Source organism: Pseudarthrobacter sp. NPDC058362, from assembly GCF_042723515.1.
GTDB lineage: Bacteria > Actinomycetota > Actinomycetes > Actinomycetales > Micrococcaceae > Arthrobacter.
The window spans coordinates 786,676-842,240 of the sequence record NZ_JBHXIW010000001.1; the positions used below are offsets into that span (position 1 = coordinate 786,676).

Below are 55,565 nucleotides of genomic sequence, written 5' to 3' on the forward strand. Positions count from 1 at the left end.
CAGCGTTCCGTCCAGGGTCAGGGCATTCTGCAGCAGTTCCCGGAAGGAGTCTGCCCGGGAGATCACCCGGGCCACGTGGTCCTCCACATCGCGGAGGCTGTGCTGCAGTTCTGAGTCCACGCCGTACTTTTCGAACCCCCGCTTAAGCTGCTGCATCATGCCCGGCAGGGGGTGGATGGCGCGCTGGAACTGGATCACCTCGCGGGCCAGCTCATAGATGCGGCGTGAGACGTTGCTGTCGCCGGTGAAGAGCTGGTCTTCGATTTCGTCGATGTCGTTTTCCAGGCCCGACACCACGGGGGCGTAATCATCCACCACCCGGTCAAGAAGCGCGTACAACACAGCTTCCGGGCCGTGGCGCAGCAGGTCCGGCCGTGCCTCCAGCCGGCGGCGCACACCTGCCACGCCCGCCATTTCCGCGTGCCGGACGGTCACCACGAAGTTGCTTCCGGTGAAGACGTGGAGTTCGCCGAATTCCACGGTCTCCGTCTCGTCGAGATACCTGGCAGGGCGGAGCACTGTGAAGAGACTGTCTCCATAACGCTCCAACTTGGGCCGCTGGTGCGCGGAGATGGCGTCCTCTACGGCCAGCTCGTGCAGCCCGAACTCTGCGGCCACCGCAGACATTTCGTTGGCTGTGGGCCGGTACAGGCCGATCCAGGCCATCCCGCCGTGCTCGGCAAGGGTCTCGAAAGTCTGCTCAAGGCTCTTCGGTTCGGCGTGCCTGACGCCGTCCACGTAGACGGCGTTATCGATGATGGTCATGACCGGCACCCACGCCCCCGCAGCAGCATCAGGACATCGCTCCGATAATCGCGCCGGCCAGGCCCATGGCCACCAGGTCATGGCCGGCGTCGATCAGCGTCACTGCCGCCGGCCGGCCGGCGAAGCCGTTGTGGATGACGTGGCCACCGGCCCGGAAGACCAGTCCCATGGTTAAGCCGAAGACGGCACCTCCAAAGGCGTTGTCCAGGCCGAGGGCTCCCATCAGGACGGCCAGGAGGATGGCGGTGAGGGCGGAAGCCAGCATCATGGGCAGCCACAGCCCGGCGCCGCCGCTGATGTTCTTGAGGTCGTCCTCGGTCTTGCCGATTGCGGCCATCCAGCGGTTCCCCAGTACTGCCGGCATATACCAGACAAATCCCACCGCGAGCGAGGCGACGAACGCCAGGAGCACGGCCAGCCAGTTGATCTGTGAAACGTCAGTGAGCCAATCCATGCAGGAAATCCTAGTCCGGGCTGCCGGCGAGGCCGGGTTCCCCCGCCGGTTACCCGGAAAGGCCGCTGATCAGGGGATCGGTGCGGTAGGGGATGTGCGTGTGCAGGGCGAGGACGGTTTCAGTGCGGATGACTCCCTTGATGCGGAGTATCTGGCGCAGCGACGCCTGGAGGTTGTGGGTATCGCGGGCCGCCACCCGGCACCAGACGTCGCCCCGGCCGGAGATTTCATGCACCTCGAGCACCTGCGGGATCAACCTGAGCGCTGCCACCACGCCGTCCAGTTCCCGGTGTGAAACTTCGATGGTGACAAAGGCCAGCACGTCATAACCCACCGCCTCGAGGTCAACCTCGCGGCCGCCGGGACGGAGGACGCCTGCCCGCAACAGCCTGCGCACCCGGGTCTGTGCCGTATTGCGCGCAATCCCCAAGGATTCGCTGAGCTCCCCGATCTGGATCCGGGGGTCGCGGACCAGGGCCAGGAGGATTTTCAGGTCCGTTGGGTCCAAGGTGTTCAAATAGTCACTCTCCAGCATCTGGCCGCACTATTTTTGATGATTTTGATCGATTATCCCATGGATTTCGATTCAATTCTGCAGTAATGGTCCATTCTGGAGCCACCACCGGTATACCCGCGCAGGCGCCCCACAAGGGTGGCCGGTGCGCGGATTCAGCAAAGGCACTACCTTGACAGTCTTCAGCGAACTGCGCATGCGTCCCGTTCCGGCCACCGTTGGTTGGGACGCCTCCAACACCTCCCGCCTGGTCATGGCCGGGGCCGTCATTTTCGTCCTCCTTGTGGGCGCCAACCTTGCCACGCCGCTGTATCCGCTGCTGCAGGCAGAGCTGGGCCTTTCCAGCCTGGGAGTTACCGCAGCCTTCGCCACCTACGTGCTGGCACTCGTGGCCACCCTCATGCTGGCCGGGCACTGGTCGGACCACATTGGGCGCAGGGCCGCGCTTATCCTGGCTGTGCTGGGAGGGCTGGCCGGCGGCTGGATCTTCGCCGAGGCCCAAAGCCTTGCCGCCCTCAGCGCAGGCCGTGCGCTCCAGGGCGCCGCAGTGGGCCTTGCGACCGGCGCCAGTGCGGCGGCACTGCGGGAACTGCTGCCGCACCGTCCGGAATGGGCGTCCCGCTTCACCCTGCTGGCCTCCGCCGGCGGCGTGGCTGCCGGCCCCGTCATTGGCGGCCTGCTCTCGCTTCTGCCCGGTGCCACGTCGACCCCGTACTACGTCCACTCCGTCGTCTTGGCCGCACTGCTGGTGCCGCTCTACCTGCTCAGGGCGCGCCCGGCCATCCAGTTGCCGACCGGTCCGCGGCCGCTGCAGGCACTGGCGCCGCGGCGTCTGTCCGTATCGCGCGAGGCGCGCGGGGCGTTCTGGCTGGCGTCCGCCGTCGGCTTCCTGAGCTTTGCCATTTTTGGCTTCGCCCTGTCCCTGGCACCGGGTTACTTCGCCCAGGTCCTGGCCACCGATTCCCGGCCCGCCATCGGACTGCTGGCCGGGCTCACCCTGGCGGCGTCGGCCCTGAGCCAACTACTCAACGTCAGTGGGCGGTATGTGGTCCCGGCAGGGCTGGCGGTGCTCGGTGTTTCCGTAGCGCTGCTGGGCTTCGCGGGCCAGTGGCACAGCCCCGCGCTGTTGGTGGCGGCCAGCATCACCGCCGGCGCCGGCCAGGGGCTCGCTTTCCGGACGGTGTTCAACAACGTGGCGGCGCAGGTGGAGCCTGCCCGGCACGCGCAGATCATCAGTACCGTCTACGTGATCACGTACCTGGGCAGCGCCGCGCCGGTGCTGGGCCTCGGCTGGGCCGCCGGGACGTTCGGCCTGGGCGCCGCTGTGGTGGGCTTCGCCGGGACGTGCGGGGCCGCCGCCCTGAGCCTGGCAGCATTGACGCTCGTCCAGGCCTTGCCCGCGCGCCGCCGCCTAACTGACGGAAGCGCCGCTTCCTGAGTGCTGCAGCCCCTGCGCTGAAGCACTCCCGGGGACGGGCCGGCGCGGCGCTCCTGGTGCTGCGCGCCCTATTCGGGAATCGGCCCGTGGTTGCCCTGGATGTGCTCGAACACCAGCGTGGTCTCGGTGTGGCCCACCACGGGATCCGTGGCCAGATTGTCCAGTACCCAGTCGCGGAGGTCCTCGGTGCTCCCGACGGCGATGTGCAGGAGATAGTCGACAGAACCGGACGTGTGGAAGGTGGACAGGACTGCCGGCAAGTGCGGGACGCGGCTGGTAAAACGGTCGATCTGGTCCCGGTCGTGCGCCCGCAGCCGGACCGCCACCAGCGCCTGCACGGAGCGCCCGATCGCGGAGAGGTTCAGCTTGGCCTCGTAGCCCTGCACGATGCCCCGTTCCGACAAAGCGCGGGTCCTCATCAGGGCTGTGGAGGGAGCGATGCCCACGAGTTCGGCGAGCTGTTTGTTGGAGATGCGCGCGTCCGCCACCAGCGCGGCCAGCAGGCGTTCGTCAATCGCGTCCAGCGGTTCATGGGGTGCCCCGGGTCTGGTGTTCCTGGCGTTCGTGCTCACTGCAGCTCCTTGAAGTTTTCCTTCCGTTCATCCTAAACGGCGTATTCGACGCCGGAGGGACGCCGGGCGCGGGCCCTGCCGAATTTCCCGCTGCCCGGGCCGCGGTACCGGCCGGTAAATTCGTCCCCGGTCTCGGGGGAAGGGTCAGCGGCCCCGGCGCGCGGACGCAGGGCGGCGCGGGTCGGCAGGGGGATGGACGACGGCGACCAGCACCGCCGTCGCCACCGCAAGGACCATAACTGCCGCGGCGAGCGCATTCCAGCCCGCCGCCTGGAACACGAGCCCACCCGCCCAGCCGATAATGCTGGAGCCCAGGTAATAGGCGAGGTTGTAGAGGGAAGCTGCCTGGGCGCGTCCTGTCAGGGCGATGGCACCCGTCCACCCTGCTCCGATGCTGTGGGCTGCGAAGAATCCGCCCGTGAACAGGACCAGCCCGGCCAGGACGGCGGCCAGCTGGTCCGTCAGCGTCAGGACGAGTCCCGCCGTCGCGAGCGCCAGGCCGGCCAGGAGCACCGCCCGCCGGCCGAACCGCAGGGTCATGCCGGCGGCCCACCGGGAGGAAACGGTGCCCGACAGGTAGGCCAGGAAGATGAGGCTGATCAGGGTGGCCGGCAGAAGGAACGGGGCAGCGGACAGCCGGAACCCCAGGTAGTTGTAGACGGCGACGAAGCCGCCCATCATCAGGAAGGCCTGGATATACAGCGCCACCAGCCGGATATTGCCGAGATGCCCGCCCAGCGTCCGCAGGGCACCGCGCAGGCCCGGGCCGTGGACAGACACGAAGCCCTTCGCCCGGGGGACCAGTACCAGGAACGCGACGGCGGCCAGCGTCGCCAGCACGGACACCGCCAGGGCAGCGGCACGCCAGCCCCAGAGTTCACCCACGGGCCCTGCCACCAGCCGTCCGGCCAGCCCGCCCAGCGTGGTGCCGGCGACGTAACTGCCTGCGGCCAGCGCGGCATGCGCCCTGGTGACTTCCTCGTTCAGGTACGCGATGGCGATGGCGGGGATCCCGCCCAACGCCATTCCTTCGAGGAGCCGCAGCGCCAGCAGCATGCCGAAGCTGTTGGCCAGTGGCACCGTCAGCCCCAGGACCGTGGCGACCGAAATACCCCAGGCCATAGCCCGGACTCGGCCGATCCGGTCCGCCAGGAAGGACCAGGGGATCACCGTTACCGCCAGGCCAACGGTGGCCAACGAAATGGTGAGCGCAGCCTCGGCGGCTGTGATGCGGAGGTCTGCGGCGATGACGGGAAGCACGGCCTGGGTGGAATAGAGCTGCGCGAACGTGGCCACCCCCGCGAAGGAGAGTCCTGCCAGGATCTTCCCGTACGCCCTCGAACCCTTGGGGTGCCCCTCCCACCGGGCCGGATCTTCCCCGGTCAGCGGATCGCCGTGGTCGGGCGGAAGGGAATCGTGGGGCACCCGGCCAGCCTAGCGCCACCGCGGGGCGTGCCCGGGCCTCCGCGCATGGTTCGGCGGAACCTTCAGTAACCTTGTGGCGTGAGTAACGCCGAAAACCTCCCTGCAGACCGCCCCGCCCTGGCCGCCGCACTTCGCGGTACCGTCATCGGCCTGGACATCGGCGGCACCAAAACGCACGGTATCCGGTTCGAGCACGGCGTTCCGGCGGCGGACCAGTCCGCCGGCAGTTCGAACGTCCAGAATGTTTCGCGCGAGGCGGCGGCTGCCAACCTCGCGGACCTTTTCGCCAGAATCGGCGGGGGACAGGTGTCCAGGGTCTACGCAGGCTCGGGCGGCATTGATACGGAGGAAGACGCGGCGGCCCTGGCTGCGCTGATCCAGCCGCACGTTCCTGGCGCCCGCGTGACCGTGGTGCATGATTCACGGCTCCTGCTCGCCGCCGGCGGTGCGGGCACAGGGGTCGCGGTCATCGCCGGCACCGGCTCGGCCGCCTGGGGAAGAAACCAAGACGGCGGCGAAGCCCGGGCCGGCGGGTGGGGCTACCTCCTGGGCGACGAAGGAAGCGGCTATTGGCTGGGCCGCGAGGCGGTACGGCACAGCCTCCGCCGGATGAACCAGGGACACGGGCCCGACCAACTGACCGTTGCCCTGATGGAGGCCTGCGGCGTTGACCATCCCAACAGGCTCATCGCGTTGTTCCACTCTCCGGAGACCGGACGCCGCTTCTGGGCGCAGCAGGCCCGCCTCGTGGTGGAAGCAGCCGCAGCGGGCCACCCGGAAAGCCGCCAGCTGCTGGACCAGGCGGGGGCGGACCTGGCTGCGCTCGCGCTGGAAGTGCTGGGCCAGCTCGGCATCAAGGGTCCGGTGATCCTGGGTGGAGGGCTTGGAATGCACGTGCCCGCACTGCAGGACTCCTTCCGTAACCGCCTGGCAGAGGGCGGCGTGACGGACATCCGCGTGCTGGACCGGGAACCGGTCTTCGGCGTCCTGCAGCTGCTGGCCGAGGAAGCCTGACGCGCTTCAGCCTTTCGCGGCACGCCTGCGCGGGGTCAGCCGCACTGTAGGCAGCGGGGGAGCCGGGATGCGCCCGGCTTCTGCGCCGGCCTCCGGCCCGTGGCCGCGCACCAGCCCGTAGCGGGCCTTGGCGGCGGCCTCCTCGGGGAGTCCGGCCTGCGCCTCCCAGTCGGCGCGCGCCGCCGCAACTTCGTCGTGGGTCCGGCCCACGAAGTTCCACCACATCAGCAGCTCTTCCTGGAACGGTTCGCCGCCAATGAGCAGGAACCGCGTTCCGGGCTCCGCGGCGACGGCCAGTTCGCTGCGGCCCGTCCCGAGGTAGCCCAGCGGTCCGGGCCGCAGGTCGTGCCCGTCCACCGCCAGGCCGCCGTCGAGCACCAGGATGCCGTGTTCGAAGGCCGGCTCCAGCGGCAGCACGGCGGGCCCGCCGCAGGTGACATCGGCACCCACGATGGGCGAGTACATGGTGGCGGGGGACACGGCCCCGGCAAAGCTGCCCACCATGACTGTGGCCGTGAAGCCGTCCCCGGTGGCGCGGGGCAGTGCCCGGTGCTGCTCGAAAGCGGGTTCCCGGTGCCGTTCCCTGTCCGGCAGGGCCACCCACAGCTGGAGCCCCCGCTGCACCGGCAGGTCACCGCCCTCCGGGAGGACGGCGAATTCCGAATGCGACACGCCAAACCCCGCTGTCATGATGTTCAGCTCGCCCGGGCGGACCACCACATCGCTGCCCACGCTGTCGCGGTGCCGGATGTTGCCCGCCAACGGCCAGGTGACCGTCTGCAGGCCGATGTGCGGGTGCGGCAGGACAGACATTGCGGTCCGGTCCGGGCCGAAGCTGTCCAGGAAACACCAGGCCCCGATGGTCGGCAGGCCGCGCTGCGGCAGGGTGCGGCGGACGTTCATGGCGCGCACCCCGCCCAGCGGCACCTCCCGCTCCGGCCACAGCTCCAGGCAGGGGCCCGCCGCTGCCGCCGGGGGGCAGACTTCCTGCTGGGGCGACACTTCCAGGTTGGTCATTCCCACACTCTATTCCCGTCCGCACCCATCCGGCCCGGGGCCGGCGCCGAATGGTTACGGAAGGGAATCCTTTGCCCGGAACGGGAGTGCTCCGGGTGAACGCGGCAGAGGTTTGGGCTACGTTAACTAGCAGCGTGCTGATGACAAAGTCGCGGTGCTCCAAAAGCTGTCCAACAGAAGAGGGTATGTCCGCACCATGGGCCAGGCGATGATCGAGTTCCACGAGGTAACCAAGCAGTACCAAGGCGGACAGCCGGCCGTGGACGCCTTGACCATGTCCATCGCAGAAGGCACCATCACGGTCCTGGTGGGACCGTCAGGATGCGGCAAGACCACCACGCTGCGCATGATCAACCGCATGGTGGAGCCCACCTCCGGCACCATCACCGTTGCGGGCAAGGATGTTACCGCTGTCCCGGCCGCTGAACTGCGCCGTTCCATGGGCTACGTGATGCAGTCGGCCGGCCTGCTGCCGCACCGCTCGGTGCTGGACAATATCGCCACCGTTCCGCGGCTGAACGGGGTGTCCAGACGAGAAGCCCGCAAGCGCGCAGAGGACCTGCTGGACGTGGTGGGCCTGGCCCGGACCCTGGGCGGCCGGTACCCGTCCCAGCTTTCGGGTGGCCAGCAGCAGCGCGTCGGCGTGGCGCGGGCGCTCGCCGCCGATCCGCCCGTCCTCCTCATGGACGAGCCCTTCAGCGCCGTCGACCCTGTGGTCCGGGACGAACTGCAGCAGGAACTTCTGCGGCTGCAGAAGGACCTCGCCAAGACCATCGTTTTCGTTACCCACGACATCGACGAGGCCACCGTCCTGGGGGACCAGGTGGCCGTGTTTGCTGTGGGCGGCAAACTCGCCCAGTACGCCGCCCCGGAGGAGATCCTCCGCGCCCCGGCCAACGACTTCGTCGCCGGCTTCGTGGGCAGGGACCGCGGCTTCAGGCACCTGGGTTTCACCGCGTCCGACGGCGTCACGTTCCATCCCGTGCCCACGGTCATCCGGGGCGCGGACGGGCACAGTTCGGATCCCGACGCCGCAGACGGCTGGCAGCTGGTGGTGGACGGCGACATGCGCCCTCTCGGGTGGGCAACGCCCGGCACCGACGCCGACCTGATCCCCGGCGGTTCCCTCTTCCACCCCGGCGAAAGCCTCCGGCGGGCCCTCGACGCAGCGTTGTCGTCGCCGTCGGGCCTTGGCGTTGCCGTGGACGCCGATGGACGGGTGCTGGGCGCCATCCGAGGTCCCGAGATCCTGGCACTCATCGAACAGGCCCGCCAGGCACGCCAGGCCGCCGTCCAGGCTGCGCGCTGATGGAGTGGTTCCTCGCCAACAGCAGCATGGTCCTGGAGCGGGCCGGCCAGCATATGGTTCTGGCCATCATCCCGATGGTCCTGGGGCTGCTGCTTTCCGTCCCGCTGGCGCAGCTGGCCCGCCGGCACCGGGTGCTCCGCTCCGTGGTGCTGACAGCCTCCTCGCTGCTCTACACCATCCCGTCGCTGGCGCTGTTCATCATCCTTCCCAGCATCCTGGCCACCCGCATCCTTGACCCCCTCAACGTGGTGGTGGCCCTGACCCTCTATGCCGTGGCGCTGCTGGTCCGTGCGGCGCTTGATGCGTTCGATTCCGTGTCAGCGGACGTCAGCCAGGCCGCGGTCGCCATGGGGTTCAAGCCGCTGGCAAGATTCCTGCGGGTGGACCTTCCACTCTCCCTGCCGGTCCTGTTCGCCGGCCTGCGCGTGGTCTCCGTCAGCAACATCTCCCTGGTGAGCGTCGCTGCCCTGCTGGGCGTGGGCAACCTGGGCATGCTCTTCACCTCCGGCCTGCAGCGCGGCTTCATCACAGAGGTAATGGTTGGCATCGTGGCGATCCTGGTCCTGGCCCTCCTGATGGATGCGCTACTGGTCCTCCTGGAGCGGATCCTGACGCCGTGGGAGCGGGCCGGACGGAAAACACCCGCCACGGGACGGGCGGCGGCAGCATGAGCGTCTTCTCCGATACCTTCGCCTGGCTGGGCGACCCCCTCCACTGGACCGGGTCCGCTGGGATCCCCGCCAGGCTTGCCGAGCACCTGCAGTACACCGGGCTGGTCATGGCCATCGCCGCAGCCATCGCCGTTCCCATCGGAATGTTCGTGGGCCACACCGGCAAGGGCAAAGTGGCCATCGTTGCGCTCGCCGGGGCCCTGCGGGCGCTGCCTACGCTGGGGCTGTTGACGCTTTTCGTGCTGCTGGCCGGCATCGGATTGATGCCCCCTGTATGGGCGCTGGTCATCCTGACCATCCCACCGTTGCTGGCAGGAACCTATGCCGGCATCTCCAGCGTGGACCGCACCGTCGTGGACGCCGCACGGGCCATGGGCATGACTGAACTGCAGGTGCTCTTCCGGGCCGAGCTGCCCAACGCCCTCACGGTGATGTTCGGCGGCTTCCGCACCGGCGTGCTGCAGGTGATCGCCACCGTCTCGGTGGTGGCCTACATCAACCTGGGTGGCCTGGGCCGGTACCTGTTCGACGGGCTGGTCCTCAGCGACTTCCCGCAGATGCTCGGCGGCTCCCTGCTGATCGCAGCCCTGGCCATCACGGTGGACCTCATCCTGTCCCTGGTCCAGCGGTTGTTCCTGTCGCCGGGCGCCCCGCAACAGTCCCGCCGCGGCCGGCCGGCCGCGGTCGATCTCACAGATCCCGCAGTGGCGGAAGCTGTGTCACAAGGAGGAAAGTCATGAAGAATAGCCGTTCACCGCGCCTGGCCCGGCGCACGTTCAGCGGCCTGGCCGCAGGCCTCGGCCTGGCCGTGGCGCTCTCCGCCTGCGGCGGATCATCCGATCCGCTCAGCAACTCGCCCGCACCCACGGGCGGAGCGTCCGGCGCCGCCACCTCGCTGGTGGTGGGTTCCGCGGACTTTCCGGAAAGCCAGATCCTGGCAGAGGTCTACGCCGGAGCACTGAACGCTGCCGGCATCACCGCCACCACCAAACCGAACATTGGCTCCCGCGAGGTGTACATCAAGGCTGTCCAGGACGGTTCGGTGGACGTGGTCCCGGACTACTCCGGGAACCTGCTGCTGCACGTGGACAAGGGGGCCACGGAGGAATCCGCCGAGGACATCGCCGCCGCACTGCCTGAGAAGCTGCCGGAAGGCCTGGCTGTCCTGGACCCGTCCAAGGCCGAGAACAAGGACGCCATGGTGGTCACCAAGGCCACGGCGGAAAAGTACCAGCTGAAGTCCATCGAGGACCTGGCCAAGGTCTGCAACGAAATCGTGGTGGGCGCCCCGGCCACCTTCGCCGAGCGCGCGTACGGCCTGCCCGGACTGAAGGAGAACTACAACTGCGAGCCCAAGAAGCTGGAGCCCTTCAGCGACGGCGGCGGCCCGGTCACCCTGAAGGCACTGCTGGAGGACAAGGTGCAGGTGGCCGACATCTACACCACCACTCCCTCCATCGCCGACAACGACCTGGTGGTTCTGGAGGACCCGAAGAACAACTTCATCGCCCAGCAGGTCATCCCGCTGTACAACACGGCCAAGATGACGGACAAGGCCAAGGAAGCGCTGAACAACGTCTCCAGCATCCTCACCACAGAGGACCTCATCAACCTCAACCGCGCAGTCAGCGGCAGCCAGAAGCAGGGTGCCAAGGAAGCAGCCGAGGCCTGGCTCAAGGACAAGGGCATCCTGAAGTAGGGAAGCCGCGGACGGCAGCCTGCCGGACGCACGCGACCACGACGGCGGCTGCCGGACTTCCATGGTCCGGCAGCCGCCGTCGTCCGTGTGTCCTAAGTCTCAACGGCGTCCTATCCCTCCTGTGGCATATTTGATGGATGGCAGAATTCAGGCAGTCCACCAAACTCAACAACGTCCTTTATGACATCCGTGGACCGATCCTGCAGGCCGCCCAGCAAATGGAGGCGGAAGGGCACCGCATCCTCAAACTGAACATCGGCAACCCGGCGCCGTTCGGGTTCGAGGCGCCGGACGCCATCCTGGTGGACATGATCCGGCACCTGCCGCACGCCCAGGGCTACAGCGACTCCCGCGGCATCTTCTCCGCCCGTACTGCAGTGTCGCAGTACTACCAGACCCGCGGCATCCAGAACATCCACGTGGACGACATTTACCTGGGCAACGGCGTCAGCGAACTCATCACCATGTCCCTCATGGCGCTCCTGGACGACGGCGACGAGGTCCTCATCCCGACCCCCGACTATCCGCTGTGGACCGCCTCCGTAGCGCTGGCCGGCGGCCGGCCCGTCCACTACCTTTGCGACGAGGAGACCGGCTGGCAGCCGGACCTCGAAGACCTGGAAGCCAAGATCACGCCCCGGACCAGGGGCATCGTGGTGATTAACCCGAACAACCCCACCGGCGCCGTGTACCCGGAGGAGACGCTCAAGCGCATCGTTGCCCTGGCAGAAAAGCACGGGCTGGTGATCTTCGCCGACGAAATCTACGAAAAGATCCTTTACGAGGACGCAGTCCATATCAACATGGCGACCCTGACCGGAGACGACGTCCTCTGCCTGACGTTCAGCGGTCTGTCCAAGGCCTACCGCGTATGCGGCTACCGTGCCGGATGGATGGCGATTTCCGGGCCCAAGAAGGACGCCGCCGACTACCTTGAGGGCATCAGCCTGCTGGCGAACATGCGTCTCTGCGCCAACGTTCCGGCCCAGCACGCCATCCAGACAGCCCTGGGCGGCTACCAAAGCATCAACGACCTCATCCTCCCGGGCGGGCGCCTGCTCGAGCAGCGGAACAAGGCCTACGACATGCTCAACGCCATCCCCGGCGTCAGCACGCAGCAGGCACGGGGAGCGCTGTACCTGTTCCCGAAGCTGGACCCCGAGTATTTCCACATCCGCGACGACGAGAAGTTCGTCCTTGACCTCCTGCGCGAACAAAAGATCCTGGTTTCGCACGGCCGGGCGTTCAACTGGGTGCGTCCGGACCACTTCCGCATGGTCACGCTGCCCAACGTGAAGGACATCGAAGAGGCCATCGGCCGGATGGGGGACTTCCTCAGCAGGTACCAAGGGAACTAGCCTGTGGTTCACGGGCTCTCCGCCCGCTGACCACTCCGGAAGGTGCGCCCCATGACCGACGTCGTCGAGTTCGAAGAACATCCGGTAGACACCCTGCGCGTGGGGAAGGGGTTTTCGCTGGACAGCGTGGACCCGGACTCCACCCCCGGCTACAACGGCACCAAAGAGGACGGCCAGGCCCTGCTGGCCGGGATGGACGACGAACTCGCGGAACTGCAGGAAAAGCTTTTTGCGGAGTCCCGGTTCGGCGGCCGCAAGCGGGTCCTGCTGATCCTTCAGGGTATGGACACCGCGGGTAAGGGCGGCGTGGTGAACCACGTGATGGCCGCCATGGACCCGCAGGGCGTCCAGTTCAAGGCCTTCAAGGCCCCTACGGATGAGGAAAAGTCCTACGATTTCCTGTGGCGGATCGAAAAGGCCGTGCCCGCGGCCGGCATGGTGGGGGTGTTCGACCGGTCACACTACGAGGATGTGCTCATCCACCGGGTCCACGGCTGGGCGAGCCCGGACGAGATTAAGCGCCGGTACCTGGCCATCAACGAATTCGAGGAGCGCCTCACCGATTCCGGAACCAAGCTGGTCAAGGTCATGCTGCACATCAGCAGCGACGAGCAGAAAGAACGGCTCCTGGCCCGCCTGGACAACCCTGCCAAGCACTGGAAGTACAGCAGGGGCGACCGTGACGAGCGCGCCTTCTGGCCGGACTACATGGGCGCGTTCCAGGCAGCCATCGAGGCCACCAACACGGCATCCGCACCATGGCACGTGATTCCGGCGAACAAGAAATGGTACGCGCGGATCGCCGTCCAGCAGCTCCTGCTCAAGGCCCTGAAAGAGCTGGACCTGGAGTGGCCCAAGGCGGAGTTCGACGTGGACGTTGAACGCCAGCTGATCCTGAAAACGTAGCCCTGCCTGGAGGCCTGACTTAAAGCGGCTGGTCGCGGGCGGCGGCGAGCCGCTTCCGCGCACCCTCCAGCCACTCCTCGCAGCGGGCTGCCAGGGCTTCACCGCGTTCCCAAAGGGCCAGCGACTCCTCCAGGCTGGCACCGCCCGCTTCCAGCCGGCCCACGACGGCAACCAGCTGCTCGCGGGCCTCCTCGTAGCTCAGCGCTGTGACATCGCCCGGCTGCTGCTGTGCGGTGTTTCCCTGTCCCGTGCTTTCCTGTTCGCTCATTCAGTTCTCCTCGACGGTGGTGGTTGTGCCCGTGGATGTGGCTCCAAAGCGGCCCTCGGCCACCCGGATGGAGAGCGGCGCCCCAGCGGGGGCTTCCGCCGGGCGCCGGACCACGGCGTGGGCGGCGGAGGACTCCCGGGCAAGTTCGACGACGGCGTAGCCCCGGTCCAGGGTCTTCTGCGGCGAGAGCGCGCGGACCTGGGCCTTGAGGTGCTGGAGCTGGTCCGCGGCACGGACCACGGTGGAGCCGATGGCGGCCGATGAACGGCGAAGCAGGCGCTCGACTTCCTCCCCACGGACGGTCACCAGGCCCTCCGGCGCGGCCAGCACAGGGCGGGACCGTAGGGACGCCAGCCGGTCCGACTCCCGGTCCACCAGACGCACGATGCAGCGTTCCAGCTGTTGGCGCGCCTGGCGGACACCCGCCAGCTCCTCGGAGACGTCCGGCACGATCCGCTTGGCAGCATCGGTCGGGGTGGAGGCCCTGAGGTCCGCGACATCGTCCAGCAGCGGCCGGTCCGCCTCGTGGCCGATCGCACTGACCACCGGAGTTACTGCGGCGGCCACGGCCCGGATGAGTTCCTCACTGTTGAACGGCAGGAGGTCCTCCAAGGCACCGCCGCCGCGGGCAATGACGATGACGTCCACCTCCGGCCGGCCGTCCAGCTCCCGCAGGGCACGCACCACCTGGCTGACGGCCGTGTTTCCCTGCACTGCCACTTCGCGGATCTCGAATTCCACCGCTGGCCAGCGCAGGGCCGCGTTCCGCAGGACGTCCTTCTTGGCGTCCGAGTCACGGCCGGTGATGAGGCCGATGCGGTGGGGGAGCAGGGGCAGGGGCTTCTTGCGGGAGTCGGCGAAGAGGCCCTCCGCGGCGAGTGCCTGGCGCAGGCGCTCGATGCGGGCCAGCAGATCGCCGAGGCCCACCGGCCTGATGTCCCGCACCTGCATGTTCAGGCGTCCGGTCTTCAGCCAGAATTCCGGTTTGAGCAGCGCAACCACCCGGGAACCCCGTTCCAGAGGGAGGTCCTGGCGTTCCAGCACCTTGGTCCAGACCGAGGCGGGAAGCGAAACCTCCGCGTCGACGTCGCGCAACGTCAGGTAGGCGTTTGTCCCGCGCCGGTTCAGCTCGATGACCTGGCCCTCCACCCACGCTGACGGGGTTCGGTCGATGTGCGCCTTGAGCTTTTGGGACAGCAGCTGCAGCGGCCACGGATTGTCCGGCGTGGTGTCCGCCGCCGTTGCCGGAAGAGTTGTGGGTACCGTGCCGGGCAGCGCCTGTTCAGACATGGCACCGCTCCTGCGGAGGTGAAGCTGCGGGCATGATGTCCTTCGTCTGCTGATCCAAGGCCGGTCCGGGGCCGCGTGGGGCGGTGTTTCCACCTTATCCATAAGGTCTACCACCGGGGTCCGACAGGACCTGCCGCGCGGATCCTGCCTAGGATGGATGGAAGCCCCCAACGCGAAGGATCCGCTGTGCGCACTGTTGTTTCCGCGGCTGCCGCCATCCTCGGCATGCTGCTGGCCGCCGTCGCGGTTCCGGCCATCTGGCTGGACCGCACCATCGTCCGGGAGGACGGGTTCGTGGCACTTGCCGGTCCGCTTGGCAAAGACCCGGCGTTCCAGGAGCGCCTCGCTGCAGCGGCTGTCGGGACGATCGACACCAGCTCGTTACCGGGCTTCCTGACGGACCTGGTCCAGCCGGTGCTGGAGGACGCGGCTGCATCCCTGACCGGCCTGCCCGCGTACCGGCAAGCCTGGGAGGATACCCTCCGCAAGAGCCACCGGCTGAGCCTCTCAGGAGCGGGTGAAGCCGAAGCGGAAGGCTCGTCGGCGCTGACCCTGGACGTCTCACCGCTTGTCGCACTGGGAGCCGGTGAGATCTCGCGTGCCACCGGACTGCCGCTAACCCCTCCAGACCAGACGCTGCTGAACGCGGGCGGTCCAGAGCAGAAGGAATGGGCTGAACGCCTGACAACCTACGCACCGGCGGGCTACCTGCTGGCCGCGGGATCCGCCGTCGCGCTCCTACTGGCCGTGGTGGCCGCCCGGCGCCGCTGGACGCTCCTGGCGGGGACAGGACTCGGCGCGCTCCTGGTGGCAGCATGCTGGGCCGCCGTAAGCGGGATCGCCCGGGACCGCGCCCTGGGCACGGACGCCGGCAGTGACGTTGCCAACATGTTCCGCGATGAGTTCGTGGCGGCCGCATCCCGGGACTTCCAGGCCTGGACGCTGGTTGCCGCCTTTGCGGGAGTGGTGGCCCTGGCGGCCGGCCTCGCCGGCAGCCAAGCGGCGCGGAGGCGCGAACGGGCAACCGGTAGCATGGAGAAATGACCTCCTCAGCTGTTTCCCTTTCGATGCCAACTGTCCCGCGGAGGCGCCGGTCTCCTGAGGAAGTCGCTGCCGCAGCGCCGGTGGCAGGGGCCAAGAAGGTCCTGCTGGCCGCTCCCCGGGGCTACTGCGCAGGAGTGGACCGCGCGGTCATCGCCGTGGAGAAGGCGCTGGAGCACTACGGTCCGCCGGTTTACGTGCGCAAGCAGATCGTGCACAACGTCCATGTGGTCACGTCCCTCGAGGAAAAGGGTGCCGTCTTCGTGGATGAGACGGACGAGGTACCCGAGGGCGCCCTGGTCATCTTCTCCGCGCACGGCGTTTCCCCTGCCGTGGTGCAGTCCGCCGAGGACCGGGGGCTGCGCACCATCGATGCCACCTGCCCCCTGGTGACCAAGGTTCACAAGGAGGCGGTACGGTTCGCCAAGGACGACTTCGACATCCTGCTGATCGGCCACGACGGCCATGAGGAAGTTGAAGGGACGGCGGGTGAAGCACCGCAGCACATCCAGATCATCAACGGCCCGCACGAGGTGGACAAGGTCACGGTCCGGGACCCGGAAAAGGTCATTTGGCTTTCCCAGACCACGCTCAGCGTCGACGAAACCATGGAAACCGTGCGGCTGCTGAAGGAACGCTTCCCCACACTGCAGGACCCGCCAAGCGATGACATCTGCTACGCCACCACCAACCGCCAGGTGGCCATCAAGAAGATTTCACCGCAGGCAGACCTGGTGATCGTGGTGGGATCGGCCAACTCCTCCAACTCCGTCCGGCTGGTGGAGGTGGCGCTCGAATACGGCGCCAAGGCCTCCTACCGGGTGGACTTTGCCAACGAGGTGGACGAGTCCTGGTTCGAGGGCGTGGCCACTGTGGGCGTCACCTCCGGAGCCTCGGTTCCCGAGGTGCTGGTCCAGGACGTGCTCCGCCTGCTGGCCGACTACGGTTACGGCAGCGTCGAGGAAGTGGTTACGGCCGAGGAGGACCTGCTGTTCTCACTGCCCAAGGAACTCCGGGCCACCCTCAAGCAGGCCGGCGACGTCAGCCGCGCGCTGGGCGGCCGCAGGCCGCGCGACTGACGGCACCCGGGTGACGACGGACCCGGGGGCGCGGCCTGCCCGTCAGGCGGCGGCCCCGTCCTCCTGCAGTTCCGGCGCGGCCAAGGCGCGCGGCGTCGCTTCCACCGGGGGAGGGCCGGCCAGGCCGGATTCATCCAGCGAGTTCAGTTTCCGTGCCGTCGGCAGCACCCGTGCTTCGAGTGTTCCCACCATGGCGTTGTAGCGGTCCACCGACGACTTCAGCGATGACCCCAGCTTGGTGACATTTTCGCCCAGGGTGCCCATGCGGTCATACAGCTGCCGGGCCAGGTCGAACAGCTCCCGGGCGCTGTCCGTCAGCACATCCTGGCGCCAGGTGAACGCGACAGACTTCAGCACGGCGAGCAAGGTACTGGGGGAGGCCAGGACCACGTTCCGTGAGAGGGCATGGTCCAGCAGCTCCGGATCGGCGTTGAGCGCCGCGGCCAGGATGGATTCGGCCGGGATAAAGCAGATCACCAGCTCCGGGGAGTTTCCGGAGATGTCCCAGTACTTCTTGCTGCTGAGAGTGTCCACATGCGCCCGCAGCGCCTTGGCGTGCGCTGTGAGGAGGGTCTGCTGGTGCCTCCGGTCCATCCCGGACAGGGCTCCGCCGGCCCGACCCCCGCGCGGATCCCCACCGAGTTCCTGGGCTTCAAGGTAAGCGGTCAGCGGAACCTTGGCGTCCACCACCAGCTGCTTCTCGCCGGGAAGCTGCACCACCAGATCCGGGCGCACGGCAGAGTCCCCGCCGGAGCTGTGCAGCTGCTCGACAAAGTCCACGTGCCGCAGCATTCCGGACGCCTCCACCACCCGGCGGAGCTGGACCTCACCCCACTGGCCGCGTGCGCTGTTGGACCGCAGGGCCGACTCCAGTGCATGCGTGGAGCGGATCAGCTGCTCATCCGAAATCCGGGCTTCCTGAAGCTGTTGGGCCAGCTGGCCGTACTGCTCCACGCGGTCGCGTTCCAGCAACGCCACCTGCTGCTGGACGGCCGTGAGCTTCTCGGCGACGGGTGCCAGCGCGCGCAGCACACTGCCGTCCTGTGCGCGTGCCTCCCCCAGCTCGCGGTTCTGTGCAGACAAAAGCCGCCGCTCGGCGTCGGCCGCGGCGAACTGCGAGCTGACCTCCGCGAGGCGGGAGGACACCTCATCAAAGTCCAGCTCCAGTGCACGGGTCTTCCGGCGGAACGCAACAAACGTGGCCGCGGCACCGGCGAACGCACCGAGCAGCAGCATGAACAAGGCCAGAATCAAGGCGAAAGCATCCATGCCTTCACTGTTGCACGGGCCACCGACAATCAGCGGCAGCCGCATCGAGCCGGTACTGCCGGGCGGCGCGATGAAGGTAAACTTGGTGCTCGTGGCTCTTACTATTGGCATCGTCGGACTGCCCAACGTCGGCAAATCAACCCTTTTCAATGCGCTCACCCGCAACCAGGTCCTGGCGGCGAACTACCCGTTCGCCACCATCGAACCGAACGTGGGCGTGGTGAACCTGCCTGACCCGCGGCTCCACGAACTCGCCGGGATCTTCGGCTCCCAGCGCGTGCTGCCGGCCGCTGTGTCCTTCGTGGACATCGCCGGCATCGTCAAGGGCGCCTCCGAGGGCGAGGGGCTGGGGAACCAGTTCCTGGCCAACATCCGCGAAGCCGAGGCCATCGCCGAAGTGGTCCGAGTCTTCGATGACCCCGATGTCATCCACGTTGACGGCAAGGTGGACCCGCGCTCGGACATGGAAACCATCAACACCGAGCTCATCCTCGCGGACCTGCAGACCATCGAAAAGGCCATTCCCCGGATCGAAAAAGAGGTCAAGATCAAGAAGCGGGAGGCCGCTGAACTCGCCGCCATCAAGGCCGCGCAGGCGGTGCTGGAGCGGGGTGACACCATCTTCTCCGCCATCAAGAGCGACAAACTGGAGATGGAACACCTCAAGGAGCTGAGCCTGCTGACGGCCAAGCCGTTCATCTACGTGTTCAACGCGGACGAGGGCATCCTGGGCAGCCCGGAAAAGCAGGAGGAACTACGGGCGCTTGTGGCACCGGCGGACTGCATCTTCCTGGATGCCAAGCTCGAGGCGGACCTGGTGGAACTGGACGAGGCCGAAGCCCGCGAGATGCTCGAGATGAATGGCCAGGACGAATCCGGCCTGGACCAGCTGGCCCGCGTGGGCTTCCACACCCTTGGCCTGCAGACGTACCTCACCGCAGGGCCCAAGGAAGCACGTGCCTGGACCATCCACCAGGGCGACACCGCACCCCAGGCCGCCGGCGTGATCCACTCCGATTTCCAGCGTGGATTCATCAAGGCCGAGGTGGTCTCGTTTGAAGACCTGATGGAGGCAGGATCCATGGCCGAGGCCAAGTCCCGCGGCAAGGTCCGCATTGAGGGCAAGGAATATGTCATGGCCGACGGCGACGTGGTGGAGTTCCGCTTCAACGTCTAGCCGCGAGCACCAACCGAGGAGGCAGCATGCCGGCCAGGCGCCTGAGGCAGTTATTCGCGGCGGCGCTGTGCGCGCTGCTGGTCCTGACAGGCTGTTCCGGCGGCGGTGGCGGTGTGCCGGTGGTGGTGGGGGAGACAGCCCGGGGCGGAACTGTGACCGTCGCCGAGGCCAACGCCTTTTCCTCCTTCAATCCGTACAGCACCGCGGGCAACACCGACATCAATACCAAGATCGGTTACATCACCCACTCGGGGTTCTTCTACCTGGACAACAACTCCGTGGTGGTACGCAACGACAAGTTCGGCAAATTCGAGAAGGTCTCCGACGACCCCCTCAAAGTCCGGTACACCGTCAGCGAGGACGTTAGATGGTCGGACGGTGCGCCGGTCGACTCCGGGGATCTCCTCCTGGCGTGGGCGGCAGGTTCCGGCTATTTCGACGACGCCGATGCCGCCGCCGGAACCGGCACCAGGTACTTTTCGACGGCGTCGGACACCAGCGGGCTCGCCGGGACCGTGCTGCCCGAACTTGGAGACGACGGCCGTACCATCACCCTGGAATACACCCGGCCGTACGCTGACTGGGAAGTGGCGTTCGACGTCGGGCTTCCCGCCCACGTGGTGGCCGCCAAGAGCGGTTTGAATGACGAAGCGGACCTCGTGGACCTCATCCGGGACACGCCACGCGGGGATCCCGACAATCCCACGCCGAATTCGGTACTCAAACGGGTCGCTGATTTCTGGAACAGCGGATTCGACACGGACTCACTGCCTGAGGACCCTGCACTCTACCTGTCCAATGGTCCCTACATCGTGCAGGACATGGTTCCCGGCGTATCGCTCCGGCTGGTCCGCAACCGGGACTACACGTGGGGCCCGGAACCCTGGCTTGACGAAATCAACGTCCGTTACACCGGCAAGGCGGAGGACGCCGTGCAGGCCCTCCGCAACGGGAGGGCGGACATCATCTCACCGCAACCGGCGGCGGGCCTGCAGGAGCTTTTCGCCGGCCTTGAACAGCAGGGGAACACGGTGGAACGGTACAGCCAATCAGGCTACGACCACCTGGACCTGGAATTCTCCGGGCCGTTCGCGGACCGGGACGTGCGCGAAGCCTTCCTAAAGACCGTCCCCCGCCAGGAGATTGTGGACGCCGTGGTGGGCGGGCTGGTGCCGGGGGCCGTGCCGCTCGACTCGCACGTCTTCCTGCCTGGCCAGCCCAAGTATGACGAGACTGTGCGGGACAACGGTTCATCGAAGTACGGCGAGGTGGACATCGAGGGAGCGAAGGAACTTCTAGATGGGGCAAAGCCCACCATTCGGATCCTTTACAACCGTGACAATGCCAACCGGGCCACGGCCTTTGGCCTGATCCGCGATTCCGCGGAACTGGCCGGCTTCACCGTGGTGGACACCGGCCGCGGCAGCGCAGACTGGGCCGCGGAGCTGGCGGGGGATGGACACGATGCCGCACTCCTTGGCTGGATTGGGAACGGACTGGGCGTCAGCCGCGTGCCGCAGATTTTCCGTACCGGCGCAGGCAGCAACTTCAACGGTTTCTCCGATGCCCGCGCCGACCGGCTGATGGAAGAACTGTCGGGCACCCCTGACTTGGCGCGGCAGGACGAGCTCCTGGGGGACATCGACCGGCGGCTCTGGGAGAACGCCTACGGCCTGCCCCTGTACCAAGCCGTTGGGAGCACAGCGTTCAGCACCAAGGTCACGGGAGTCAAGACGAGCCCGGGCCCTCTGGGCGTGTGGTGGAACGCTTGGGAATGGCGGCTCGCCTAAACGACACGACAAGGTTGTCAAAAGTGGTGTTACTGGGGAGTAGTATGTGACTTGCGTAACTGGCGAAGGTCAGATATGGCGCCTAAACCTTGCGATTACGGTTTGGCAACGTTGTACCAGCATCTGGAATTAGTTCGGTTAGGCTACGAGCATATGTAGGCTGCGTCACAGAAATTCTGCGCCGGGCCTGCGGGGGAATCGCTTGAATCCCCACTTCACTTCCACTACTCATAGGAGGCGGAATGCGTTTTGCGCGCACTTCCAAAGCACTGGGCATTGTGGCGATCGCCGCGCTTGCCCTAACCGGATGCGGTGCCGGTGGCGGCAGCAATGACGGTGGCGGGGACGCCGCCGGAGATCCGAACAAGATCATCACCGCGTACAGCAACGAACCACAGAACCCGTTGCTGCCGGCAGACACCGGCGAAGTTTACGGTGGACGCGTGGTGGAGCTCCTCTTCGAGGGCCTCACCGTTTACAGCCCCAATGGGGAGTCTGAGAACGCGCTCGCCGAGTCGATCGAATCCCCTGATGGCCAGAACTACACCATCAAGGTCAAGAGCGGCACCAAGTTCACCAACGGCGAGGAAGTCACGGCCAAGAGCTTCGTGGACGCCTGGAACTTCGCAGCACTGAGCACCAACGCACAGACCAACAGCTACTTCTTCGAATCCATTGAGGGATACGACGCCGTCAGCGCCACGAAGAAGCAGGGCGAATCGGAAGTTCCCGCGCCCACCGCGGAAACCATGTCCGGTCTGGTAGTCAAGGACGACTACACCATCGAAGTCAAACTGCGCCAGCCTGAAGCCGACTGGCCGCTGCGCCTCGGCTACTCGGCCTTTATGCCACTGCCCGCGGACGCCCTCAAGGACCCCAAGGCGTTCGGTGAAAACCCGATCGGCAACGGCCCGTACAAGATGGCCAAGGAAGGTGCCTGGCAGCACGACAGCCAGATCGAATTGGTTAAGAACCCGGACTACAAGGGCAGCCGTGAGGCCAAGAACGGCGGCGTGACGTTCAAGTTCTACACCGACCCGGCACCGGCCTACACGGACATCCAGGGCAACAACCTTGACGTCACCGACGTCCTGCCCACGAATGCCCTGAAGACCTACACCTCGGACTTCCCGGAGAACCACCTCAACAAGCCGTACGCCGGTAACTCCACCCTGAACATCCCGGGCTACCTGCCGGAGTTCAAGGGCGAAGCCGGAAAGCTGCGCCGACAGGCCATTTCCATGGCCATTGACCGCGAAGAGATCACCAAGGTGATCTACAGCGGCACGCGCATCCCGGCCAACGACTTTACGTCCCCTTCGGTCGACGGTTACAACGACAACGTTGCCGGCTCCGAGGTCACCAAGTTCGATGCCGCCAAGGCCAAGGAAGCCTGGGACAAGGCCAACGAGATCAGCCCCTGGCCGGCCAACAAGGTCCTGCAGCTCGCCTACAACACCGATGGCGGTAATAAGGAATGGATTGACGCCGTAGCCAACAACCTCAAGAACAACCTCGGCATCAAGGCTGAAGGCCAGGCCTTCGCCAAGTTCGCCGAACTTCTTGACCTGCGCAAGTCCAAGACCCTCCCGGGCCTGGCACGCGCCGGCTGGCAGGCGGACTACCCGTCGCTCTACAACTTCCTGGGCCCGCTGCTGGGCACCGGTGCAAGCTCCAACTACGAGGGCTACTCCAACCCGGAGTTCGACAAGCTCCTGAAGGAAGGCCTGGGCGCCAAGTCCACCGACGAGGCAAACGCCAAGTTCACGGAAGCACAGGAAATCCTGTTCCAGGATCTGCCGAACATCCCGCTTTGGTACGCCGCACGCCAGGTTGTCTGGAGCGAGAACGTTTCCAACGTGGACACCGGGTGGAACGGCGTTATCCAGTACTACAACATCACTGCGAAGTAGTTCTGGGATCGTCCAACTCAAATAGCTAGTGGGGGTCCGGCCAACAGCCGGGCCCCCATAGCCTTGATACCGGCAGGAAGCTTGTTCTCAATGAATATTTCACTCATCCGCCAGTCCTCGGAGGGTCCGCTGTGATCCGGTTTATCCTCCGACGACTACTCCAGGCCATTCCGGTGTTCCTGGGCACCACGCTTCTGGTGTACTTCATGGTGTTCGCGCTCCCCGGCGATCCGGTCCGGGCGCTTTTCGGTGACCGTCCGCCAAGCGAAGCCGTGATTGCTGCACTTCGCCAGCAATACAACCTCGACCAGCCGTTCTGGGTCCAGTACGGCCTGTTCCTTAAGAACCTCGTGACGTTCAACCTTGGGGTTGACTTCACCGGTCAGCCCATCGCGGCCACGCTGGGCCGTGTCTTCCCTGTGACGGCCATGCTCGCTGTGGAGGCGCTGGTCATCCAGGCTGTCTTCGGCATCGGGTTCGGCCTGGTCGCCGGCCTGCGCAAGGGCGGAATCTTCGACTCCACCGTCCTGCTGGCCTCCCTCGTGGTCATCGCTATCCCGGTGTTCGTGCTCGGCTTCGTGCTGCAGTTGGTGTTCGGCGTGTATCTCGGATGGGCCAAACCCACGGTGGGCACCAACGCTGACTGGGGAACCCTGATCCTGCCTGCCTTCGCCCTGGCGCTGGTGTCCTTTGCTTATGTGCTTCGCCTGACCCGGGCCTCCGTCATCGAAAACTCCACTGCGGACTACGTGCGGACGGCAACGGCTAAGGGCCTCTCCCGGCCGCGGGTCGTGATGGCCCACATCCTCCGGAACTCGATGATTCCGGTCGTCACCTACCTGGGTGCGAGCCTGGGCGGACTGATGGGCGGAGCCATCGTCACCGAAGGCATCTTCAACGTCCCCGGCGTTGGCCAGAAGCTCTACCAGGCTATCCTCCGCAGCGAAGGCCCCACCGTCGTCGCCATCGTCAGCGTGCTGGTGCTGGTATTCGTTATCGCCAACCTGCTGGTTGACCTGCTGTACGCCTGGCTTGATCCGAGGATTCGCTATGAAAAGTAACCGACAAATCACCCACTTCGTCGCGCCACTGGAGGAGACGCCCCTGCTGGCCACGGACTCGGTCAAGACTGACGAAGCGCCATTGAGCCTGTGGGCAGACGCATGGCGGAAACTGCGCCGCCGGCCGCTGTTCATCGCTGCGGCAATCATGATCTTCGTCATTGTGGTGGTCGCCGTGTTCCCGGGCCTGTTCACCCAGACCCCGCCCAACGACAACTGCCTGCTTGCAAACTCGGATGGCCCGCCGGCGCCCGGACACCCGCTGGGCTTTACGTTCCAGGGCTGCGATGTCTATGCGCGCGTCATCTACGGTACGCAGGCATCGGTCACAGTGGGTCTGTTCTCCGTTCTCGGTGTCCTGCTGGTTGGCGTTACCCTTGGCGCGCTGGCTGGCTTCTTTGGCGGTTGGATCGACTCCGTGCTGGCACGGCTGGGCGACATCTTTTTCGCTCTTCCGCTCGTGCTCGGGGCGCTGGTTGTGGTGCAGTTGCCCTTCTTCCGCGAAAACAAGAGTGTATGGACCGTCGTCGCCGTCATTGTCCTTCTGGCCTGGCCCCAGATGGCCCGGCTCACCCGAGGGGCCGTCATCGAGGTCCGGAACGCGGACTTCATCACGGCTGCGCGGTCACTGGGCGTTTCGCCCATCAATTCGCTCATCCGACATGTATTGCCCAATGCGGCCGCACCAATCATCGTGCTCGCCACGATGGAACTCGGTGTTTTTATTGTCCTTGAGGCCACGTTGTCCTTCCTGGGCATCGGCCTGCCGGGCAGCATCATGTCCTGGGGCAATGACATCAACGCGGCGCAGTCCAGTATCCGCACCAACCCTGCGGTGCTGCTCTATCCCGCAGCAGCACTGTCGATCACGGTATTGAGTTTCATTATGCTCGGCGATGCCCTGCGTGATGCCCTCGATCCGAAGAGCCGGCAGCGATGAAAGAGGCACATATGACGACGTCGGAGATCACCATCGAGGAAGCCGGCAACACAGCGGAGCGGCCCCTGCTGGAAATCAAAGACCTGGCCATCACGTTCAAAACGAGCAATGGCGAAGTGAATGCCGTCCGGAACGCGCATCTGACCATCATGCCGGGCGAGACCGTCGCCATTGTCGGTGAGTCCGGGTCTGGAAAGTCCACCACGGCCTTGGCCGCGATCGGACTGCTGCCGGCCAATGGCCGGGTTTCCGGGGGCCAGATTCTGCTGGATGGCGAGGACATTTCACACGCCAGCGAAAAACGGATGATCGAACTGCGCGGCAATACTATTGGCATGGTTCCCCAGGACCCCATGTCCAACTTGAACCCGGTGTGGAAGATCGGTTATCAGGTCAAGGAAACATTGCGTGCAAACGGCCGGCCCAGCGGCCCGGCAGACATTGCGGAAGTGCTGTCCCAGGCCGGCCTGCCCGATGCACACCGCCGGGCAGGACAATACCCGCATGAGTTCTCGGGCGGCATGCGCCAGCGTGCCCTGATTGCCATTGGCCTCTCCTGCCAGCCTCGCCTGCTGATCGCGGACGAACCGACATCGGCACTCGACGTCACCGTCCAGCGGCAGATCCTGGATCACCTTGAGGGCATGACGGCAGAGTTGGGCACTGCGGTGCTGCTCATCACCCACGATCTTGGCCTTGCAGCCGAGCGTGCCGACCAGGTGGTGGTCATGTACCGCGGGCAGGTGGTTGAGTCCGGACCGTCCTTGGAACTGCTGCGCAACCCGCAGCACCCCTACACCCAGCGGCTGGTTGCCTCGGCCCCGTCGCTGGCCTCACGCAGGATTCAGGCGAGCAAGGAGGCCGGCCTTGCCGCAGAAGACCTCCTGGCTCCGACTGAAGCTGCAGTGGTCCCGGACAAGACTTCCGAAGTGCTGGAGATCAGGGACCTGACCAAGGTCTATAAGCTCCGCCACGGCTTGGGAAAGTCGACGGACTTCAAGGCTGTGGATGCCGTGAGCTTCGCCGTGAAGCGCGGCACCACCACAGCGATCGTAGGGGAGTCCGGCTCGGGAAAGTCCACCGTGGCCAAGATGGTGCTGCAGTTGGAGAAGCCCACCGACGGGACCATTGTCTTCGACGGGGTGGAGACCTCCACGCTGAAGCCCGCCGAGCTGTTCAAGTTCCGGCGCCGCGTGCAGCCGATCTTCCAGGACCCGTACGGGTCCCTCGATCCGATGTACAACATCTACCGGACCATCGAGGAGCCGCTGCGGGTTCACAGGATCGGGAACAGGGCCAGCAGGGAGAAGAAAGTCAGGGAGCTGCTGGACCAGGTGGCGCTGCCGCAGTCCACTATGCAGCGCTTCCCGAACGAGCTTTCCGGCGGCCAGCGCCAGCGCGTGGCCATCGCCCGGGCACTGGCACTGGACCCCGAGGTCATCATCTGCGATGAGGCCGTCAGCGCCCTGGACGTCCTGGTGCAGGCGCAGGTGCTTAATCTCCTGGCCGAGCTGCAGTCGAACCTTGGTCTGACCTACCTGTTCATCACCCATGACCTGGCCGTGGTCCGGCAGATCGCCGACCACGTCTGCGTCATGGAAAAGGGCAAACTGGTGGAGACCGGTTCCACGGACGAGGTCTTCGAATCGCCGAAGCAGGACTACACCAAGGCCCTGTTGAACGCGATCCCGGGCGCCCGGCTGATGCTGCCGCCCGAGGTGGCATAGCGCGAAAAGCAGACTGCGACAGGCCGGTGCGGCACCCCGCAAAGGGGCCGCGCCGGCTTTTCGTACCTATGGACCCGGAAGGCCCGGGTCAACCGAGCTCGCGTCCGGTCCCGCGGTCCCCCACCGCATCTCCCGCGGGGGACTTTAGGTCAGGGACACCCATGTCCTTGAACCGGCGTGCCAGGAGATTCCCCAGGACCCGCCGCCCCTCGTTGTCCATGTGCACTGAATCCATGAGCCGGCGCTCCAGGTCATACCGCGTCAGCCAGTCTCCGACGCTGACGAATTCCAGGCCGTGGGCAGCGGCGATACTGCCCACCAGGGCGTCCACTTCGGTGCGCCGGCCGCCCCCGTCGCGGGCCAAGGTGCCCACCATCACGATCCTTGCAGTGGGAAAACGGGACTTCAGTGCCGTCAGGAGGCGGTCGGCGTTGGTCCTGATCTCGCCGTCGGACGCTCCCTGGGCGGCATCATTGCCGCCACCTTCGACGATGATCAGCGCGGGAGCCTGCGCCGGCAGCAGCCAGTCGCCCTGCTCCAGCGCATCGATGTAGTTCCCCACGGCACCCCTGGAAGCGACGAACCCGGTTCCGCCAAGGCCACAAAAATGCACGTTGTAGCCCAAGGCTGCCAAAGCCTGCCGTGGCCAGCCGTTGGCAGGGGAAGACTGGGAGTCACCAATGAGCAGGGCAGTACGGCCCGGATCTGCAACCACCACTTCGTCGCGGCCAAACACAGGGTTGAAGACCACGGACCCCGGCGCCATGACGTCCAGGGACTGTCCGCCGGCCGCTCTCAAATCGCCCTGCGCGGCTCCCAGCTGCGCTGAATAGGGGGCGGCTACCGGTTCGCCCGGCGCGGGCGGAACTGCCTTGGCGCCGGCAGCGGCGCCGGCCCTGCCGGCGGCCGCCGAGGGGACTTCCGCCACCGTCGGCGCTGAAGGGAACCCTCCCAACGGCTGTCCCGGCGTCGAAAGCAGTAACCCTGCCGTGATCCCCAGCACAATAAATCGGGTCAGGGCCGGGATGCGGCTCATATGGTTTCTCCGGGATTCTCGCTGCGTTCCCAGCAATAATGGGGCATCCGGGGGCATAAATCCAGTGCCGGACCGCCCGGTTTTGGTGACATCTTGGCAACGGAAACGCATCCGCCTAAGTAAGGCCGCGAACCATCGTTTTAGGCCAATAAATGTCAGGGGCGCTAGAATAGGAGCAGGTGCCCTGTGTAGAGGGCCGAATCCTTCGTGCGTTCCGGTAGGAAATGGCGCGATACAACAGCTGACTCCACTGAATCGAGCCATTACGCATGTCTGAAACCACCACCAACACCGCGGTAGCCACTGCATCGCGCAGTGATCTGCGCAACGTCGCGATCGTGGCCCACGTTGACCACGGCAAGACCACCCTGGTCGATGCCATGCTCAAGCAGACCAACTCCTTCGCGGAGCACAACCACCTCGAAGACCGCGTGATGGACTCCGGTGACCTGGAACGCGAAAAGGGCATCACCATCCTGGCCAAGAACACCACGGTGGCTTACAACGGTCCTTCCTCCAACGGCGAGACCATCACCATCAACGTCATCGACACCCCCGGCCACGCCGACTTCGGTGGCGAGGTGGAGCGAGGCCTGTCCATGGTTGACGGCGTCGTGCTCCTGGTCGACTCCTCCGAAGGCCCCCTTCCCCAGACCCGCTTCGTGCTCCGTAAGGCCCTGGCTGCACACCTGCCCGTGATTCTGCTGGTCAACAAGACCGACCGTCCGGACGCCCGCATCGACGAGGTTGTCCACGAGTCCATGGACCTTCTTCTGGGCCTCGCTTCCGACCTCGCGGACGAGGTTCCGGACCTGGATCTGGACAAGGTCCTGGAAGTTCCCGTCGTTTACGCCGCCGCAAAGGTTGGCCGCGCGTCCCTGGAGCAGCCGGCCAACGGCTCCGCCCCGGACAACGAGGACCTCGAGCCGCTGTTCAAGGCCATCATCGAGCACATCCCGGCACCGACCTACAACCCGGACGGTGTCCTGCAGGCGCACGTCACCAACCTGGACGCCTCCCCGTTCCTGGGCCGTCTTGCGCTGCTGCGCATCTACAACGGCACGCTCCGTAAGGGCCAGCAGGTTGCCTGGGCCCGGCAGAACGGCGAGCTGAAGACCGTCAAGATCACCGAACTGCTTGCCACCAAGGCACTGGACCGCGTTCCGGCCGAATCCGCAGGCCCGGGCGAGATTGTCGCCGTCGCCGGCATCGAGGACATCACCATTGGCGAAACCCTCACCGATGTCGAGAACCCGCAGCCGCTGCCGCTGATCACGGTGGACGACCCCGCGATCTCCATGACCATCGGTATCAACACTTCGCCGCTGGCCGGCAAGGTCAAGGGCGCCAAGGTCACCGCGCGCCAGGTGAAGGACCGCCTGGACAAGGAGCTGATCGGTAACGTCTCCATCAAGGTTCTCCCCACCGAGCGTCCCGACGCCTGGGAAGTCCAGGGCCGTGGCGAGCTGGCACTGGCCATCCTCGTGGAGCAGATGCGCCGCGAAGGCTTTGAACTCACCGTGGGCAAGCCCCAAGTGGTCACCAAGACCATTGACGGCAAGATCCATGAGCCGATGGAGCACATGACCATCGACGTTCCCGAGGAATACCTCGGCGCCGTCACCCAGCTGATGGCTGCCCGCAAGGGCCGCATGACCAACATGGCCAACCACGGCACCGGCTGGTGCCGCATGGAGTTCATCGTTCCCGCCCGTGGCCTCATCGGCTTCCGCACCAAGTTCCTCACGGACACCCGCGGCGCCGGTATCGCAGCCTCCATCTCCGAGGGTTACGAGCCGTGGGCCGGCCCCATCGAGTACCGCACCAACGGCTCAATGGTTGCCGACCGTGCCGGCGTAGTCACCCCGTTCGCCATGATCAACCTGCAGGAGCGCGGCTCGTTCTTCGTCAAGCCCACCTCCGAGGTTTATGAGGGCATGATCGTGGGCGAGAACTCCCGCGCCGACGACATGGATGTGAACATCACCAAGGAAAAGAAGCTCACCAACATGCGTGCCGCTTCCTCTGACACCTTCGAGAACCTGACGCCGCCGCGCGAGCTTACCCTCGAAGAGTCGCTGGAATTCGCCCGCGAGGATGAGTGCGTCGAGGTGACTCCGGAAGCCATCCGCATCCGCAAGGTCATCCTGGACACCAACGAGCGTGCCAAGGCCAACCGAGCCCGCGCCAAGGCCTAGTAGCAAGAGGAAAGCCGGAACGGCAGGCGGGAATCCGCCGTCGTTCCGGCTTTTCCTTTGTACCGCGCTGCGCAGTGAGGTCCGGCCTGGATGCGCAGGGGCAGTCCCCGCGCAGCGAAGAGTGCAGCAATTGCGCTGTCCCGTTTTCCACATAGCGGCCTGCGGCGGCTGCGCCCGGCTCCCGGGCCGGGCAGCATGCCCACATGCAAACCATTACTGAGACCCTGGCTGCAGTCGGCGGAGTAGCCTCGTCCGCCTCCCTGCGGCTGGCGGGTGTGCCGCGTCGAAGCATTGAGGCCTGTGTTCTTGATGGATCGGTGCAGAGGATAGCGCGGGGAGTCTATGCCCTGCCTGATGCTGACCCGCTGCTCATCCACGCGGGGCGCCACCACGCCGTGCCCGGCTGTGTCACGGCAGCAGGCAGCGGGGCTCTGGGCAGTCCGGCTGCCCCCGAAGCCGCATCTTGCCGCCCGGCATGGGAGACCGGTCCCGGGCTGCGTTGTTCATCGGTGCAACATCCCCCTCACGCCGCTGGACATTGTGTGCCAATCCCTCCGTTGCCTCCCGCCGCTTGAGGCGCTGGTCATTGCAGAATCCGCAGTCAAGAAGCGGTTGATCCAGCTGTCGGCGCTGCGGGAACGCTTTCCGGCCCCGCGGGAGAAAGCAATCCTCTGCCTGGTGGCCAGGATCCGGCCGCAATCCGGTTCCATCATCGAGACCATCGCCCGGTACCTGCTCGAAGAAGCGGGACTGACGGTGGAGTTGCAGGTCAACATTCCCGGGATGGGCCACCTGGACCTTCTGGTTGACGGCCTGGTGGGCATCGAAACGGATGGCCATGCCCACCACAACAGCCGGGCAGCCTACCGCGAGGACAGGCGGCGCTGGAACGTTACCGTCATCCGCGGTGTTCCAACGCTGCGGGTCACGTTTGAGATGCTCCTCAACGAGCCAGGGGAGTTCGTGCTGATGGTGCGGCGGGCGTTGGCCACGTACCGCGCTGCGCAGTGAGGCCGGGCGTGGATGCGCAGGGGCAGTCCCTGCGCAGCGAAGGCAGGTTTAGGCGCGCGGGGCGCGCCGCGGGGGCGCCGGCGGGACCTGCTTGGCCGCCACCACCTCTGTCAGGGAAATGACGACGTCGGCCTGCCGGGTACGGACGGTACACGCACCGGCGTCGCACGCCACCAGATAGCCCAACGCGTCGGTGAGGCCGCCCTCGATCCGGTAGCGCACAACCACGCGCGTGCCGGGCGCTGCGGCGGCCAGGAAAGCAGCAGGGGAGGGGGTGGGCAGACTCACCAGTTCATACTAGGTCTGTCGGCTAGGTTCGCGGGAACCGGCTGGGAGATAATAGGCTCAGATGTCAAGAGTCCGGCCCTGGTTGCCGGATGCAATAGCCGGCGGGTCGCCGGAACCAACGTGGAGAGGCCAGGGACGTGACGTACGTAATCGCGCAGCCGTGTGTAGATGTCAAGGACAAGGCATGTATCGAAGAATGCCCCGTCGACTGCATCTATGAGGGTGAGCGTTCGCTGTACATCCACCCGGACGAATGCGTCGACTGCGGCGCGTGCGAGCCCGTCTGCCCTGTCGAGGCCATCTACTACGAGGACGACACTCCGGACGAGTGGGCGGACTACTACAAGGCAAACGTCGAGTTTTTCGACGACCTCGGATCCCCGGGCGGTGCAGCGAAGATCGGCAACACCGGCAAGGACCACCCGATGATCGCCGCCCTGCCGCCGCAGAACCAGGACCACTGACAGCAGCGGCCGTGAGTGCAGCAGTGAAGCGGTTTGGCCTGGACCTGCCCGATTACCCCTGGGAAGCGATGGCTCCGTACCTGGCGAAGGCCTCGGAGCATCCCGGCGGCGCCGTCAACCTGTCCATCGGTACGCCCGTGGATCCGACGCCGGCCATCGTGCAGGACGCCCTGAAGGCCGCCGCCGACGCCCCGGGCTACCCCACCGTCCACGGTACGCCCGCGCTCCGGGAAGCCGTGGCCGGCTGGTTTGAACGCCGCCGCGGCGTGGCCGGCCTCGATCCCCGGAACGTCATGCCCACGGTGGGCTCGAAGGAACTGGTGGCGTGGCTGCCGCTCCTTTTGGGGCTTAGGCCGGGTGACGTCGTCGTACGTCCTAAGGTTGCCTACCCCACCTATGACATTGGTGCCACCCTTGCGGGCGTCACCTCCGTGGCCACGGACAACCTGGCCGAGCTCGACGACGAGACGCTCGCGCGCGTGCGTCTCATCTGGGTCAACTCGCCCGGCAACCCCACCGGCAGCGTACGGGACGCGGCCTCGCTTAAAGCCGTGGTGGACCAGGCCCGGGATCTCGGCGCCGTGGTTGCGTCCGATGAATGCTATGCCGAACTTGGCTGGGGTGCCTGGGATGTACAGCGTGGCGGCGAGGCCGTGCCCAGCATCCTGGACCCGCGGGTGGCAGGAGGCTCGCACCAGGGCCTGCTGTCGGTGTACTCACTGAGCAAGCAGTCCAATGTGGCCGGTTACCGCGCAGCCTTCGTGGCAGGCGACCCGGACCTCATGCCGAACCTGGTGAACAGCCGCAAGCATGCCGGCATGATCGTGCCGTATCCGGTGCAGGAAGCCATGCGGGTCGCGCTCGGCGACGATGCGCATGTGGAGGCCCAGAAGGACCTTTACCGCGGACGCCGCGAACGGCTCCTGCCGGCGCTGCAGGACTTCGGCCTCGAGATCAAGGACTCCGATGCGGGGCTGTACCTCTGGTCCACGGCCGGGGAGGACACCTGGACCACGGTGGCCAGGCTCGCCGAGCGCGGCATCGTCGTCGGGCCCGGCGTGTTCTACGGCGAGGCGGGCAATGGGTACATCCGTGTTGCCCTCACCGGTTCTGACGAACGCATCGACGCGGCGGTGTCCCGGCTGGGGCACACCCCGTAACAATCGTGTGACTCGCGCCACATCCGGCGCTGTTTGGGGGGCCTTGGGCCGTCGCGGATTAGTGACACCCGCCAAGGAGCGGTACTTTTTAAGTGACTATCAATGGTGGCTTTCTACAAGAAGGCAGTCCGGGTGTTGGAACCTGTCTTCTCAGGATCAGTGCGCGGGCGCACCTGATGTTGGATCAAGCTTTCGACAGAGGCCCAAGAGCCTCATGAAGGGGACTCCATGACTGAGACCAACAACGCGGCGACCCTGCTCCACGCAGGTGGCGAGCTCAAGCTCCCGCGCATCCAGGTTATTGAAGGAAACGAAGGCTATGACGTTTCCAAGCTGCTGAAGCAGACGGGCGCAGTCACCTTTGACCCCGGCTTCATGAACACCGCAGCCACTACCTCGGCAATCACCTACATCGACGGCGATGCGGGCATCCTGCGCTACCGCGGATACCCCATCGAACAGCTGGCGCAGCACTCCAGCTTCCTTGAGGTGTCCTACCTGCTGATCTACGGCAACCTGCCTACCCCCACGGAGCTGGACGCGTTCGACCAGAAGATCCGCCGGCACACCCTGCTGCACGAGGAACTGAAGGGCTTCTTCGGCGGCTTCCCCCGCGACGCGCACCCCATGCCGGTGCTCTCCTCGGCAGTCTCGGCGCTGTCCACCTTCTACCAGGACTCCCTGGACCCCTTCAACGCCGAACAGGTGGAGGTGTCCACCATCCGCCTGATGGCCAAGCTGCCGGTCATCGCCGCCTATGCGCACAAGAAGTCCATCGGTCAGCCCATGCTGTACCCGGACAACTCCATGAACCTGGTGGAGAACTTCCTGCGCCTCAGCTTCGGCCTCCCGGCCGAGCAGTACGAGCTGGACCCGGTCATCGTCAAGGCCTTGGATCTCCTCCTCATCCTGCATGCGGACCACGAGCAGAACTGCTCCACCTCCACCGTGCGCCTGGTGGGCTCCTCCAACGCGAACCTGTTCGCCTCCGTCTCGGCCGGCATTAACGCACTCTTCGGTCCCGCCCACGGCGGCGCCAACGAGGCCGTGCTGAAAATGCTGCGCCAGATCCAGGCTGAGGGCCTCAAGCCCGAGGACTACATGGAGAAGGTCAAGAACAAGGAAGACGGCGTCCGCCTCATGGGCTTCGGGCACCGCGTCTACAAGAACTACGATCCGCGCGCCAAGATCGTCAAGGCCACGGCCCACGAGATCCTCACCAAGCTCGGCGGCAACGACGAACTCCTGGACATCGCGCTGCGCCTGGAAGAGAAGGCGCTCAGCGATGACTACTTCATCGAGCGCAAGCTCTACCCGAACGTGGACTTCTACACCGGCCTGATCTACAAGGCCATGGGCTTCCCTGAGAAGATGTTCACCGTGCTCTTCGCCATCGGCCGCCTGCCGGGCTGGATTGCCCAGTGGCGAGAGATGATCAGCGACCCCAACACCAAGATCGGCCGCCCGCGCCAGCTGTACATCGGCGAGCCGGAGCGCGATTACCCGGTGCGCTGACCGCGCCGGCTTAGAAACGGCAAGAACGACGGCGGCCGCCCACCTTCACAGGTGGGCGGCCGTTTCGGGTTCCACCCCTACAGAGCAATCGATAGAGCGTGGGGGTTAGGTGGCGTAGCCGTTGGGGTTGTTTTTCTGCCAGCGCCAGTGGTCCTGGCACATTTGGTCCACGGTTTTGGTGGTGGACCAGCCGAGGTCGGCCAGTGCTGAGGATGCGTCTGCCCAGAAGGCGGGGAGGTCGCCGGCGCGGCGGTCGGTGATTTCGTAGGGGATGGGCCGGCCGACTGCTTTTTCGAAGGAGCGGAGGACTTCCAGGACGGAGGAGCCTTTGCCGGAGCCGAGGTTCCAGCGGAAGACGCCGGTGCGTTCTGCGATGTGGTTCAGGGCTGCGACGTGCCCGTCGGCGAGGTCCACGACGTGGATGTAGTCGCGCTGGCAGGTCCCGTCCGGGGTGTCGTAGTCGCCGCCGAAGACCATGAGTTTTTCGCGGCGGCCGACGGCGACCTGGGCGATGAACGGGACGAGGTTGTTGGGAATCCCCTGCGGGTCTTCGCCGATCCGTCCGGAGGGGTGCGCGCCGACGGGGTTGAAGTAGCGCAGCAGGGCGATGTGCCAGCGGGGGTCCGCGGCGCCGAGGTCGGAGAGGATGTCCTCGATCTGTTCTTTGGTGCGGCCGTAGGGGTTGTTGGCGCCGATTTCCATTTTTTCGACGTAGGGGATGGGGTTGTGTTCGCCGTAGACGGTGGCGGAGGAGCTGAAGACGATGGAGCGGACCTCGTGCCGGTCCATGACGCGGATCAGGCTCAGGGTGCCGACCAGGTTGTTGTGGTAGTACTTCAGCGGTTCCTGGACTGATTCCCCGACGGCTTTGAGTCCGGCGAAGTGGATGACGGCGTCGATCCCGGCACCGGTAAAGACCTTATCCACTGCTGCTTCGTCGACCAGGTCGACGTGGTGGAACTCCGCAGCCTTGCCGCTGAGTTCGGCCACGCGGCGCAGGGACTCCTCGCTCGAGTTGGCCAGGTTGTCGATGACCACCACCTCGTGGCCGGCTTCCTGCAGGGAAAGAACAGTGTGGGAACCGATGTAACCGGTGCCCCCGGTAACCAGAATCTTCATGGTCCAACGCTATCCCAACGGGAGGCGCCGCCGCTGCGCTGTCCCGGACGACGGGCGGGCGGACGACAACCCGGGCGTGGTTTCGATTATTGGAGCACGCCTGTGCTAAATAGGTAGTGTGCCTAAAATCGTCGATGCCCATGCCCGCCGGCAGGATGTAGTGGAAGCGGTGCTGCGCATCATCGCCGTGGATGGACTGGAACGGGCCTCGCTCCGGGAGGTGGCGGACGAGGCAGGGCTTGCGGTGGGTTCGGTCCGGCACTACTTTGCCGGCAGCGAAGAACTGCTGAACTACACCTTCGCGGCCGTGGTGGACCGGATAGTGGGGCGGCTGCAGGCAGGAATCCCGGCCGTGCGCTCCAGCGCCCTCGGGAGCACTGAGCAGAGGGAAGCCGTTTTAACCCTGCTGGGCGCGATCCTTCCCCTGGATGGCCAGCGCGCGGCGGAAGCCTGTGCCTGGCTTGCCTTCCGGAATGCCGCCCGGATCCGTCCCTTCCTCGCGGCAGAGGCGGACCGCAGCTACCGGGAAGTGGCCGCCGTTGTTGGCCAGGTTGTCATGGAACTGCTGCCTGAGGATGAACCCCAGGAACGGCTGGTGGTGGAGGCGGAACGGCTGCTCTCTACCTTGGACGGCCTCTGCATGCACGCCCTGCTGCAGCCCGAGTGGCTGACGGCAGCCATGTGCCGCGACGTGCTGGACCGGCACTTGGACGGACTCGGGGCCAACGGCCGTTAACGTAGGGACGGGGCGGGAATAGACTGATAACCGGAGGCGCCGGACCGGATCAACGGATCCGGCCGGAGCGCCAAGGAAGGACTTCGGATGCATCACGCAGGCGGTTCCGGTTGGCACATCACCACGGACACATCCGGGCCCATGATGATCGCACTCTACGTCCGGGACACCGCCGGCCTCAACGGCGCCGGCAACCCCGCCCTTTCGCACATCAAACCCAAAGTCAGGCCCGCGGACCATTCGCAGCTTACGGCCGACGTCGGGGGAGAAGCGGCGCTGAAGACCGAATGGGAGGCATGGTGGGCCCAGTTGTTGAAGGCCCATCCGCACACTGCCCCTGAGCTGACACCGCCGGACTTCGAGGCGTTCGGCAATTCGCCTGCGCTCCAGCGCGTGCTGCAGGCCCATTTTGGTTCAGCACTCACGTGGGCGCGGGAGCGACGGAGTGAATATGCCGAGCTGGAAGCGGAGCGGGCCGCTTCGGGGGCTGACCAGCTTCTTGAAGACATGGTGGATGACCGGCTGATGGAAGTTGGCCGGGACGCACGTGATTTCAACCTGACCATCATTGAGTTGCCGCTGAACGAGCAGCGCGCCTGGTTCCTAGAGCCGGACAAGATCATCATGAGCCACCACCTGATGAGCCAGCCCGAACTGTTCCGCAGCTATGTCCAGCCAGTAGTGGAGATCCTGGTGTAGCCAGAGACGCCAGCGGCTACGGCTGCGGGGCCGCTCAATCCTCCGCGGGCGCCATCACGATCCGCACTCCGGCGTCCGGGCCGCTGGCATCCTGCCACCCATTTCGGGCTGCGCGGTCCCAGCTGCGTCCGGCCACTTCCACCCGGACCACGTCCAGGGCCCTGGCGTTTGCCACGGCCCACTGGGCCACTGACCACGCCTGACTGCCGGACGTTTCCACCAGGACGGCATCCCCGTCAACGGCCGAGGGGAGCCCGCCGTACGCCTCCTTCAGGCTCGCGGCCATGGCTGCCGCGTCCCCGCTTCCGTTTCCGGACCGGAGCGTGCACTGTACCGCCCCGGGGGCCTGGCCCGTGAGGCCCGACGCGAAGGAACGGCCCATGCTCTCGTGCTGGGCATATGCCAGGGGATGGGCGGAGCGCTGCACCCGTTGCGCGGCTTCGGTGATGTCCAGGGATTCGTAATCCGGAATGGCCAGCAGCGCATCATAGAAGGCATTGGCGGCATAGTAGGGGTCCATGACCTGTTCCTCGGTGCCCCAGCCCTGTGAAGGCCGCTGCTGGAAGAGGCCACGCGAGTCCGGCCCGGCGTGGTCGCCGTGTCCGATGTTCCGCAGCTTGGATTCCTGCATGGCCGTAGCCAGCGCAATGGTCGCCGCCCGCGGCGGCAGGCCGCGCCGGACGGCCACGGCCGTGATCAGGGCAGCGTTCGCGGCCTGGTCAGGGGCGAGTTCCCCGGAAACGTCGCCAACAACAGCGGTGCAGCGTTCCGAAACAAGGGTTTCGGAACGCTGCAGGAAGAACACGGCCCCATAGACTCCCCCCGCCACCAGGGCAAGCGCCAGGACCAGGACCGCCAGGCGGCGCAGGCCGCGTCTTCGTGCCACCGGCGAATCAGTTGGCGTGTAGCGCGTCGTTCAGTTCCACGGTCTGTCCCTGGCGGGGGAGCGCTTCAACGGCGCCCGTGGTGGAATTGCGGCGGAACAGCAGGTTGGGAACGCCGGAGAGTTCTGCGGCCTTGACGATCTTGGTGGTATCCTCGCCCACCTCGTCCTTCGGGCCAGGAACACGGACCCGGGTGCCGGCGGTGACGTAAAGCCCGGCTTCAACTACTGAATCGTCGCCGATGCTGATGCCGACGCCGGAGTTGGCGCCCAGCAGGACGCGCTCGCCGATGGTGATCTTTTCCTTGCCGCCGCCGGACAGGGTACCCATGATGGAGGCGCCACCGCCGACGTCGCTGCCGTCCCCGGTCACCACACCGGCAGAGATGCGGCCCTCGACCATGGAGGTGCCCAGGGTGCCGGCGTTGAAGTTGACGAAGCCTTCGTGCATCACGGTGGTGCCTTCGGCGAGGTGCGCGCCCAGGCGCACCCGGTCGGCGTCGGCAATGCGCACGCCGGAGGGAACCACGTAGTCCACCATGCGCGGGAACTTGTCCACGCCGTAGACGGTGACCGGTCCGCGCCGGCGCAGCCGGGCGCGCGTCAGCTCGAACCCGTCCACCGCTGCGGGGCCGAAGTTGGTCCACACGACGTTGGGGAGCTTGCCGAAGATGCCGTCCAGGTTGATGGTGTTGGGGCGGACCAGGCGGTGCGAAAGCAGGTGGAGCCGGAGGTAGGCGTCAGCGGTATCGGCGGGTGCCTCGTCCAGGTTGATCTGGACAAAAACTACCTTCTGCTCGGTGCCGCGGTCTGCGTCGGCGCCGTTTTCGGCGACCTGCGTCAGGGCCTCGTCGGCGTTTTCCACCTCGCGCAGGTTGCCGGCGGCCACGCCAAGGGCGGGCGCGGGGAACCATACGTCCAGCACGGTGGCCTCGCCGGCAGCCGTGGCGACGGTGGCAATACCGAAGCCATAGGCGGAGCGGTCAGCGGCGGGGGAGTTCGAGGTTTCGGGCACGGCGGAGGAAGCGGTCTCAGTCATGTGCTCCAGTCTATCGAGGGCCCGGGGCGCCGTTCGAACTAGACTGGCTTCGTGACTGCCGAAACTGTGCCCGAGCCCGTCCCCGCCCTTTCCGGTCCCCCCGCCCTGGACCTTCGTCAGGATGTTTCGCTGCTGACGGCCGCCCTGATGGACATCGAAAGCGTCTCCGGCAACGAGGGCCGCATTGCGGACGCCGTGGAGGCTGCCCTGTTGGCTATTCCGCAGCTCTCGGTGGTCCGGGACGGCGACGCCATCGTGGCGCGCACTGAACTGGGCCTGCCCGAACGGGTCATTCTGGCCGGCCACCTGGATACTGTCCCCCTGCCGCTGGTGCCGGGATCCCGCGGGACGGTCCCGTCGACCTGGGAATCGGGAGTGCCGGGCGAAGGAATTCTCTACGGCCGCGGCGCCACGGACATGAAGGGCGGCGTGGCTGTCCAGCTGGCGCTGGCTGCAACAATGTTCGACGGCGGCGCCCAGCCTGGGCGGGACGTCACCTTTGTGTTCTACGACCACGAGGAAGTTGAAGCCGTGAAGAGCGGCCTGGGACGCTTGGTCCGCAACCACGGCGACCTGTTGAAGGGCGACTTCGCCATTTTGCTGGAGCCAACGGATGGAACAGTGGAGGGCGGCTGCAACGGCACCAGCCGGTTCCATGCCACCACGATAGGGGAATCCGCTCACTCGGCCCGCGCATGGATGGGCAGCAACGCCATCCATGCCGCAGCACCCATCCTGGCCCGGCTGGCGGAATACCAGCCGCGGACCATCACCGTGGACGGCCTGGACTACCGGGAGAGCCTGAACGCCGTCAAGATCAACGGCGGCACGGCGGGGAACGTCATCCCGGACCGCTGCGTGGTGGAGATCAACTACCGGTTCGCCCCGGATAAGACACCGGACCAGGCGGAAGCGCACGTCCGCGAGCTGCTGGCCGGGTTCGACGTGGTGCGCACTGATGCTGCTGCCGGGGCGCGGCCGGGCCTGAACCACCCCGCTGCCGCGTCCTTTGTTGCTGCAGTCGGAGCCGAGCCGAAGCCCAAATACGGCTGGACCGACGTCGCGCGCTTCAGCGAACTGGGCGTCCCGGCAGTGAACTTCGGGCCCGGCGATGCGCTCCTGGCGCACAAGGACAACGAACACGTCCACGCCGAGGCCATCCGGGCCTGCCTGGCAGCGCTCCGGAAGTGGCTCGCAGCGTAGCCTGTCGAAACGCAAAGGTCCGGAACCCCGAGGGAGTTCCGGACCTTTTCCATGCAACCGCTAGGGCGCTGCGGCCTCGATGGCCTCAGGCTCGGCCGGAGCCGTACCGCCCGCGGCCTTCTTGGAGCCGCGCCGCTCGATCCACACTGCCAGCCGCGAGACGCCGATGTTGATGGCGATGTAGATCGCTGCTGCCACGAAGAACACCGGGAACAGGAACTGCGTGCCCAGGAAGTCCGCCATGACCTGGACTGCGCGGAGCAGTTCGCCGTAGGCCACGATGTAGCCCAGCGAGGTGTCCTTGAGGAGCACTACCAGCTGCGCCACGAGCGAGGGCATCATGCGCCGGATCGCCTGCGGAAGTTCGATCAGCATGCGCGACTTGAAGCTGGTCAGGCCGATGGCCAGGCCCGCTTCACGCTGGCCCTTGGGCAGCGACTGGATGCCCGCGCGGATGATCTCGGAGAACACTGCAGAGTTGTACAGCACCAGGCCGGTGACGACGGCGATGAACGGCGACGTGCCGAAGCCCAGAAGGACGAACAGCATCATCAGGACCACAGGCATGCCGCGCAGGAATTCCAGCACGATCCTGGTGGGTACCCGGAGGAACGCTGAATCGGAAATTCGCAGCAGCGTCAGCGCCAGTCCCAGGGGGAAGGCGATGACCGCGGCCAGCGCCGCGGCACTGAGCGTCGCGCCCAGGCCGTTGGCCAGCAGGGTCCACACGTCGCCACGCGTGAAGATCTGCCACCGGCGGCCCTCGAAAATGCCCTGCTGGGCGAGGGTCATAACGATCCAGGCGAGCAGGCCCAGGATCAGCACCGAACCAACAATGGATCCGATCAGGGAAATTCGGCGGGCCTTGGGACCCGGAACGTCGTAAAGGACGGAGCTCATCGGGCGATCGCCACCTTTCGTTCCACCGTGCTGGCCAGGATGCCGAGCGGAACGGTGAGGAGCAGATAGAAGAAGGCCGTGCCCAGGAGCACCGCGATAACGGCGTCGCCGTTGGCGTTGGCCAGCTGGCGGCCGTAGCCGAACAGTTCAAGGACGAAGAACGCGCCGGCGACGGAGGAGTTCTTCACCAGCGCGATCAGGATGTTGATCAACGGCGGGATCACCGTCCGCAGCGCCTGCGGCAGGATGATCAGGGACAGCACCTGGCCGAATTTCATGCCGATGCTGCGGGCGGCCTCGGCCTGTCCCACAGGAACGCTGTTGACGCCGGAACGCACGGCTTCGGCTATGAAGGCTGCCGTGTATGTGCTCAGTGCGATGATCGCGGCAACTTCGAACTGCTCAAACTTGACCCCGAGCCTGGGGAGGACGATCGCAGCAAAGAAGAAGGCAATGGTCAACGGGGTGTTCCGCAGAACCTCCACGTAGATCATGCTGAATCCCCGAAGCGCCGCTACAGGGGAAACCCTGGCCGCTGCGAGCAGGGTGCCGAGGACCAGGGCGATGACGCCGGAGACGGCGGAGAGGAAGAGTGTGCGGAGAAAACCTTCCCAATACAGGGGCAGGTTTTCAAGAATGACGTCCATAGGATCCTTCGGCTCTGGGAGTGGACGGGTGTGGAGACGGAAAGTTGCCGGGGCCGGTGGACCGGCCCCGGCAACACCCGGGTGACTTAGTAACGGTCAAGCTCGGGCAGTTCAGGGGCGGTCTTGATGACGGCGCCCGCAGTGTCCTCCCAGGCCTTCTTGTACGAGCCGTCCTCTTCGAACGCTTCGAGCTGGTCGTTGATCCAGTTACGGAACTCGGTGTCGTCCTTCTTCAGGCCGATGCCGTAAGGCTCCTTGGTGAAGGTCTCGTCGGAAGCGAGCTTGAAGGCATCGGGCTCCTTGTCAACGAAACCGGCGAGGATCACGTTGTCGGTGGTGATGGCTTCAACCTGCTTGTTGCGCAGCGGCTCGAGGCAGGCGGAGTAGGTGGCAGCCGGAACCAGCACTGCACCGTACTTTTCCACGATCGTGGCGGCCGGGGTGGAACCGGTGACCGAGCAGACCTTCTTGCCCTTGACGTCCTCGGGCTTCTTGATGGAGTCATTGTCCTTGTTGACCATCAGGGCCTGGCCGGCTTCGTAGTACGGGCCGGCGAAGCTGACAACCTTCTTGCGCTTGTCGTTGATGGTGTAGGTGGCGATGACCAGATCAACCTTGCCCTGTTCGATGAACGGTTCGCGGTTGGCGGAGACGGTTTCGGACCATTCGATCTTGTCTGCGGGGATGCCCAGCTTGGCTGCGATCAGCTTGCCGATTTCAACGTCGAAACCAACGGGCTTGTTGTCCAGGCCAACCTGGCCGAACAGGGGCTGGTCGAACTTGGTGCCGATCTTGATGGTGCCGGCGGAAGAAAGCTTCTCCATGGTGGTGCCCGCTGCGAAGCTCGGCTTGTCCTCAACCTTGGGGTCGCTGCCGGAGTCACCGCCCCCACAGGCGCTCAGGGACAGGGCGAGTGCAGCGGTGGCTGCGACGAAGAACGACTTGCGCCGGGTCATAAATGCCTTCATTGACATTCCTTTCATTGGTGGCCGTGGGTCACGGCCGGATGCGAACTGGAGTGTGGTTGTTCGTGGGTGGATCAGTGGGTAAGGAGCTTGGAGAGAAAGTCCTTGGCCCTGTCGCTCTTCGGGTTGGTGAAGAACTCTTCCGGGGTGTCATCCTCAACGATCTGGCCGTCTGCCATGAAAACGACACGGTCCGCGGCCTTGCGGGCGAAGCCCATCTCGTGGGTGACCACGATCATGGTCATGCCTTCCTTGGCGAGCTGGACCATCACGTCAAGGACTTCGTTGATCATCTCCGGGTCAAGGGCAGAGGTGGGCTCGTCGAAGAGCATCACCTTCGGCTTCATGGCCAATGCGCGGGCAATAGCGACGCGCTGCTGCTGGCCGCCGGAGAGCTGGGCCGGGAGCTTGGGGGCCTGGTGGCCCACACCCACCCGTTCAAGCAGGGCCATGGCGTCCTTCTCCGCCTCGGCCTTGGACACGCCTTTGACCTTGATGGGGCCGAGGGTGACGTTTTCCAGGATGGTCTTGTGCGCGAACAGGTTGAAGGACTGGAAGACCATTCCGACGTCGGCACGGAGCTGTGCGAGTTCCTTGCCTTCCTCCGGGAGCACCTTCCCATCGATGCTGATGGTTCCGCCCTCGATGGTCTCCAGACGGTTGATCGCGCGGCAAAGCGTGGACTTACCGGATCCCGAGGGCCCGATGACCACAACAACTTCACCCTTGCGGACCTGAAGATTGATGTCCTTCAAAACGTGCAGCTGGCCGTAATGCTTGTTTACGGCGTTCAGGGAGACGAGGGAATCGCCGGGCACATGAGTAGTCATAAGACGAATCTAGCGAACATTCGCCATTTATGACGGCTATCACCCCATCTCGCCGGTGATCGTGATTCAAGAGATACCTGCCAGGGGAGGCTAGCCTAGGGGAATGAGCATCAATGCAGATCCGACCAGGAATTCCCAACCGCGGCGCAAGGGCCCCCTGGAGCTCCGGCGCAAGCAGGCCGCGGTGGAAATGTCGGACCAGCATCTCCTCGATACCAAAGGCCCTGGACAGTTCGTGCATACCGATCCGTGGCGTGTCCTCCGGATCCAAAGCGAATTCGTCGAAGGCTTTGGCGCGCTCGCGGACGTCGGCAAGGCGGTCAGCGTCTTCGGCTCGGCCAGGACCAAACCGGGCAGCGTCTACTACGAAATGGGCGTGGAGGTCGGGCGGAAGCTGGCAGAAGCCGGCGTCGCCATCATCACCGGCGGCGGCCCGGGATCCATGGAGGCAGCGAACCGGGGCGCCGTGGAGGGCAATGGGGTGTCTGTCGGGCTCGGCATCGAGCTCCCCTTCGAACAGGGCCTGAACCAGTGGGTGGACCTGGGCATCAATTTCCGGTACTTCTTCGCCCGTAAGACCATGTTCGTGAAGTACGCGCAGGGCTTCATCGTCCTCCCCGGCGGGCTGGGGACGCTGGATGAGTTGTTCGAGGCCATGGTCCTCGTGCAAACCCGGAAGGTCACGTCCTTCCCGATCGTGCTCCTTGGCGTCGAGTTCTGGGGGCCGATGATCGAGTGGATCCGGGGAACCCTGGTGGCCGAGGGCATGGTTTCCGAGAAGGACCTGGACCTGATCCAGCTCGTTGACGATCCTGCAGAGGCCGTGGACCGCGTTCTGCATTCGGCCGTCGCTCCGTCCCCTAACGGCGAGCAGCGCCCGGAATAAGGTTTAGGCGGGCGCGGGATCCGGAGCCCTATCTGGCACCATGGAGCCGTGAGCTTCTTTCTGGTTTTCCTGGCCATTGCGCTGGTGGGCGCCGCCCTGTGGGCAGGTTTGGGCCGCCGGTCGGTCGGAGTCGATTCCTCCCGTGCTGCCGACCGGCCCCTGCCCGTCCTGCTGGACGGCGGCCTGCCCCAGCCGCCTGCCAACCTTCCCCCGGTGCTGCTTCCGGCCCATGCCGCCGCGGAGGACGTAGACCGGATCCGGTTCTCGGTGGGCCTGCGCGGCTACCGCATGGACCAGGTGGACCAGGTGCTGGATGAGCTGCGGAACCAGCTTGCCGCCAGGGAAGCCGAAATCGTTGAACTGCGCGACCGGCTCCCGGCAAGCCAGGATTCCGCGTGAGCGCAGTGGAACAGGACGCCACGGACACGGACACGGAACGGCAGCCCGTATTTGCGGCCCCGGTGCGGGACTTCGCCCGGCGGGCGGCGCAGGCAGCGCAGGGCTGGCCCTGGTGGTTCCAGGTCTCGGTCATCTACGTGGCCGCGAGGCTGGTCTCGGCCTGCATTTTCATGGCCGCGGCGCTCCAGCAGGGAAACAGCCCCTGGTTTCCAGCCGGGCCGGACTACTGGAATTTCATCAATATCTGGGATGCCCGCTGGTACGGCGAAGTGGTCAGCAACGGTTACCCCACCGTCCTTCCCACGGATGAGGCCGGCAACGTCCAGGAAAACGCGTGGGCCTTCTACCCGCTGTTTCCCGTCCTCGCCGGCGGGCTAAGCCGGCTGACCGGCCTCGCCACGGCTTCTTCCCTCACCCTGGTTGCCATGCTGGCCGGCTGGGGAGCTGCCCTGGCGGTCTACGCGCTCTTCCGGCAGCGGGCCCGGCACGGTGCGGCGCTGTGGGGCGTGGCGTTCTTCGCAACGTTCCCGGTTTCCGCCGTGCTCCAGGTTCCCTACGCGGAGCCGCTCTCGATGCTGCTGCTCGCCGGATCCCTGCTTCTGGTTCTCCGAGGACAGTACCTGTGGGCGGTGCCGGTGGTGGTGCTGCTCTGCCTGTCCCGGCCGGTCGGCGTTCCTTTTGCCGCCATGCTGGGGCTGCTCTTGGCCGCCCGCGCCATTGCGTACGTCCGACGGCGGCGCGGCGGCGATGGCGCGCCCCGGACCCTCCGCGACCTGGCGGCCCTCGCGGTTCTCACCGCCGTCGCTGGCCTGTCCGCGCTGGCCTGGCCCGCCATCGCCTGGCTTGCCACCGGCGACCCGGCCGCGTACACCAAGACCGAAACCGTGTGGCGCGGGCACGACCTGGTGCCGTTCAAACCCTGGTTTGACACCGGCGTCGACCTTTTTGGCCCTGTGTTGGGACTGGCCGCGCCGTTCGTGTTCGCTGCGATGTTCGGCTCCGCGCTGTTCCTGCCCCCGGTGGTGCGGCTCGGCGTCGAACTCCGGCTCTGGTGCGCATGCTACATGGGCTACCTGCTGGTGTTCCTGCACCCGCAGACCAGCACGTTCCGCATGCTGCTGGCGCTCTTTCCGCTGGCACTGGCAGCGGCACTGGTGTCGAGGTCCAAGGCATACCGGTGGACGGTGGTCCTCATGTTCGTGCTGCTCCAGACCGTCTGGATCGTGTGGCTTTGGGCGTGGGCGCAGCTGCCCGGCGGTGGGGACTATCCGCCATAAGGGCCGGTCAATGGAGCCTTGGCCGGTGCCTGTCAAGGCTGCGGCACGGTGCTCGCGAAAATATCCATCGATTAGCTACGGGCGGGTAATTCCGGGATAATGATAAGCAAGCAAGGACAAAAAGCATTCAGAGTACGCGCAGCCCCGGCACGTGGCAACCACGTCCCCGGAGCAAGCATGATCGACATGCGGACACAGCCCGCCCGGGCTGATCAGTCCTGGGACTAATTGGAGGGAATTCCTCATGGCGGCTATGAAACCACGTACCGGCGACGGCCCAATGGAAGTCACCAAGGAGGGCCGCAGCCTGATCATGCGCGTCCCGCTCGAAGGCGGCGGGCGTCTCGTGGTCGAGCTTAACGCTGCGGAGGCGGCGAACCTGAAGGAATGCCTGGTAGGCGTTACCGAATAATCATGCCGGACAAGGTCCGCGGCCAGCAGGCTGCGGACCTTGTCCTGTTTCCGGGCTACTTCTTGACCGCTACCAGCAGTCCGTCGCCGGTGGGTAGCATGGCAGAGGCCAGGCGTTCGTCGTCGCGGATGGCCTTTCCTACCTGGCGCAGCACCACGGTGTTCGGCTCGCGGCCCGCCGGGTTGGCCACCCGGTCCTTGTCCAGGGCGTCGTTGATGACCAGCATGCCGGAGGGCTTCAGCAGGCGGATGGCCTGCTCCACATAGCCGGGCACACCGGGCTTGTCCGCATCGATGAACACCAGGTCATAGGCGCCGTCCGTGAGCCGGGGGAGTACATCGCCGGCACGGCCCGAAATGGTTCGGGTCCGGTTAGCCGGGCTGCCGGCCTCCGCATACGCTTCCCGGGCGGCCTTCAGGTGCTCCACGTCAACGTCGATGGTTGTCAGGACGGCCTGCGGGCCCAGGCCGCGCAGGAGGCAGACGCCGGAAACGCCGGCGCCGGTGCCGATTTCGACGGCGGTCTGGGCCTTCGATGCCGCCGCCAGGACGGTAAGGACCGCCCCCACCCCGGGGCTGACGGCGTTGACGCCCAGCTCGTAGGACCGCTCCCGGGCACGCAGCATGACCTCATCCTCAGCGGGCAGATTCTCTGCAAAGGACCAGCTGGTGGACTTGTCGGCGCTCATGGGAATTCGCTTTCTGGGCGGCAGGGGGAATGTCTCCTACAGCCTACTGGTTCCAGCCCGGCACCCGCGGAAGGGCGGGCTGTGCCGGTGGGACGCGGCGCCTTCCGCGGTCAGGAAATTCCCAGCCAGGTTTGACATGATGAACATCCGCTCATCCAAACGGTGGCCGGCGCCGAATAAGAGATGTCAACAGTATCCGGGCGAAAGCATTCCACGAGGGGAGTGGACGATGTCATCAATAGTTGTGGCACCTGTCCCTGCAGTAAACCAACAGGAAACCGAGTGGGTCCGTCCTACTTGGGAAGAAGTGGTGACCAACCACTCGGCGAAGGTCTACCGGCTCGCGTACCGGCTCACCGGCAACAAGTACGACGCCGAGGACCTCACCCAGGAGGTCTTCGTCCGGGTGTTCCGTTCCCTGGAGAATTTCAAGCCCGGAACCCTGGACGGTTGGTTGCACCGCATCACCACCAACCTCTTCCTGGACCAGGCCCGGAGGCGGACCCGCATCCGCTTCGACGCCCTCGCTGAAGACGCCGAGTCGCGCCTTCCCGGCCGGGAACCCGGACCCGAGCTGAGCTTTGAACTGAACAACCTGGACCTCGACGTGCAGGCCGCGCTGGAGGAGCTCCCCCCGGACTTCCGCGCCGCCGTCGTGCTGTGCGATCTGGAAGGGCTCTCCTATGACGAGGTGGCGGAGGCCCTGGGCGTGAAGCTCGGTACTGTCCGTTCGCGGATCCACCGGGGCCGGACCATGCTCCGGGAGAAGCTGGCGCACCGCGATCCGCGTCCGCAGCAGGCCCGCCGCAAGCTCTCGATGCCGCGCATCGCCGGCATCCTCTGAACGGCGTATGAAGCCCGGTTTCCCCCTCGGCAGGCACCAGCGCACCAGCAGCCACCTGGCGTCCTGCGCCGATTGCGCTGCCGCCCTGCACCGTGAGCGCCAGTACCTCGAACGGCTGCGCGAGGCGCGCATTCCGCCTGCCAGCCATGACCTGACCGCCCGCCTGCTGGAGCGTACCCACGAACTCGCCGCGGAGCCCTGGGACCGCCCTCGCGCACAGCGTCCGGTGATCCGCGCCCTGGCCCTGGCAGCCGGGGGCACCGTGGCGGCATCTGGCCTCCTGGCCGCGGGTGCCCTCGTGCTGGCAGGGGATCCGCCCGCGGCGTCGTCTGCGAATGCGGCGCTGTCCCACGCTTCTGCACAAATGCCCGCCGACGGGAGGATGCTCAGCGCCGCCGAATTGGCCACGCTGCGCTCGCACGGCTGGGCCTGCCCGGATCTCGAGGCCATGGGCTTTCACGTGGAGTCCGCGCGGGCCGTGATGGTGGGCGGCTACCCTGCGGTGGAGCTGCACCTGAGCGACGGCTCGCATTACGCCGCCATCACCGAGCAGCGCGGCGCTGTCCCCGGAGCCCTGACGGCTGCAAAGCTGCGGGTGCTGGACTCCTCACCCTGGACCGCCACCTACCGTGCGGACGGCCGGACGTTCACTTTCGAATCCGACCTTCCGGCCGACCGCGCGGACGATGCCCTGCCAATCTTCGAACTTCTGGCTGAGCGGGCTTCAGGCGACGCCGGCGCACCCCCTGAAGAGTCCGCCGGCGGGCCAGGGGAAGACTCCCTGGGCAGCCGGCTGCAGCGCGGGCTGGCCAAGGTTTCCGCGCTGCTGGGATCCGGTTCGCAGGCTGCCGGCTCCCTCCCGGGAGCCGAATCGCTGCCCGGAGCCCGGAGAGGGTAATCTTCCTAGGGTGTTTGGAATCAACGGCCCGGAGTTCATCCTCCTGCTGCTCATCGGCATCCTGGTGATCGGCCCCCAGCGGCTGCCCGAATATACCCAGAAGCTGGCGAACGTGGTCAAGGAAGTCCGCCGGATGGCCTCCGGCGCGCGGGAACAGATCAAGGATGAGGTCGGCATCGACATCGATGACGTCGACTGGAAGAAGTACGACCCGCGCCAGTACGATCCCCGCCGCATCATCAAGGAAGCACTCCTCGACGACGATTCCAAGCCCGTGAGCGCAGGAGCGCCTGCCGCGGTGGCAGCTGCCTCTGGCGCGGCGGCCGCCGAAGCCGCGCCCATGCGGCCCGAACGCGTGGTCCAGCGGCTGGCAGCAGGCGAAGCCGCACCTTTCGACACCGAAGCCACCTGACCGGTTCCGCGCGTCAGCGCGGCTGGACCCCCAGGTGCATGCCCGCCAGCCCGCGCGGCCGGGCTGCGAGCTGGCCCGCAATCCCGGCCAGGGCCTCGGCGGCGGGAGTTGCCGGCTGCCCCAGCACAATCGGGACACCGGCGTCGCCCCCTTCGCGCAACTGGATGTCCAGCGGAATCTGGCCCAGCAGCGGCACGTCGGTGCCCACCATCCCGGCCAGCCGTGAGGCGAGCACGGCGCCGCCGCCGCTTCCGAACAATTCCATCCGGCCGCCGTCGGGCATTTCCAGGTAGGACATGTTCTCCACCACCCCGGCGATCTTCTGGCCCGTCTGGGTGGCGATGGCGCCCGCGCGCTCAGCAACGTCCGCAGCCGCAGCCTGCGGGGTGGTCACCACCAGGATCTCGGCCTTGGGCAGGAGTTGGGCCACGGAAATCGCTATGTCTCCCGTTCCCGGCGGCAGGTCCAGGAAGAGCGCGTCAAGATCCCCGAAATGGACATCAGTCAGGAACTGCTCCAGGGCCCGGTGCAGCATTGGCCCGCGCCAGGCAACCGGCTGGTTCCCCGTGACAAACATGCCGATGGAGATGACTTTGACCCCGTAGGCGACCGGGGGCAGGATCATGTCGTCCACCCGGGTGGGAGCCTGGGTGATGCCCATCAGGCCGGGCACGGAAAAGCCGTAGACGTCTGCATCCACGATTCCCACCCGGAGTCCCTGCGCTGCAAGTGCGCAGGCCAGGTTCACGGTCACCGAGGACTTGCCCACCCCGCCTTTTCCGCTGGCCACGGCAAAGACTTTGGTCAGCGACCCGGCTTCATTGAAGGGGATGCCGCGCTGTCCGCCCGGCCCGCGGAGCTGCTCCTTGAGCGCGTCCCGCTGGGCCTGGTCCATTACCTTGAGTTCAACGTCGACGGCGGTCACGCCCGGTACCGCGGACAGGGCTTTGCCGGCATCCGCAGTGATGGTGTCCTTGAGCGGGCAGCCGGCAATGGTGAGCAGGACGGCGAGGGAGACGCGGCCGTCGGCGGAAACCGAGACCGAGTCCACCATGCCGAGTTCCGTGATCGGCTTGCGGAGCTCGGGGTCGATCACGGTGGCCAGCGCGGCCTGGACAGCTTCGTTGAGGGCCTCGGAAGTGGGATCCACGGGGGAGCTCATGGCGTGGGGGACTCGGCTTTCAGGATGTGGACGCGGCGAACGGCGCCGCAGCGGGAGTTAGCGGTCTTGGGCGGAGTGGCCGGGTTTGATGCGCGGAATCTGCTGGGTACGGGGCTGGCGCTGCCGGTCCCGCTGCTCCTTGAGCTTTTCCTTGACCTTGTCCTTCGGGGATTCGTGGGAACCCGGGCCGGAATGATCGTGCGACCGGAGCTCCTCCTGGGCCTCCAGCATGTCTTCGAGCAGGGAACGCAGCTCAGCCCGCACGTAGTCGCGGGTGGCCACCTCACGGAGGGCGATGCGCAGGGAGGCCAGCTCGCGTGTCAGGTATTCAGTGTCCGAAAGGTTTCGCTCGGCACGCTGCCTGTCCTGCTGGAGGGAGACGCGGTCGCGGTCATCCTGCCGGTTCTGGGCCAGCAGCAGCAGCGGCGCGGCGTAGGAGGCCTGCAGGGACAACATGAGGGTCAGCAGGGTGAAACCCAAATCCCGGGAGTCGAACTGCCACTCCAGCGGCGCCCAGGTGTTCCAGGCCAGCCAGAAGATGCAGAACACCGTCATGTAGACCAGGAACTGCGGGGTGCCCATAAAACGGGCGAAGCCCTCGGTGGCGTGGCCGAAGGCGTCGGGGTCCGGGGAGAACTTGGGCAGCAGCCGCTGCCGGCCCGCCAGGGGAGTGTCCAGGCTGCCCTTGTCTGAAGCCTTGGAATGCGGCCGCTGGTTCGGGTTCTTGGGAGCGCTGTTGTCAGCCAATGCGGCCACCGAGCTTTCTTATCGGGGCTTCGCCATCGTGGGCGCGCCAGTCATCCGGCAAGAGGTGGTCCAGGACGTCATCAACAGTCACCGCCCCCACCAGCCGGCCGGCGTCGTTCACTACGGGCAACGAGTTCAGGTTGTAGGTGGCCAGGGTGCGGGCCACTTCGCTGATGTGGGCCTGGTCCGAGAGCGGCTCAAGGTTCTTGTCCACCAGGTTGCCCAGCGGTTCGAACGGCGGGAAGCGGAGCAGCTGCTGGATGTGTACCACGCCCAGGAACCGGCCCGTGGGTGTTTCCAGCGGGGGCCTCGCGATGAAGATCGAGGAGGCCAGTGCCGGCGACAGTTCCTCGCGGCGGACGTGGGCCAGGGCCTCCGCCACGGTGGCCTCCGGCGGCAGGATCACCGGCACGGGGGTCATGAGGCCGCCCGCGGTGTCCTCGTCGTACTCCAGGAGGCGGCGGACGTCCTCGGCACCCTCGGGCTCCATCAGCTGGAGCAGTTCCTCGGCCTGCGCGGACGGCAGCTCGCCCAGGAGGTCTGCGGCGTCGTCCGGGTCCATTTCCTCCAGGACGTCCGCGGCGCGCTGGACGTCCAGCGCGGAAAGGATCTCCACCTGGTCGTCTTCGGGAAGTTCCTGCAGAACGTCCGCCAGGCGTTCGTCCTGGAGTTCGCTGGCTACCTCGAACCGGCGCTTGTCGCTCATCTCCTGGAGCGCTTCGGCGAAGTCGGCAGGCTTCAGGTCCTCATGGTTGGCCACGAACTGGGTGGCGGCCTGCGGTTCCGTGCGCGGGCCCTGGAGGGCGTCAGCCCAGTCGATGATGAGGGTCTCGTTGCGGCGAAGCCGGCTCAGGGGAGACAGGGAGTGGCCGCGGCGGACGAACAGCTTGCTCACGAACCAGTCACGCGAACGGTGCTGGTCCATGGCAATGTCCTCGATGGTGGCGTCGCCGCTGCCGTCCCGCAGGGTCACCCTGCGGTCGAACATCTCTGCGACCACCAGCGTTTCCGCGCCGCGCTGTTCAAAGCGGCGGAGATTGACCAGACCGGTGCAGATGATCTGGGTCTGGTCGATGGAGGTAATCCGGGTCATGGGGACGAACACGCGCTTCTTGCCGGGAACCTCCACGACGATGCCTACGACGTGCGGGGCGCCGCGGGTTCCGCGGGAGAGCACCACCACGTCCCGGAGGCGGCCCAGCCGGTCGCCCAGAGGGTCGAAGACGTCCAGGCCCAGGAGCCGGGCCACGAAGACGCGCGTGGGAGTTGTGCTCATCCCTACAGGCTACCGAGTCTGCTCTCTTTTAGCTGAATTTACAGGCAGCACACATCCGCATGGGCAAGAATGGAGGCATGGCAAACATTTTTGGTGCTCCCAAGGCCGGTGGCCCCGGCGGCATGGACGATGCCCGGGCGGTGCCCACCGGCGATACGGTGGGTTCCTACAACTCCTACCTTGACGCCCAGAAGGCCGTGGACTACCTGGCGGACCAGCAGTTTCCGGTGCACATGGTCTCCATCGTGGGCAACGAACTGAAGATGGTGGAGCGCGTTACGGGGCGCCTGAGCTACCCGCGCGTTGCCCTGTCCGGTGCCTTGAGCGGCATGTGGTTCGGCCTCTTCGTCGGCGTCCTGCTGTCGTTCTTCGCCCCGTCCCCGGGATACTTCTCCATCCTGACCTCGGTGCTCATGGGTGCTGCATTCTTCATGTTGTTTGGGATCGTCACCTACGCCATGCAGCGCGGCAAGCGCGATTTCACCTCGACCAGCCAGGTGGTGGCCACCAATTACGACGTCATCGTCTCCCCGGAGGCGTCGCACGAGGCCCGCCGCCTTCTGCAGCAGCTGCCCATGAACCGCTCGGATGCCGCGTCCCAGCAGGGCGCCTACCAGAACCAGCCTTACCAGCAGCACCAGCCGTACGGCGAGCAGGATCCGCGCCAGCAACCCGGCCCCTACCAGCAGCCCGGCCCCTACCAGCAGCCCGGCCCCTACCAGCAGGGGCCGCAGCAGGGTCCCCAGCAAGGCCCGGCCCGGCCCTCGGGATGGAACGACCCTTACGGCCAGCGCCAGCAGCAGGAACCTTCTGCGCCGCAGCAGCCACAGCCCCAGTACGACGGCGGCGCGCAGCAGCAGCCTCCCGCGCCTGCGCGGTCGGTCAGGTATCCGGATCTTCCGGACGGGCGTCCGCAGTACGGGATCCGGCTGCCGCAGAACCCGGAAGCCGCCCAGGCGGGCAGCGACCAGCCTGCGCACGAGCCCGCGCCGATCAAACCCGACGACGAGCCCCGCCCCTAGTCAGGCGCCTTCGGCCTCGCGGTAGATGCCGGCCATCCAGTCCTCCACATCCTGGGCCTCACGCGGCAGCGCTGCGCTGAGGTTCACAGGGCCGGTGGCCGTCATGAGGATGTCGTCCTCGATCCGGACGCCGATGCCGCGGTACTCCTCCGGGATGGCCAGGTCCTCCTCCTTGAAATACAGGCCAGGCTCGATGGTGAACACCATGCCCTCCGTCAGGATTCCGTCGAGGTAGAGTTCCCGTTTTGCCTGGGCACAGTCATGGACGTCCAGGCCGAGGTGGTGGCTGGTTCCGTGCGGCATCCACCGGCGGTGCTGCTGTCCCTCGGGGCTGATCGCCTCCTCGACGCTGACAGGCAGCAGGCCCCACTCGGCCAGGCGCTCCGCCAGGACGGTGGTGGCTGCAGTGTGGATGTCGCGGAACCGGGCCCCCGGCTGTGCGGCGGCGAATCCGGCGTCGGCCGCCTCCAGCACCGCGGCGTAAACCTTGCGCTGGATGTCGGAGAACACGCCGTTGGCGGGAATGGTTCGGGTGATGTCGGCGGTGTACAGCGAGTCGACTTCCACTCCGGCATCGAGCAGCAGGAGTTCACCGGCGTTGATCCGCCCGGTGTTGCGGGTCCAGTGCAGCACCGTGGCGTTGTTGCCTGATGCGGCGATGGTGTCATAGCCCAGTTCGTTGCCCACCTCGCGGGCACGGGCGAAGAAGGCGCCTTCGACGACGCGCTCGCCCCGGGCATGGGTCAGTGCCCGCGGCAGGGATTTCACCACTTCCTCGAAGCCTTCCACGGTGGCCGAAACAGCGAGCTTCATCTGCTCGATTTCCCAGGCGTCCTTGACCAGTCGCAGCTCGGACAGGGCTTCGCTGAGCTTCTCGTCCAAAGCGTCGAACACGCCGAAGTCCAGGTTGTCCGGGTCCTTGGCGGTGTTGTAGCGGGCAGTGTCCACCAGGGCGTCAATGTTTTCGTCCACCTTGCGCAACAGACGTACGGAGGTGCCGCCAATCTCCGGGGCGCCGACGTCCTTGGTGATGGCCGTTTCCAGCTGGTCGATGTGGGCCGTCTTGAGGCCCAATCGGGCCTCAAACTCTGCCAGCGTGGGACGTGCGCCGATCCAGAACTCGCCGGACCGGGAATCGGCATAGAACTGCTCTGTGTCCCTGCCGGCGAGGGGCCGGAAGTACAGGGTCGCGCTGTGGTGCGCGCCGCCGTCGCCCGTTCCTTCAGCCACAGGATCCAGTATCAGGACTGCGTCAGGCTCATGGTCCAGCCCCAGGCCGGTGAGGTGCGCGAATCCGGAGTGCGGGCGGAAGCGGTAGTCGCAGTCGTTCGAACGGACCTTCAGCGGGCCGGCGGGGATGACCAGGCGTTCTCCCTTGAACTGTGCTGAGATGGCCGCGCGGCGGTTCGCGGCGTGCGCGGCCACGGCGTCGCGGGAGGGAAGCTCCCGGCTGGATGGCGCCCAGTTGCTGGCCATGAATGCTTTGAACGCATCGGAGCTGGGACGCTGCGAGCGGTTGTTGACGCGCTCTTCCAGGGGCTGGGCGGCAGGGGCGGGGGTGTTTTCGGCATGGTTCACGGCACCATCGTCTCACCAGCTCCGCGGCGATGCGAACAGCAGGTGAGCACGCAGCATGCGGTGGTCGGGGGCGCCGGTCAACTAGTCTGGACAGGTGAGGATCGACCTGCATGCCCACTCCAACGTTTCCGACGGCACGGAGAACCCCGCCGATGTCATGGCCTCCGCTGCCCGTGCCGGCCTGGACGTGGTGGCGCTGACGGACCACGACTCCACTGACGGCTGGGCGGAGGCGGCCGCGGCGGTGCAGGACTCCGGCGTGGCGCTGGTGCCGGGCATGGAGGTTTCCTGCCGCACGGAGGAAGGCATCAGCGTGCACCTCCTGAGCTACCTGCACGATCCCCTGCACCCGGGCCTGCTCGAGGAGATCACCAAGGCCAAGGACGCGCGGCACACCCGCGCCGAAAAAATGGTCACCCTGCTGGCGGAGGATTACCCGCTGACCTGGGACGACGTGATCCACCATGTGGCCCCCGGGGCCACCCTTGGCCGGCCGCACATCGCGGATGCGCTCGTGGCGGCGGGTGTGGTGGAGGACCGCTCGGAGGCCTTCGCCTCGATCCTGACCTCCCGG

The 55,565-nt window shown here is 66.1% G+C and carries 57 protein-coding genes (2 of these 57 only partly in view); 34 read left to right on the plus strand and 23 right to left on the minus strand.

The window, feature by feature from the left end; all coding sequences use genetic code 11:
• The 3 genes in view from corA to ACFWIX_RS03780 are tightly spaced (at most 49 nt apart) and all read right to left on the minus strand, a layout consistent with a single transcriptional unit that may run on beyond the window.
• A protein-coding gene (gene corA / locus ACFWIX_RS03770) for a magnesium/cobalt transporter CorA (RefSeq protein ID WP_377214751.1) crosses the window boundary here: on the minus strand, positions 1–765 show its 5' portion. Its footprint begins 231 nt before the window's first position; 765 of the gene's 996 nt are visible here — the first part of the coding sequence; its start codon is at positions 763–765; its stop codon lies off the left edge, out of view.
• A 28-nt stretch (positions 766–793) separates the two neighbouring features.
• Positions 794–1,219, minus strand: a complete 426-nt coding sequence (locus tag ACFWIX_RS03775) for a DUF1761 domain-containing protein (RefSeq protein ID WP_377214752.1) — start codon at positions 1,217–1,219, stop codon at positions 794–796.
• A gap of 49 nt (positions 1,220–1,268) precedes the next feature.
• Entirely contained in the window at positions 1,269–1,754 is a 486-nt protein-coding gene (locus ACFWIX_RS03780) for an Lrp/AsnC family transcriptional regulator (protein WP_377214753.1), read from the minus strand.
• A 151-nt stretch (positions 1,755–1,905) separates the two neighbouring features.
• Between ACFWIX_RS03780 and ACFWIX_RS03785 the strand changes: the two genes are divergently transcribed.
• Positions 1,906–3,171 (plus strand): MFS transporter, encoded by a 1,266-nt coding sequence (locus ACFWIX_RS03785; protein WP_377214754.1) that lies wholly within the window; start codon positions 1,906–1,908, stop codon positions 3,169–3,171.
• A 68-nt stretch (positions 3,172–3,239) separates the two neighbouring features.
• Here ACFWIX_RS03785 and ACFWIX_RS03790 read toward each other — a convergent pair whose 3' ends face one another.
• Together ACFWIX_RS03790 and ACFWIX_RS03795 are read right to left on the minus strand one after the other, a co-directional pair.
• Positions 3,240–3,743, minus strand: a complete 504-nt coding sequence (locus ACFWIX_RS03790; protein ID WP_377214755.1) for an Lrp/AsnC family transcriptional regulator — start codon at positions 3,741–3,743, stop codon at positions 3,240–3,242.
• 144 nt (positions 3,744–3,887) lie between these two features.
• A complete protein-coding gene (locus ACFWIX_RS03795) occupies positions 3,888–5,129 on the minus strand; it encodes an MFS transporter (RefSeq protein WP_377214926.1) in 1,242 nt (413 codons plus the stop codon).
• 117 nt (positions 5,130–5,246) lie between these two features.
• Between ACFWIX_RS03795 and ACFWIX_RS03800 the strand changes: the two genes are divergently transcribed.
• Positions 5,247–6,182 (plus strand): N-acetylglucosamine kinase, encoded by a 936-nt coding sequence (locus ACFWIX_RS03800; RefSeq protein WP_377214756.1) that lies wholly within the window; start codon positions 5,247–5,249, stop codon positions 6,180–6,182.
• Positions 6,183–6,188: 6 nt separating this feature from the next.
• On the opposite strand, the gene ACFWIX_RS03805 is transcribed toward ACFWIX_RS03800, so the two are convergent.
• A complete protein-coding gene (locus ACFWIX_RS03805; RefSeq protein ID WP_377214757.1) occupies positions 6,189–7,199 on the minus strand; it encodes a pirin family protein in 1,011 nt (336 codons plus the stop codon).
• A gap of 196 nt (positions 7,200–7,395) precedes the next feature.
• Here ACFWIX_RS03805 and ACFWIX_RS03810 point away from each other — a divergent pair, with 196 nt between their 5' ends.
• From ACFWIX_RS03810 to ACFWIX_RS03835, 6 genes are all read left to right on the plus strand, one after another.
• Positions 7,396–8,508, plus strand: a complete 1,113-nt coding sequence (locus ACFWIX_RS03810; protein ID WP_377214927.1) for an ABC transporter ATP-binding protein — start codon at positions 7,396–7,398, stop codon at positions 8,506–8,508.
• Positions 8,508–9,179: an ABC transporter permease gene (locus ACFWIX_RS03815; RefSeq protein ID WP_377214758.1), complete on the plus strand. Its 672-nt coding sequence runs from the start codon at positions 8,508–8,510 to the stop codon at positions 9,177–9,179. Before ACFWIX_RS03810 ends, ACFWIX_RS03815 begins: the two co-directional genes overlap by 1 nt.
• The gene (locus ACFWIX_RS03820; RefSeq protein WP_377214759.1) at positions 9,176–9,919 is read left to right on the plus strand and encodes an ABC transporter permease; all 744 of its coding nucleotides are present in this window, start codon (positions 9,176–9,178) and stop codon (positions 9,917–9,919) included. The genes ACFWIX_RS03815 and ACFWIX_RS03820 overlap by 4 nt, the downstream gene beginning before the upstream one ends.
• Positions 9,916–10,878 (plus strand): ABC transporter substrate-binding protein, encoded by a 963-nt coding sequence (locus tag ACFWIX_RS03825; RefSeq protein WP_377214760.1) that lies wholly within the window; start codon positions 9,916–9,918, stop codon positions 10,876–10,878. The genes ACFWIX_RS03820 and ACFWIX_RS03825 overlap by 4 nt, the downstream gene beginning before the upstream one ends.
• 137 nt (positions 10,879–11,015) lie before the next feature.
• Positions 11,016–12,236, plus strand: a complete 1,221-nt coding sequence (locus ACFWIX_RS03830) for a pyridoxal phosphate-dependent aminotransferase (protein ID WP_377214761.1) — start codon at positions 11,016–11,018, stop codon at positions 12,234–12,236.
• Between the two features lie 51 nt (positions 12,237–12,287).
• Entirely contained in the window at positions 12,288–13,142 is an 855-nt protein-coding gene (locus tag ACFWIX_RS03835) for a polyphosphate kinase 2 family protein (protein WP_377214762.1), read from the plus strand.
• A gap of 19 nt (positions 13,143–13,161) precedes the next feature.
• Here the strand turns inward: ACFWIX_RS03835 and ACFWIX_RS03840 are convergent, their stop codons facing one another.
• Both ACFWIX_RS03840 and xseA read right to left on the minus strand, forming a co-directional pair.
• Positions 13,162–13,410, minus strand: a complete 249-nt coding sequence (locus ACFWIX_RS03840; protein WP_377214763.1) for an exodeoxyribonuclease VII small subunit — start codon at positions 13,408–13,410, stop codon at positions 13,162–13,164.
• Positions 13,411–14,700: an exodeoxyribonuclease VII large subunit gene (gene xseA, locus ACFWIX_RS03845; RefSeq protein WP_377214764.1), complete on the minus strand. Its 1,290-nt coding sequence runs from the start codon at positions 14,698–14,700 to the stop codon at positions 13,411–13,413. It abuts the gene before it with no gap.
• Between the two features lie 186 nt (positions 14,701–14,886).
• On the opposite strand from xseA, the gene ACFWIX_RS03850 reads away from it, so the two are divergent.
• Positions 14,887–15,744 (plus strand): hypothetical protein, encoded by an 858-nt coding sequence (locus ACFWIX_RS03850; protein ID WP_377214765.1) that lies wholly within the window; start codon positions 14,887–14,889, stop codon positions 15,742–15,744.
• Positions 15,741–16,820 carry a 4-hydroxy-3-methylbut-2-enyl diphosphate reductase gene (locus tag ACFWIX_RS03855; RefSeq protein ID WP_377214766.1) on the plus strand — a complete coding sequence of 360 codons (1,080 nt, stop codon included), beginning with the start codon at positions 15,741–15,743 and terminating at the stop codon, positions 16,818–16,820. The genes ACFWIX_RS03850 and ACFWIX_RS03855 overlap by 4 nt, the downstream gene beginning before the upstream one ends.
• Positions 16,821–16,862: 42 nt before the next feature.
• Here the strand turns inward: ACFWIX_RS03855 and ACFWIX_RS03860 are convergent, their stop codons facing one another.
• Positions 16,863–18,089: a DNA recombination protein RmuC gene (locus ACFWIX_RS03860; RefSeq protein WP_377214767.1), complete on the minus strand. Its 1,227-nt coding sequence runs from the start codon at positions 18,087–18,089 to the stop codon at positions 16,863–16,865.
• Positions 18,090–18,180: 91 nt separating this feature from the next.
• On the opposite strand from ACFWIX_RS03860, the gene ychF reads away from it, so the two are divergent.
• The 6 genes from ychF (at position 18,181) to ACFWIX_RS03890 (ending at position 26,697) form a co-directional block, all read left to right on the plus strand.
• Positions 18,181–19,266, plus strand: a complete 1,086-nt coding sequence (ychF, locus tag ACFWIX_RS03865) for a redox-regulated ATPase YchF (protein WP_377214928.1) — start codon at positions 18,181–18,183, stop codon at positions 19,264–19,266.
• Positions 19,267–19,292: 26 nt separating this feature from the next.
• The gene (locus tag ACFWIX_RS03870) at positions 19,293–21,056 is read left to right on the plus strand and encodes an ABC transporter family substrate-binding protein (RefSeq protein ID WP_377214768.1); all 1,764 of its coding nucleotides are present in this window, start codon (positions 19,293–19,295) and stop codon (positions 21,054–21,056) included.
• Positions 21,057–21,298: 242 nt separating this feature from the next.
• A complete protein-coding gene (locus ACFWIX_RS03875) occupies positions 21,299–22,969 on the plus strand; it encodes an ABC transporter substrate-binding protein (protein WP_377214769.1) in 1,671 nt (556 codons plus the stop codon).
• Positions 22,970–23,100: 131 nt separating this feature from the next.
• Entirely contained in the window at positions 23,101–24,030 is a 930-nt protein-coding gene (locus ACFWIX_RS03880; protein ID WP_377214770.1) for an ABC transporter permease, read from the plus strand.
• On the plus strand, positions 24,020–24,970 hold the full coding sequence (locus tag ACFWIX_RS03885) for an ABC transporter permease (RefSeq protein ID WP_377214771.1): 951 nt from the start codon (positions 24,020–24,022) through the stop codon (positions 24,968–24,970). Before ACFWIX_RS03880 ends, ACFWIX_RS03885 begins: the two co-directional genes overlap by 11 nt.
• An 11-nt stretch (positions 24,971–24,981) precedes the next feature.
• Positions 24,982–26,697: a dipeptide ABC transporter ATP-binding protein gene (locus tag ACFWIX_RS03890; RefSeq protein ID WP_377214772.1), complete on the plus strand. Its 1,716-nt coding sequence runs from the start codon at positions 24,982–24,984 to the stop codon at positions 26,695–26,697.
• A gap of 88 nt (positions 26,698–26,785) precedes the next feature.
• Here ACFWIX_RS03890 and ACFWIX_RS03895 read toward each other — a convergent pair whose 3' ends face one another.
• Positions 26,786–27,733, minus strand: coding sequence for an SGNH/GDSL hydrolase family protein (locus tag ACFWIX_RS03895; protein WP_377214773.1), 948 nt, complete (start codon positions 27,731–27,733; stop codon positions 26,786–26,788).
• Between the two features lie 269 nt (positions 27,734–28,002).
• On the opposite strand from ACFWIX_RS03895, the gene typA reads away from it, so the two are divergent.
• The 3 genes from typA (at position 28,003) to ACFWIX_RS03910 (ending at position 30,942) form a co-directional block, all read left to right on the plus strand.
• On the plus strand, positions 28,003–29,931 hold the full coding sequence (gene typA, locus ACFWIX_RS03900) for a translational GTPase TypA (protein WP_377214774.1): 1,929 nt from the start codon (positions 28,003–28,005) through the stop codon (positions 29,929–29,931).
• A gap of 203 nt (positions 29,932–30,134) precedes the next feature.
• A complete protein-coding gene (locus ACFWIX_RS03905; protein ID WP_377214775.1) occupies positions 30,135–30,506 on the plus strand; it encodes a type IV toxin-antitoxin system AbiEi family antitoxin domain-containing protein in 372 nt (123 codons plus the stop codon).
• Between the two features lie 37 nt (positions 30,507–30,543).
• Positions 30,544–30,942, plus strand: coding sequence for a hypothetical protein (locus ACFWIX_RS03910; RefSeq protein ID WP_377214776.1), 399 nt, complete (start codon positions 30,544–30,546; stop codon positions 30,940–30,942).
• Positions 30,943–30,990: 48 nt separating this feature from the next.
• On the opposite strand, the gene ACFWIX_RS03915 is transcribed toward ACFWIX_RS03910, so the two are convergent.
• The gene (locus ACFWIX_RS03915; RefSeq protein ID WP_377214777.1) at positions 30,991–31,230 is read right to left on the minus strand and encodes a hypothetical protein; all 240 of its coding nucleotides are present in this window, start codon (positions 31,228–31,230) and stop codon (positions 30,991–30,993) included.
• Between the two features lie 137 nt (positions 31,231–31,367).
• Between ACFWIX_RS03915 and fdxA the strand changes: the two genes are divergently transcribed.
• The 3 genes from fdxA to ACFWIX_RS03930 all read left to right on the plus strand — a co-directional run bounded on the left by fdxA (position 31,368) and on the right by ACFWIX_RS03930 (position 34,369).
• On the plus strand, positions 31,368–31,694 hold the full coding sequence (fdxA, locus tag ACFWIX_RS03920; protein ID WP_009356972.1) for a ferredoxin: 327 nt from the start codon (positions 31,368–31,370) through the stop codon (positions 31,692–31,694).
• A gap of 11 nt (positions 31,695–31,705) precedes the next feature.
• Positions 31,706–32,854: a succinyldiaminopimelate transaminase gene (dapC, locus tag ACFWIX_RS03925; RefSeq protein ID WP_377214778.1), complete on the plus strand. Its 1,149-nt coding sequence runs from the start codon at positions 31,706–31,708 to the stop codon at positions 32,852–32,854.
• 228 nt (positions 32,855–33,082) lie between these two features.
• The gene (locus ACFWIX_RS03930; protein ID WP_377214779.1) at positions 33,083–34,369 is read left to right on the plus strand and encodes a citrate synthase; all 1,287 of its coding nucleotides are present in this window, start codon (positions 33,083–33,085) and stop codon (positions 34,367–34,369) included.
• A gap of 105 nt (positions 34,370–34,474) precedes the next feature.
• On the opposite strand, the gene galE is transcribed toward ACFWIX_RS03930, so the two are convergent.
• The gene (gene galE, locus ACFWIX_RS03935) at positions 34,475–35,488 is read right to left on the minus strand and encodes a UDP-glucose 4-epimerase GalE (RefSeq protein ID WP_377214780.1); all 1,014 of its coding nucleotides are present in this window, start codon (positions 35,486–35,488) and stop codon (positions 34,475–34,477) included.
• 118 nt (positions 35,489–35,606) lie between these two features.
• Here galE and ACFWIX_RS03940 point away from each other — a divergent pair, with 118 nt between their 5' ends.
• Together ACFWIX_RS03940 and ACFWIX_RS03945 are read left to right on the plus strand one after the other, a co-directional pair.
• Positions 35,607–36,224: a TetR/AcrR family transcriptional regulator gene (locus ACFWIX_RS03940; RefSeq protein WP_377214781.1), complete on the plus strand. Its 618-nt coding sequence runs from the start codon at positions 35,607–35,609 to the stop codon at positions 36,222–36,224.
• 87 nt (positions 36,225–36,311) lie between these two features.
• On the plus strand, positions 36,312–36,923 hold the full coding sequence (locus ACFWIX_RS03945) for a hypothetical protein (protein ID WP_377214782.1): 612 nt from the start codon (positions 36,312–36,314) through the stop codon (positions 36,921–36,923).
• 34 nt (positions 36,924–36,957) lie between these two features.
• Here ACFWIX_RS03945 and ACFWIX_RS03950 read toward each other — a convergent pair whose 3' ends face one another.
• Both ACFWIX_RS03950 and dapD read right to left on the minus strand, forming a co-directional pair.
• Positions 36,958–37,809, minus strand: coding sequence for a hypothetical protein (locus ACFWIX_RS03950; RefSeq protein WP_377214783.1), 852 nt, complete (start codon positions 37,807–37,809; stop codon positions 36,958–36,960).
• Between the two features lie 7 nt (positions 37,810–37,816).
• Entirely contained in the window at positions 37,817–38,845 is a 1,029-nt protein-coding gene (dapD, locus tag ACFWIX_RS03955; protein WP_377214784.1) for a 2,3,4,5-tetrahydropyridine-2,6-dicarboxylate N-succinyltransferase, read from the minus strand.
• A gap of 51 nt (positions 38,846–38,896) precedes the next feature.
• On the opposite strand from dapD, the gene dapE reads away from it, so the two are divergent.
• Positions 38,897–40,048, plus strand: a complete 1,152-nt coding sequence (gene dapE / locus ACFWIX_RS03960; RefSeq protein ID WP_377214785.1) for a succinyl-diaminopimelate desuccinylase — start codon at positions 38,897–38,899, stop codon at positions 40,046–40,048.
• Positions 40,049–40,108: 60 nt separating this feature from the next.
• Here dapE and ACFWIX_RS03965 read toward each other — a convergent pair whose 3' ends face one another.
• The 4 genes from ACFWIX_RS03965 to ACFWIX_RS03980 form a co-directional block, all read right to left on the minus strand.
• Positions 40,109–40,948, minus strand: a complete 840-nt coding sequence (locus ACFWIX_RS03965; protein ID WP_377214786.1) for an amino acid ABC transporter permease — start codon at positions 40,946–40,948, stop codon at positions 40,109–40,111.
• Positions 40,945–41,595, minus strand: coding sequence for an amino acid ABC transporter permease (locus ACFWIX_RS03970; protein ID WP_377214787.1), 651 nt, complete (start codon positions 41,593–41,595; stop codon positions 40,945–40,947). Before ACFWIX_RS03970 ends, ACFWIX_RS03965 begins: the two co-directional genes overlap by 4 nt.
• Before the next feature lie 86 nt (positions 41,596–41,681).
• Positions 41,682–42,563 (minus strand): glutamate ABC transporter substrate-binding protein, encoded by an 882-nt coding sequence (locus ACFWIX_RS03975; protein WP_377214788.1) that lies wholly within the window; start codon positions 42,561–42,563, stop codon positions 41,682–41,684.
• Positions 42,564–42,634: 71 nt separating this feature from the next.
• On the minus strand, positions 42,635–43,390 hold the full coding sequence (locus ACFWIX_RS03980; protein WP_377214789.1) for an amino acid ABC transporter ATP-binding protein: 756 nt from the start codon (positions 43,388–43,390) through the stop codon (positions 42,635–42,637).
• A 103-nt stretch (positions 43,391–43,493) separates the two neighbouring features.
• Here ACFWIX_RS03980 and ACFWIX_RS03985 point away from each other — a divergent pair, with 103 nt between their 5' ends.
• The 4 genes from ACFWIX_RS03985 to ACFWIX_RS04000 all read left to right on the plus strand — a co-directional run bounded on the left by ACFWIX_RS03985 (position 43,494) and on the right by ACFWIX_RS04000 (position 46,364).
• Positions 43,494–44,276: a TIGR00730 family Rossman fold protein gene (locus tag ACFWIX_RS03985; RefSeq protein WP_377214790.1), complete on the plus strand. Its 783-nt coding sequence runs from the start codon at positions 43,494–43,496 to the stop codon at positions 44,274–44,276.
• A 48-nt stretch (positions 44,277–44,324) separates the two neighbouring features.
• On the plus strand, positions 44,325–44,675 hold the full coding sequence (locus ACFWIX_RS03990; protein ID WP_377214791.1) for a DivIVA domain-containing protein: 351 nt from the start codon (positions 44,325–44,327) through the stop codon (positions 44,673–44,675).
• Positions 44,676–44,737: 62 nt separating this feature from the next.
• A complete protein-coding gene (locus ACFWIX_RS03995) occupies positions 44,738–45,952 on the plus strand; it encodes a hypothetical protein (protein ID WP_377214929.1) in 1,215 nt (404 codons plus the stop codon).
• 244 nt (positions 45,953–46,196) lie between these two features.
• On the plus strand, positions 46,197–46,364 hold the full coding sequence (locus tag ACFWIX_RS04000; protein WP_009357720.1) for a DUF3117 domain-containing protein: 168 nt from the start codon (positions 46,197–46,199) through the stop codon (positions 46,362–46,364).
• Between the two features lie 55 nt (positions 46,365–46,419).
• Here ACFWIX_RS04000 and ACFWIX_RS04005 read toward each other — a convergent pair whose 3' ends face one another.
• Positions 46,420–47,052, minus strand: a complete 633-nt coding sequence (locus ACFWIX_RS04005) for an O-methyltransferase (RefSeq protein ID WP_377214792.1) — start codon at positions 47,050–47,052, stop codon at positions 46,420–46,422.
• Between the two features lie 229 nt (positions 47,053–47,281).
• Here ACFWIX_RS04005 and sigE point away from each other — a divergent pair, with 229 nt between their 5' ends.
• The 3 genes from sigE to ACFWIX_RS04020 are packed head-to-tail and all read left to right on the plus strand — an operon-like array spanning position 47,282 to position 49,206.
• The gene (gene sigE / locus ACFWIX_RS04010) at positions 47,282–47,896 is read left to right on the plus strand and encodes an RNA polymerase sigma factor SigE (RefSeq protein WP_377214793.1); all 615 of its coding nucleotides are present in this window, start codon (positions 47,282–47,284) and stop codon (positions 47,894–47,896) included.
• A gap of 7 nt (positions 47,897–47,903) precedes the next feature.
• Entirely contained in the window at positions 47,904–48,794 is an 891-nt protein-coding gene (locus ACFWIX_RS04015; RefSeq protein WP_377214794.1) for an anti-sigma factor, read from the plus strand.
• Between the two features lie 10 nt (positions 48,795–48,804).
• The gene (locus ACFWIX_RS04020) at positions 48,805–49,206 is read left to right on the plus strand and encodes a Sec-independent protein translocase TatB (protein WP_377214795.1); all 402 of its coding nucleotides are present in this window, start codon (positions 48,805–48,807) and stop codon (positions 49,204–49,206) included.
• Between the two features lie 13 nt (positions 49,207–49,219).
• Here ACFWIX_RS04020 and ACFWIX_RS04025 read toward each other — a convergent pair whose 3' ends face one another.
• Genes ACFWIX_RS04025 through ACFWIX_RS04035 form a run of 3 tightly spaced genes read right to left on the minus strand, consistent with a single transcriptional unit; the run spans position 49,220 to position 52,391 of the window.
• Positions 49,220–50,368, minus strand: coding sequence for an Mrp/NBP35 family ATP-binding protein (locus ACFWIX_RS04025; RefSeq protein ID WP_377214796.1), 1,149 nt, complete (start codon positions 50,366–50,368; stop codon positions 49,220–49,222).
• Positions 50,369–50,425: 57 nt separating this feature from the next.
• Positions 50,426–51,124 (minus strand): DUF1003 domain-containing protein, encoded by a 699-nt coding sequence (locus ACFWIX_RS04030; RefSeq protein WP_377214797.1) that lies wholly within the window; start codon positions 51,122–51,124, stop codon positions 50,426–50,428.
• Positions 51,108–52,391, minus strand: a complete 1,284-nt coding sequence (locus ACFWIX_RS04035; RefSeq protein WP_377214798.1) for a magnesium transporter MgtE N-terminal domain-containing protein — start codon at positions 52,389–52,391, stop codon at positions 51,108–51,110. Before ACFWIX_RS04035 ends, ACFWIX_RS04030 begins: the two co-directional genes overlap by 17 nt.
• Positions 52,392–52,468: 77 nt before the next feature.
• On the opposite strand from ACFWIX_RS04035, the gene ACFWIX_RS04040 reads away from it, so the two are divergent.
• Complete coding sequence (locus ACFWIX_RS04040) at positions 52,469–53,413, plus strand: general stress protein (protein ID WP_377214799.1); 945 nt, start codon at positions 52,469–52,471, stop codon at positions 53,411–53,413.
• Here ACFWIX_RS04040 and ACFWIX_RS04045 read toward each other — a convergent pair whose 3' ends face one another.
• The gene (locus tag ACFWIX_RS04045) at positions 53,414–54,991 is read right to left on the minus strand and encodes an aminopeptidase P family protein (RefSeq protein WP_377214800.1); all 1,578 of its coding nucleotides are present in this window, start codon (positions 54,989–54,991) and stop codon (positions 53,414–53,416) included.
• A gap of 94 nt (positions 54,992–55,085) precedes the next feature.
• Between ACFWIX_RS04045 and ACFWIX_RS04050 the strand changes: the two genes are divergently transcribed.
• Positions 55,086–55,565 carry the 5' portion of a PHP domain-containing protein gene (locus ACFWIX_RS04050; RefSeq protein WP_377214801.1) on the plus strand. It continues 369 nt past the right edge of the window, so the window shows 480 of its 849 coding nt (coding positions 1–480); it begins with the start codon at positions 55,086–55,088; its stop codon lies beyond the right edge, outside the window.

Excerpts from the sequence above, each read along its gene's own strand:
- ACFWIX_RS03855 (WP_377214766.1), top strand. The coding sequence starts at position 15,741 with ATGACCTCCTCAGCTGTTTCCCTTTCGATGCCAACTGTCCCGCGGAGG.
- ACFWIX_RS03930 (WP_377214779.1), top strand. The coding sequence starts at position 33,083 with ATGACTGAGACCAACAACGCGGCGACCCTGCTCCACGCAGGTGGCGAG.
- ACFWIX_RS03780 (WP_377214753.1), bottom strand. The coding sequence starts at position 1,754 with ATGCTGGAGAGTGACTATTTGAACACCTTGGACCCAACGGACCTGAAA.
- ACFWIX_RS03805 (WP_377214757.1), bottom strand. The coding sequence starts at position 7,199 with ATGACCAACCTGGAAGTGTCGCCCCAGCAGGAAGTCTGCCCCCCGGCG.
- ACFWIX_RS03965 (WP_377214786.1), bottom strand. The coding sequence starts at position 40,948 with ATGAGCTCCGTCCTTTACGACGTTCCGGGTCCCAAGGCCCGCCGAATT.
- ACFWIX_RS03830 (WP_377214761.1), top strand. The coding sequence starts at position 11,016 with ATGGCAGAATTCAGGCAGTCCACCAAACTCAACAACGTCCTTTATGAC.
- ACFWIX_RS03840 (WP_377214763.1), bottom strand. The coding sequence starts at position 13,410 with ATGAGCGAACAGGAAAGCACGGGACAGGGAAACACCGCACAGCAGCAG.
- galE (WP_377214780.1), bottom strand. The coding sequence starts at position 35,488 with ATGAAGATTCTGGTTACCGGGGGCACCGGTTACATCGGTTCCCACACT.
- ACFWIX_RS03980 (WP_377214789.1), bottom strand. The coding sequence starts at position 43,390 with ATGACTACTCATGTGCCCGGCGATTCCCTCGTCTCCCTGAACGCCGTA.
- ACFWIX_RS03835 (WP_377214762.1), top strand. The coding sequence starts at position 12,288 with ATGACCGACGTCGTCGAGTTCGAAGAACATCCGGTAGACACCCTGCGC.
- xseA (WP_377214764.1), bottom strand. The coding sequence starts at position 14,700 with ATGTCTGAACAGGCGCTGCCCGGCACGGTACCCACAACTCTTCCGGCA.
- dapD (WP_377214784.1), bottom strand. The coding sequence starts at position 38,845 with ATGACTGAGACCGCTTCCTCCGCCGTGCCCGAAACCTCGAACTCCCCC.
- typA (WP_377214774.1), top strand. The coding sequence starts at position 28,003 with ATGTCTGAAACCACCACCAACACCGCGGTAGCCACTGCATCGCGCAGT.
- ACFWIX_RS03975 (WP_377214788.1), bottom strand. The coding sequence starts at position 42,563 with ATGAAGGCATTTATGACCCGGCGCAAGTCGTTCTTCGTCGCAGCCACC.
- ACFWIX_RS03985 (WP_377214790.1), top strand. The coding sequence starts at position 43,494 with ATGAGCATCAATGCAGATCCGACCAGGAATTCCCAACCGCGGCGCAAG.
- ACFWIX_RS03810 (WP_377214927.1), top strand. The coding sequence starts at position 7,396 with ATGGGCCAGGCGATGATCGAGTTCCACGAGGTAACCAAGCAGTACCAA.
- ACFWIX_RS03870 (WP_377214768.1), top strand. The coding sequence starts at position 19,293 with ATGCCGGCCAGGCGCCTGAGGCAGTTATTCGCGGCGGCGCTGTGCGCG.
- ACFWIX_RS03890 (WP_377214772.1), top strand. The coding sequence starts at position 24,982 with ATGACGACGTCGGAGATCACCATCGAGGAAGCCGGCAACACAGCGGAG.
- ACFWIX_RS04015 (WP_377214794.1), top strand. The coding sequence starts at position 47,904 with ATGAAGCCCGGTTTCCCCCTCGGCAGGCACCAGCGCACCAGCAGCCAC.
- ACFWIX_RS04005 (WP_377214792.1), bottom strand. The coding sequence starts at position 47,052 with ATGAGCGCCGACAAGTCCACCAGCTGGTCCTTTGCAGAGAATCTGCCC.
- ACFWIX_RS03815 (WP_377214758.1), top strand. The coding sequence starts at position 8,508 with ATGGAGTGGTTCCTCGCCAACAGCAGCATGGTCCTGGAGCGGGCCGGC.
- ACFWIX_RS03775 (WP_377214752.1), bottom strand. The coding sequence starts at position 1,219 with ATGGATTGGCTCACTGACGTTTCACAGATCAACTGGCTGGCCGTGCTC.
- ACFWIX_RS04040 (WP_377214799.1), top strand. The coding sequence starts at position 52,469 with ATGGCAAACATTTTTGGTGCTCCCAAGGCCGGTGGCCCCGGCGGCATG.
- ACFWIX_RS03820 (WP_377214759.1), top strand. The coding sequence starts at position 9,176 with ATGAGCGTCTTCTCCGATACCTTCGCCTGGCTGGGCGACCCCCTCCAC.
- ACFWIX_RS03860 (WP_377214767.1), bottom strand. The coding sequence starts at position 18,089 with ATGGATGCTTTCGCCTTGATTCTGGCCTTGTTCATGCTGCTGCTCGGT.
- ACFWIX_RS04035 (WP_377214798.1), bottom strand. The coding sequence starts at position 52,391 with ATGAGCACAACTCCCACGCGCGTCTTCGTGGCCCGGCTCCTGGGCCTG.
- sigE (WP_377214793.1), top strand. The coding sequence starts at position 47,282 with ATGTCATCAATAGTTGTGGCACCTGTCCCTGCAGTAAACCAACAGGAA.
- ACFWIX_RS03875 (WP_377214769.1), top strand. The coding sequence starts at position 21,299 with ATGCGTTTTGCGCGCACTTCCAAAGCACTGGGCATTGTGGCGATCGCC.
- ACFWIX_RS04025 (WP_377214796.1), bottom strand. The coding sequence starts at position 50,368 with ATGAGCTCCCCCGTGGATCCCACTTCCGAGGCCCTCAACGAAGCTGTC.
- ACFWIX_RS03970 (WP_377214787.1), bottom strand. The coding sequence starts at position 41,595 with ATGGACGTCATTCTTGAAAACCTGCCCCTGTATTGGGAAGGTTTTCTC.
- ACFWIX_RS03905 (WP_377214775.1), top strand. The coding sequence starts at position 30,135 with ATGCAAACCATTACTGAGACCCTGGCTGCAGTCGGCGGAGTAGCCTCG.
- ACFWIX_RS03945 (WP_377214782.1), top strand. The coding sequence starts at position 36,312 with ATGCATCACGCAGGCGGTTCCGGTTGGCACATCACCACGGACACATCC.
- ACFWIX_RS03895 (WP_377214773.1), bottom strand. The coding sequence starts at position 27,733 with ATGAGCCGCATCCCGGCCCTGACCCGATTTATTGTGCTGGGGATCACG.
- ACFWIX_RS03885 (WP_377214771.1), top strand. The coding sequence starts at position 24,020 with ATGAAAAGTAACCGACAAATCACCCACTTCGTCGCGCCACTGGAGGAG.
- ACFWIX_RS03825 (WP_377214760.1), top strand. The coding sequence starts at position 9,916 with ATGAAGAATAGCCGTTCACCGCGCCTGGCCCGGCGCACGTTCAGCGGC.
- ACFWIX_RS04000 (WP_009357720.1), top strand. The coding sequence starts at position 46,197 with ATGGCGGCTATGAAACCACGTACCGGCGACGGCCCAATGGAAGTCACC.